This window comes from Streptomyces sp. NPDC002742, assembly GCF_042888885.1.
Taxonomy (GTDB): Bacteria; Actinomycetota; Actinomycetes; order Streptomycetales; family Streptomycetaceae; genus Streptomyces.
In genome coordinates this window covers 398,565-456,235 of the sequence record NZ_JBIAQF010000006.1, presented here as the reverse complement: position 1 = coordinate 456,235, position 57,671 = coordinate 398,565, and the positions used below count along the sequence as shown (strand labels likewise).

Genomic DNA, 57,671 nt, shown 5'->3' with positions numbered 1-57,671 from the left:
CGAGCCCGTGCTGTCCCGGTCCAGTTCGAGGGCCGTCACCTCGCCGTTGAACAGCAGCTCGCGCGCCTGCCCGGACACGGTCACCACCGACACCTTCAGCGGGGTGCCGATGGTGATGCCCGTCGCCTGCAGGAACTCGTGGTCGGGGTCGCGGAAGGTGAGCTGTGCCGCGTCGGGCAGGCCCACGTTCTCGTCCACCACGCAGCTCACCAGCTGGGCGGCCCAGATCTGCGGGAGTTCAGCGGGCGTCTCCACCACGGGGTCCGCCGTGAACAGCCGGCCTCTTGCCTCGGCGGTCATCGCTCCTCCTCACCGCCCGCGTCCTGCAGCCCCGGCACCACCAGTTCGGTGCCGGGCGCGAGCGCCATCGGGTCGTCGATTCCGTTCGCCTCCGCGATGACCCGCCAGGCCGTCGCGTCGCCGTATTCCCGCCAGGCCAGCATGGCCAGGCTGTCGCCCGCCACCACGGTGTGCGTACTGCGGGCGGTGCGCGAGCCGGACGTCGGGTTCTGGCCCGCCGGGTCGACGCTCGCCTCCTCGATCGACAGCGCGCAGGTGGCCCGCAGCGGCCTGCCGTCGACGTCGAACAGCGTGTACGACACCGACAGGCTGGATAGCACCCCGTCGAACGACGTCGTCCGGGCGGTGCCCCACGTGAACCGGACCCACGGGCTGGCCGGCTTCTTGCGGCCCAGGCTGGCCGGGGTCGGCACGCACGCCTTCATCAGCTTCTCCACCGCCTGCTCCACGGAGTTGTCGTGCCGGGCGGTGGCGTCCAGGAACACCTCCAGGCTCAGCGTGCGCGGGCCGCTGCCGACGAACTCGGGCAGTGCCGACTGCCCCGCCATCCGCGACGGGGAGCGCCGCCACTCGGTGGTCTTGCTCAGCTGCAGGGTGGAGGGGTTGAACTGGAGGTCGAGCTGTGCGACGGTCCCGCCGGGCTTCGCGCCGACCGACGCCGGGGGCTCCTTCAGGGTCAGCTTGGCCCTGGCCCGGCTGGCGCGCGCTGATGACATGGCGGGACCTCCTTTCCGGGAGCCGATACGTGGTGCGGAACTGGGTGCGGAACTGGTGCTGGGACACTGCTTGATGAGGGCGTGTCAGGACGGGCGCAGCCCCTCGTGGGCGATCTCCAGGGTCTCCACCGCGGCCTGCGAACTGGCGGGGTCGAAGGACGGCCCCTGCCAGCGCACCGGGACGATCCCGAACACCTGCCAGCTGATGATCTTCGTCAGGTCCGGTTTCAGGGCCACGATCTCGCCGTCCTTGGGCTCCACCCGCTTCAGCGTCTCGTCGAGCCAGCGGGCGATCTTCGCCGTGTCGGCGGTGACCGGCCGGGTGAGCGTGATGTTCGACCAGGTCACGCGTCCGGGCAGTTGCCAGGTGAAGCCGTTGTTGCCGCCCTCGGCGTAGCTCTCCATCTCCACCTCGGCGCCCATGCCGGAGCAGGTGTGGAAGGCGCCCAGGTCGTTGCCGCCGATCGCGAGCCGGAAGAACACGCTCGTCGCGAAGATGTTGTCCGTCATTCGTCCGTCATCCGTTCTGGTTCTCAGCGGCGTCCGTCGTAGGGGCGGCCCGTGCGGTCCCGGCCGCGGCGCAGTTCGGTGCGCAGCAGCCGGGCCACCGGGTCGAGCAGGCGGCGCGCCAGGTCGTCCAGGTCCAGGCCCGGGTCGTCCTGAGGTGTCTCGGTGCGGCGGGCCGCCTTCTCGCCGGAGGCGGCGGATGACGCGGTGGCCGCGGGGGCCGCGGAGGACACGGACGACGACCGCTTCCGGCCGGGTGCCGGAACCTCCTTGGCAGGGGCGCCTGTCGACGGCGCGGGGGGCGCGGAGGACGACCGCGTGCGGCCGCGTGCGTCGCGCTGCACCGCGAGTGCCGCCTCGCCGGTCCCGCCCGTCGCGCCCGTCCCGCCGGCCGCCGTAACGGTCCTCGGCCGGACCACGGGGACGGCTCCCCCTGGTGCCGAGCCGGCCGGCGGACGGTCCGCGAGGGGCGGCGCCTGCGGGGCGGTCACCGGCAGCGGCCTCGCCGGTACGGCGGCAACCGGGGCGGCCGTCCCCTGGAGGGGCGGCGCGGGCCGGACGACCGGGACGCGCTGAACCGGGGCCGGGGAGCCGGTCGTCGCTGCGCCCGAACCCTCCGGTCCGGAGTACGGAGCTGCTGCCCGCTGGATCTGTGGCGTGGCCGGGGCGAGGGCGGACGGACCGGGCGCCGGGCGCGCGCGGGTCCCGGGGCTGCCCGGCGAGGGCGCCGAGGTGCCGGACCGGCGCGCGGGCGGCTCGGCGGCCGACGTGGAGTCGCTCCGGGGCGCGGCCGGTGCGCCCGGCCAGCGCGCCGCCACCACGGGACGGCCGCCGGAACGGGAGACGGCGGGCTGTGCCACCCCTTCCGGGACACGGGTGTTCAGGGTGAGCCGACGCTCGGCCAGCAGCGAGAGGGTGCGGGGTGCCGACGGGGCGGAGTGCGCCGTGGAGCGGGTCACGGGGAGCCCGAGCGGGTCTGCCGAGCCGGAGGTCCGGGCGCCTCCGGTGCCTCGGGCCACGGCCCGGGCGACGACGACCGTACTCGGGGTGGCGGAGCCCTGGGACCGGTGCCCGCCGGAGCCGGAGCCGGCTCCCGTGCCTTCGGCCGTCGCCCGCGCGACGACCGCCGGGCCCGACACGGAGGGGCCCTGGGCCGCACGGCCCTGGACGGCGGCGTCCCGGGACCGTCGCCCGTCGGCGCCCGACCCGCCGTCGGTCCGGCCGCCCCCGGTGCCGTCGGCCACGGCCCGGGCGACGACGACCGGGTCCGGAACGGAGGGGCCCTGGGGCTGCTGCCCGCCGGACGTCGTGCCGGGTCGTGGCACGTTCCCGGCCGGGCCTTCCGGGCCTTCGGCGCCCGCCGGACCGTGGGCCGGGGCGGCCGCGGACGGCGTCACCAGCGGTGTGGCGGGCCCGTTTCCGTGGTCCGCGGGGCCGGGCGGCATGATGCCCCCGGTGGCGGACGGGTTCGCGAGGCGGCGTTGGACGTCGCCCGTCCCCAGCAGCGGCGCGCCCGGCGTGCCGGGTGCGGCCTCGGTGGGCGTCCGGTCGCGATCCGGCGTGGGCGGGGCCGGAGCGACGCCGGAACCCGGGTCCTGACGGGTCGTGGCACGCTGGATGTCCGGTCGGGAGGCGCGGGCACCGGACGCGGCGGTACCGGGCACCTCGGCGCTCGGCGGCAGCGCGGACATCGGCGCGCCGAGGCCGCCACGCGCGCGTGCCCCACGGTTGCCGGGGCCGGGGGTCCGGCGCGGGGCGGCGGGCGCCGTTCCCCTCGTACCGCCGTCGTTTCCGCCGTCGTACGGTCCCGGAGTGCCGCCCCCGCCTTCCGCCTGGCGCTGGACGACGGGCAGCGCCGGACCGGTCGCGGATCCGGCGCCGGGCGCGGGGGTGCCCTGCGGCAACGGTGTCGCCGTGGAGGGCAGTTCACTCAGCGGGGCGCCGAGGGGCCCGCGGCCGGCCTCGCGCGTGGCGGCGCGCCGCACGGGGGCGGAGGCCGGGCCGGGTGGGTCAGGGGTGGTGACGCTGTCGGGCGCCGGTGCGGCGGCGGGCCGCAGGGCGGGGACGCGGCGCGCGGGTCCGGCGGGGCGCCGGGCGACGGTCAGCGCGGGCCCCACCGGGCGGAGCCGGACGGCCGGGTGGGACACGTCGGAGCCGACGGCGGCACGGGATGCCTCCGGCTGCCCGGCTCCCCCGGCGGGCTGTGGTCCCGTCGCGGTGCGCTGAACGGCCGGTCCGGAAGGCGTACGGCCCGGCGTACGGCCCCCGGAACCGGCCGGCGGACGGGACGGCTCGGCCGGGGCGGGCCGCGTCCTGGCGGCGGGCCGGGCCATGGACCCGTCAGCGGCCGCGGGCGGGACCACCGCCACACGTCGTACCAGCGGGGTCGCGGGAGCGGCCGGCGTCACGACCGGTCCGGCGTCCGGCCGCGCGGTCCGTCGGGCGGCGGAAGGTGACGAGGAGAGCACGGCGGGCGAGTGCGCGGACGTGAGGCCGCGGTCCCGCCCGGCGTCGCCCGACCGGTCCTTCCCCGCAGCGCTGTTGCCGCCCGAACGACCCTTCCCCGCAGCGCTGTTGCCGCCCGGGCGCTCCCCCAGGGGTGCCGGGCCGGATGGCCGTGCGCCCGGACGGGTCCGGCGTGAGATCTGGGTTGTCGGCGCGTCCGCCGCGCCCTCGCTCTCCCCCGGCCCGTCCGCCCCCTCCGGACGCAGTGCCCGGAGCAGCAGCGGACCCCCGGCGCTGTGGGTGTGCCGCGGGCCGGCGGCCGGGCGCGTGACGCCGCTCACCAGGCCGGCCGGAGCGGTGGGCAGCAGGGCGTGGCCGAGGCCGGCGTCGAACGACGGGTTCTGCCAGGCGGCGAGGCCCGCGCGGAAGGCGAGGCCGTCGCTGACGCCCAACGGGGCGCGGGACACGGTGAGTTCCGGCGCGGAGGTACGGCGCCAGCCGCCGTCCCAGTCGCCGGGCACGGCGGAACCCGAGCCGCCGGTCGCGGACGGCCCCGGGGTGCCGGTCGCGCCCGGCGACCCGGGTACCGCGACGTCCGGCGCGGCGGCCCGGCGGCGCAGCCTGTCCCGCCATGCCATGTGCTCAACCGCCTTCGTTCACACGGGTGTTGATACGGGCGATCTCCGCCACCCACTGCCGGCGCTCGTCGTGGGTCAGGTCGAGGATCTCCTCGCGCCGCCAGTGGAAGTGGTAGGCGATGTACGCGATCTCCTCCCGGAGCCGGGGAAGGGCGTACGTCACGATTCCCCCAGGCGCCCACCCGAGAGGTCGACCTCGAAGCCGCCCTCGCAGTGCGGACAGGTCACCGCCGCGCGGGTGTGGCCCTCGCTGTTGACCCGCCGGTAGAAGTCCTGGAGGAAGGCGACGTCCGTGGCGTACATCCGCTCCACGATCCCGGCGTGCACATCGCTGATCGAGCCGATCCGGGTGATCACCTGGCTCAGCAGCACCACGCTCAGGTACGCCGGGTTCTCCTTGACCCGCAGGTCGATCTGGGGCCGCAGTTCGTCACGGGCCGTGGCCAGGCGCATCGAGCCGTGGCGGTGCACCGTGCCCGCCTCGTCGACGTACCCGCGCGGCAGCTCGAACTCGAACTCGGTGCGCAGCCCGTGGTCCTCGCGGCGCGGCGGGGCGGCGGCGGGAGGTGCCGCCGCCCGCTCCGGCGCCTGGGCGGGCTCCGTCGCCTGGAGGATCTCCTCCAGGTTGCCCGCCGTCACCGTACGACGCCTCATTCGACGATGATCTCCTCGAACACGATCGTGACCGACTCGGTGGCCGGAGACGACTCGCCCGCCTTCAGGGACGGGCCCTCCCACTTGGAGGCCCAGCCCTGCATCAGCTGGATGCGGCGCACCGTGTTGCCCTCGGTGTCCTTGATCTCGATGGTGAGGTTCTGCCGCGCGGAATTCACGGCGCCGTTGTTCAGGGTCTCCTTGATCCACTTGGTGAACTCGCTGCTCTGGTCGAGTCCCCGGGTGATCGTGATCTCACCTGCCTGCCGGGCGCCGGGCTGCTTGCGGATGATCTGCTTGCCCTCCGCGCTGACCTGCTTGACCTCGACGACCTCCTCCTCGACGGTCAGTCCGCTGATCTCCTGGATCGACTCGACCAGATAGCCGCCGAGCTGCACGCCGAAGACGTGGGTGGAAAGAGCATCGCCCGTTGCCATGACTGTCTGTCACCTTTCCTTACGGGTCTTTTTTCTCTGCTTCTCTACTGACCCGTGGTCACTCGTCGATGAGGCTGGTGCTGTCGGAGAACTGGGCCAGCCGGAACACCACGAACTCCGCGGGCTTGACCGGCGAGACGCCGATCTCACAGATGACCCGGCCCTGGTCGATGGACTCCTGCGGGTTGTTGTCCCGGTCGCACTTCACGTAGAACGCCTCTTCGGCGGTGCGGCCGAACAGCGCGCCCCGGCGCCATTCCTCGGTGAGGAAGGAGGTGACGTTGCGCCGGATGCTGGACCACAGCCGGTCGTCGTTCGGCTCGAAGACCACCCATTGGGTGCCCAGCAGGATGGACTCTTCGAGGTAGTTGAAGAGGCGGCGCACGTTCAGGTAGCGCCAGGCCGGGTCGGAGGAGAGGGTGCGGGCGCCCCAGATGCGGATGCCCCGGCCGGGGAAGGCCCGTACGCAGTTCACGCCGATCGGGTTGAGCAGGTCCTGCTCGCCCTTGCTGAGCCGGAGCTCCAGGTCCACCGCGCCGCGGATGACCTCGTTGGCGGGCGCCTTGTGCACACCGCGCTCGCCGTCGCTGCGCGCCCAGACGCCGGCGATGTGGCCGCTCGGCGGGACGGTGGTGTTGCGTCCGGTGGCCGGGTCGAAGACGCGGATCCAGGGGTAGTAGAGGGTGGCGTACCGGGAGTCGTAGCCCGCCTCGTCGTTGCGCCAGGCGCGCACCTGCTGGGCGCCCAGGCCGGGCGGGGTGTCCAGGACGGCGACGCGGTCGCCCATCTGCTCGCAGTGCGAGATCACCGCGAGCTGCACGGTGCGCACGCCCTCGGCGTCGATGTCGCCGCGCTGGTAGGCGCTCATCAGGTCCGGCACGGCGACCATGGTGATCTCGTCGATGGTCTCCAGGCCGCCGAACCCGGTGCGGGCGGCGGCGTCGCCGACGTACTCCGCCGGGTTGAGGCGGGCCACCTCGCCGGAGCCGTTCACGGCGGGCGCGGCCGGGCCGTCGGGCAGCGCCAGGGTCTGGCCGGCGGGCCTGGCCTGACTGGCACCCTGCTGCTCGGTGACCTCGATCAGCTTGGAGGCGCGGGCCTGGCTGACCAGGTACCCCTTGACGTTCTTGCGGGTGGAGGCCTCGTACGTCTCCGCCACCTTGTCGCCCTGGCGGACCAGGACCTTGAAGCGGTCCTCCGGCGTGTTCTCGCCGTCGGCGTCGGCGATCTCCACCGACACCCCGGTCACGCCCGGCCTGGCCGCGAGGAGGAAGCCGCCGAGGGCCACCGGCTCCGCGGCCTTGTCGCCGCGCCGGCCGCCGTCGACCGACGGAGCGGAGGCGTCCTCGGCCTGGCCGCCGATCCGCACGATGTACGCGGCGCCGCCGCCGTTGGCGAAGTAGCCGTGGACCGAGAGGGGCAGGTAGGCGCCCTCGGTGAAGCCGCCGAACGTCTGCGTGTACTGGTCCCAGCTGGTGACCAGCGTCGGCGTGTGGAACGGACCGCTCTCGGCGAATCCCACGAACGCGGCGACGGCGGTGCCGACCCCTTCGATGGGTCGGGCACCGGACTGCACCTCCTCCACGTACACGCCCGGGGTGAGGTACGTCGGCATGCTTGCTCCTTCGCGTCCTACGGGTCGGTCACCTGTGTCCAGGGCGAGTCTGCGCGGGGATCCGCCGGAACGACAGGGCCGCGGGGACCTGGTGAGGGGCAGGATCACTGCCTTTCGCTGCCTGTGTGAACCGACCCGCCGCCGCCCGGACTTGCCCTCGTTCTGCCCGTACGGACCTGGACGTCCCGTTCACCCGGGCGGTCCACTGGGGGCCGCAGCAGGAATGCGGTCGACCAGGAGGCAGCGAAGTGCGGACGTCCGGGGCGCACACCGAGCAGACCGAGCAGGCAGAGACCCGGCAGGCGGCACGCGGCCCGGCCGCCGCCCGCCGGGGCACGTCCCCGGGCGGCGCCGCCGTGCCGCCGCCGCTCACCCCCGACACGCTCCAGGCGGCGCAACACGGCGCGGGCAACGCCGCGGTGACCGCCATGATCGCCCGCCGCGTCCGCCCCGCATCCCCTCCGGAGCAGGAGCAGCAGCCGGACCCCGGAGTGCACGAGGTGCTGCGCTCGGTCGGCAAACCCCTTGCGGGGCCGGTGCGCCAGGACATGGAGTCCCGCTTCGGTACCGACTTCTCCGACGTACGGCTGCACACCGGAGCCACCGCCGCCCGCTCGGCCCGTGCCATCGGGGCCCGCGCCTACACCTCCGGCAGCCATGTCGTCCTCGGCGCCGGGGGCGGCGACAAGCACACCCTCGCCCACGAGCTCACCCACGTCGTCCAGCAGCGCCGGGGCCCGGTCCCGGGCACCGACCACGGCGCGGGCCTGAGGATCTCCGACCCGTCCGACCGCTTCGAGCGGGCGGCGGAGGCGAACGCCAGACAAATACTGAGCGGACCCGCACCGGTGCAACGCGCGACGCAGTCCGGTGCCGCGCCTGAGCCGGGGCTCCCCGGGCCGGGGGCGGTGGCCGTGCAGCGGATGCACTCCGACGACGAGGAGGACGAGGAGTACCTGGGCGACGACGAGTCCGAATTCGCCGAGGCCCTGGAGCAGGACGACGTCCTCGGGCAGCTCGTCCAGGACATCCGGGCCTGCACCTGCGAGCCGAGGCTGCAGCAGGAGGGGCGCTCCACGAAGGAGGCGGTGATCCGGTACCCGCGCTCCCAACAGGCGGAGCGGGCCGAACAGACCCTCCGGCACATTTCCATCCGGCTCTTCAACTGCATCCGCTATCTGCACGACGTCGCGCTCCGCAACACCCAGGGCGACGAGACCACCAGGGACGCGGACGGGGACTCCGCCATGGCGGAGTCCTCGACGGCGCCCGCGACGAAGGCCAAGGACACGAAGGGCAAGGGCAAGGCCAAGCCCAAGAAGAAGGTCCCGCCCCGGGAGTCCGAGGTCCAGGGCATGCTGATCAATGGGCGGCTGGTGTTCGCGACCAACCGGAACCGTTCCATCACGCTTCTGATGGAGTATCTCCGGGCCCAGTCCGCCGACCAGCCCGAGGACGCGCCCGCGCTGGACCTGACCCATCTGATGAACAGGGAGCCGACGGAGAAGGAGCTGCGCAAGGGCCGGCCCACCAAGGAGGCGGACGACCTGGTCGCCGTCAACCGGCGCGCCCGGCTGAAAATCCAGCAGGTCTACCGGGGCCAGCGGGCCAGCGACACCGCCGACGCGATGCGGCGCAAGGGACCCGTCTTCCATCTGGAGGCGCAGCCCACGACTGAGGAGACGGTGCAGAAGCTGCGCGACATGCTCACCTCGGACGAGTACAACGGCGCGGTCATCCTGCTCAAGCACTCCACGGGGCCGAAGGACAACCCGGACGGCGCGGAGTCGATGCACGCCGAGCAGAAGCTGATGCTGGCGCTGAACTCGGCCGGGCTGTCCGAGGATCAGCACGGCGAGAAGATCCTGGTCCGGGGTGTGAAGCGGCCCTGCAAGGCGTGCTGGGCGATGCTCGAGCACTACCGGCAGCGTGGCTTCCCGCTGGGCTTCAACAACGAGTTCGGCGCGTTCTTCCAGGAGTCGGCCGCCACCATCCTGGACCACCATGCGCAGGTGGCCGTACCGCCCGGCGGGCACGGCGAGGGCAACTGGATGTCCGAACAGATCACCACGAAGGCCCAGCAGGGCACCCGGATCTCCGCGTACTCCGGGGAACGCGCCCCCGCCGACGCGGAGACGGGCCCGGGCGGCGGGAGGCAGCAGCGGGTCACGGCCAAGGAGGTGGAGACGAAGGACAAGAGGACGGCCTTCACCCACGCCGAGCACGGCACCGGCGGCCATGAGACGGTCTCCGACTCCGATGTGATCGAGGAGAGCGACGGCTCACTGACCAGTACGTTCGCCAATCTGGACCTGAGCGGCGTGCGCGGCGTGGCGAGCGCGGACTCCGACACGGACGCGGCACGCCGCAGACCCAAGCGCCCCCGTAAGGAGAACCTCGACGATCGCCCGGAGCTGAAGATACTGCTCGACAACGCCATGGGGCCGGAGTTCAAGCAGACCCTGGATAGGCGCAAGCAGGGCACGAGCGGCAAGAGCAACGCCTCGCTGCACTATCCGCAGCTCCTACTCGAGACGATCGCCACGCTGGTCGCCGAGCACGACGTGTCGATGAACAGCATCGCCGCATATCTCGGCGTCGCCCCGGGCCGCCTCACGGAGACGGTGGACGCCCGCACCGGCGGCTCCAAGGACCAGCCGGCCGGCGGCGACGGGCCGTCGGCGCCCAAGAAGCCGAAGCTCGGAGGCCCCTTGGACGAGACCGGCGAGAGTCAACTGCTCGCTGCTCTGCCCCCCGAGTTCGCCGCCTGGCGGACCGTTGTGCGCCAGGGCGGCACCGCCGGAAAGCGTCCGAAGCTCGGAGCGGCTCTGGAGGCGGTGATTCGCGGGATGAAGGGCGTGTACTCCGCCAAATCAATCGGCGACTTCCTGGGAAACGTGCCGGACAAAAGCATCCGGAACATATGGAAGTGAGAACCCTCACGCCCCGACGGCCTCCGCCAGATACGGCCCGAACTCGCCCTCCAGGACCAGCCGCCCCAGCTTGCGGTACTCCTGGGCGACCGCCGTCACCAACTGACGCATGGTGAGCGGGCTGCCGGACTCCGCCGCGAGGTAGGCCGCGGTCACCGCGCAGGCGCGGATGGAACCGCCGGCGAGTTCGAAGCGGTCCGCGCAGAAGGCGAGGTCCAGGTCGCCGGCCCGGGGCAGCCGCTCGCCCAGGCAGCGTTCCCACAGGGCGAGGCGCTGGCCGGGGTCGGGCACCGGGAAGTCGGCCACCACGTCGATGCGTCGGGTGAACGCCTCGTCCAGGTTGGCCCGCAGGTTGGTGGTCAGTACCGCGATGCCGTCGAACGACTCCATGCGCTGGAGCAGGTACGCCGACTCGATGTTGGCGTGCCGGTCGTGCGCGTCCTTCACCTCCGAGCGCTTGCCGAAGATCGCGTCGGCCTCGTCGAAGAGCAGCACCGCGTTGACCGCCGACGCCTCGGTGAAGATCCGCTCCAGGTTCTTCTCGGTCTCCCCGACGTACTTGTCCACAACTGTGGACAGGTCCACCACGTACAGGTCCATGCCCAGGTCCGCCGCGACGACCTCGGCGGACATGGTCTTGCCGGTGCCCGACTCGCCGGCGAACAGCGCGATGACGCCGCGCCCCCGGCCGCCGCCGGGCCGCATCCCCCACTCCCCGAGCACCTGCTCGCGGTGGCGGGCCCGCAGCGCGAGTTCGCGCAGCCGCCGGTGGGTGGTCGGCGGCAGCACCAGGTCGTCCCAGCCGACGCCCGGCTCCACCCGGCGGGCGAGCCGGTCGAGCCCCGCGCCGTTCTGGGCACGTACGGCGGCGCGCAGGTCGTCGGCGCGGACCGGGCGGCCCGCGAGGGCGGCCGTACGCGTCGCCACGTCGGCGGCGCGGCGCAACTGCCCGGAGTCCAGGCGGTGCGCGGCGACGGCCCGGGCGAGCTCGCCGGCGTCGCCGGTGCCGGTCGCCGGGCCGTCACCGGCGGCCCGGTCCAGGGCGTGCCGCCACCGCTCGGCCTGCCGCTCGGGGGAAGGCGCCGGCACGTTCAGGACGACCGGTGTGTCGGCCGCCCACAACGGGTCCCAGGTGCCGGTGCCGTGCGTGAACAGGGGAATCCCGCGCAGCGCCGCACACAACGCCCCCAGCGTCCGGGCTCGTTCGCCCGGTTCCGCGGGCAGCGACTCCAGCGGGCCGAGAACGACCCCGGCACCGGTCAGACGGGCTTCGAGGGCGGCGATCCGGGCGAGCTCCGGTACGTCGCCGGGGCGCCGGGCGAGGGCCACCGCGTCGAGGACGAGCGGGCGCAGCCCGGCCGCGTGCAGGGCGGCGACGGCCAGCCCCTCGGCGTCGCCGCCCCGGCTGCGCAGATGGACGAGGCCCATGCCGGTCCCGGCCGCGGCCGCCGTCCGGTGGACCTCCGCCGCCTCGGCCGTCGGGTCCTCGCGGGTCTCGCCGAGCACCCCGGCGAGCCGGGCGTCGGGCCGCGCGCTGCCCAGCAGGTGCGCGGTGACCCGGTCGGGGACCGCCAACACCCGTGACAGCGGCGGCCGTTCCGGCTCGGTGACCTCCACCAGACCGCCCGCGACGAGCGGCGCCCCGGGGGCGAGCCGGAACCGGGAGGCCGCCGCGCCGGCGAGCCCGCACAGCTCCAGGGCGAGCCCGACCGTGGGCCGACGGCGCGTCAGGTCGTCGTTGAGATAGCCGTAGAGCCGCTCGAACCGGGCGTCCAGGTCGGGCGCCACCGCGACCAGCAGCAGGTCCAGATCCAGCGGGGACAGCCCGAAACGCCGGGCGAGGCCGTCGAGAACGGACCCGGTCGGCGGTCGCCACGGCTCCTGGGCGGGTACGTCGAGACCACCCGGCTCCTCCAGGATGCGGGCCACCGCCTCGGGGCTGAGGTACTGCCCCCGATACGGGTCGTCGGGATCGGGATCGCCGGCACGACGGACGGCCACGGCGTGCCGCACCCGTTCCTCGACCGCGCGAAGTCGCGCCCACAGGTGGTCCGCGTCGGCGGTTACGGGTTCGGCGACGACAGCGGGTTCGGCGACGACAGCGGGTTCGGTGACGGATACGGCTTCGGTGACGACAACGGGTTCGGCGGTGTGTGTCACGGCTGGCGGTCTCCCCGGTGGCGCCGCCTGGCCGGGGCGGGGCCCCGCTCACGCGGGCCGGCGAAGCCGTCCGCGCCCGGGTCCGTCGTCTCCCTGTAGCGCAGCCGACGTCCCGGCGTCGCTTCGCCGTCCTCGCCGCGGGCGGCGGAGCGCACGACGAGCCCTTCGGTGACCGGCGGCGCGACGGCCGTGCTCACCCCGGCGAGCGGCGCCCGTACCCGTACCCCGAGCGACACCTTCAGCTCTCCGCCGAGCGCCGACCACACGTCGGAGGCGGCCGGCGCGTCGAGCCCGGCCCCTCCGGCGTCCAGGCCCACGGTCAGGCCGAGTTCGGCGAGCGTGCCGGTGAGCAGCCGCGCGGGCAGCGTGTCGGTGGCCACCAGGGTGGTGAGCACCTGCGAGAGCAGCCGGTGCTCGTCCTGCGGGCGGCTCGCCCACGCCGTGACCAGGTACGTCAGCTCGAACCAGCGGGGCGGGGTGCGCCGCGCCACCAGGTGCCCGTCCGCGTCGTACACCTCCCCGGCGCCGCTGCCGCGCCGGACGGCGTCCTCGCGGATGTCGTACAGGAAGACACAGACCGTCGGGGCGCTGCGGCGCGCCGCCCAGTCCCTGGTGGGAGCGTCGAACACCACTTCGATGCCCGACGCCTGCAGGCCGGACTCGCCGAGCAGTCGGCGCAGCCCCTCGTCGACCTCGTGGATCACCGGCGGGTCACCTCGTCGGGCGGCTGCACGCTGCCGCTGACCACCAGGAAGTCGGTCTTCACCGGTGAGAACCCGGGGCCCTTGGCGGTGATGGTGCGCGGTCCGGTCTGGTCCTTGGCGAGGATGAGCAGCTGGCCGATGAAGGTGCCGTCCGGCTTCGGCACGGTCGGCGCCGCCGTCGCGGTGATCCCCGGATTCCAGGTGAACCGCACCGGCACTCCCGGCGGGAAGTCCTTGCCGCGCACCGAGGTGACGAAGCCGGGCCTGCCGATCGCCGGTACCGCGACGATGCGGGGCTGGAGGATGCGCAGCCGCTGCCGGGCGGTGTTGTCCCTCTTGTCGGCGTCCGTCCCGGTGGTGGTGAGAACGCCGGTGACCTGGCCGGTCAGCGCCCTGTCGGGGCTGAGGACGACCCGTACGACGGTGCTCGCGCGCGGCGTCAGGTCCGGCAGCGCGCACACCCAGGAGGCGTCACAGCCCGCCGGCGGCCCGCTGTTCGGGATGCCCCCGGGAAGGCCGATGCGCAGCCGCAGACCGGTCGCCAGCGCGTTGCGGCCGTTGCGCACGGTGTACGTCACCACGACACGGCCGCCGACGTAGCCGGGGTTCGGCCGGGCCGAAACGCTCACCCCGGGCCCGGCGTCGGGCTCGGGTGCCTGCGGGGGCACGGTGGGTGTCGGAGTCCGAGTGGGCGTGGGCGTCGGAGTGGGCGTCGGGGTCGGGGTGGGCGTGGGCGTCGGGGGCGGCGTGGCCTCGCGCACCGGCACCACGGTCCGGCCGGCGTTGTCGCTGGGCTCCGGGTCCAGGACCGTACCGGCGACCGACCAGTCGACCGGCTGGTCGCCGACGGTGACCCCGGTGAGGGTGACGGTCACCGGGACGGTGCCGCCCGGCTCCACCACACCGACGTTGCACTGGAGCGAGGCCGCGTCGCAGGTGCCCCCGGGCCGGGTCACCTCGGTGACCTGCACACCGGCCGGCGGGTCGATGGTGAGCGTGGTGCCGGGGGAGGCGGCGGGGCCGTTGTTCACGACGTCGACGCGGACCGTGGTGGAGTCGCCGACGGTCACCTCCGGGACGGTGCCGGGCGCCTTGACGGCGAGGTCGACGGACTGCTGGACGCTGGGTTCCTTGTGCCGGCCCGGGAGCTCGGTCGTGAGCTTCGTGAGCGTGCCGGACGCGATGTCCAGGAGCTTGAGTTTCTCGGGGGTGTTGACCGGACGACTGGGGCGGGCGCTGATCACCAGCCCCTTGCCGTCGGCCGTCCAGGCGGCGTCCCGGGGCTGGAACGGGCCGGTGTTCTCCGGCAGTTCCCGGCCGCAGGCGCCGGGCAGGTCACGGGCGGCGGTGGGCAGCAGCACCTGGCAGTCGCCGCCCGACGGCGACGTCAGGAGGATGCCGTTCTGCTCGTCGATCCGGCCGGCACCGTTCTTGCGGTTGAAGGCGATACGGAGACCGTCCGGGGAGAACGCCGGACTGTCGTCGATGACCTCGCAGTCGCCCGGGCAGATCCTGGCGCTCAGGTCGTGCTGCCGGGAAAGGTCTTGCTGCTGGGAAAGGTCCTTCGCGGGCACGGTCCAGACGTGCTTGTTGCCGCCGTTCCCGCCGATCACCTCGTTGCGGGTGAAGGCCAGGGTGGTGCCGTCGGAGGACCAGGTGGGCTGAGCGTCGCCGCCCGTCTGCTCCCCGGCCGGCGGAGTGACCTTACCGATGACCGTCCCGGTGGTCGCGTCCGCGACGAGGATGCTGCTGGGACCCGCGGCCTCCCCGACGCCGCCCGGCGAAGTCCGGGTGAAGGCGAGGTACTTGCCGTCCGGGGACAACGTCGGGTCGGTGTCCCAGTCCGTCGCGGCGCGGTCCTTGAGCGGCATGGGCGCCGCGTTGGAACCGTCGGCGTCCACCATCCAGATCCGCTCGATCCGCCGGCCGTCGGCGTCGGTCTCGAAACGGGTGACGACGATCCGGCGTCCGTCGGGCGTGTAGTTCTGCCGCTCGGTCCACGGGTCGTACCCGGACGCCGGCCGGAACAGCGGGTCCTTGGCGGGATCGGTGTTGGTGTCGGCCGCCGGGTCCTCGTTGAGGATCGTCAGCCCCAGGTCACGGGGGTCGGCCCCGTCCGCCCGGATGTCCTGCAGCGTCACCACGTGCGCGCCGGGGTGGTTCTTGTCGGGGGCCGCCTCCGAGGTGCGCTCCACCACCACGCCGCCGCCGTCGAGCGGGCCGAGCCAGGTGGGCGAGAGGACCTCCCGGTCCTCGTTGAGCACCAGCGCGGGTTCCTGGCCGGAGTGCGCGGGCGAACTGAAGACATGGTCGTAGTCGCCCTCGCACGTACAGGTGGTCTCGGGGCTCAGGAACACCACCCCGTCCCCGTCGGGCTTCCACGCCGCCCCGTGGGCACGCCAGGTCGCGTACGTACCCCCGAACAGCGGCTCGTCGGCGGTCCCGGCCGCGTTCGCCACTCGCAGCCGGGGCACGCTCTTCCCGTCGACGGTGGTCGTGGCGGTGTACGCGATCCAGTCCCGGTTCTCGTCGTCGTTCACGGGGTTCCAGGCCGGCTCGGACGCCGTGCCGTTCGCGGGACCGGTGATCCGGGTGGGGGTGCCGCCCGCCAGCGGCCGTACGTAGATCTGCCGTCCCACCGACACGTCGCTGTCACTGGAGTACGCCAGCCACTGCCCGTCGGGGGAGACCGTCGGGCCCTCCTCGTCGGCGGGGGTGTCGGTGAGCCGCGTCAGACGACCTGTGCCGTCGGTGCGTACGAGCCACAGGTCGCGCTGCGTCCCGCCGTCCGGGCCCCCGGACCCGGCCGCGTCGAACACCACGGACTGCCCGTCCGGTGGTGTCAGCCGGGGGTGCGCCGCGTCCATGCCGACGGTGAGACGTCGTACGGAACCGTCGGCGGCGCGCAGGTAGATCTGCGGGGTCTTCGCGTCTCGCCGGCTCGCGAAGACCATCTGGTCACCGAGGGCGGACGGCTGGACGTCGTAGTGGGCCGGGCCCACACCGAACAACGGCTTGCTGGAGGTGGTGGTGGCGACCGTGCCGAGGCTGCGGTGCCCGGTACCGGCGTAGGCGATCCGGGTGCCGGTGGTGCCGGCCGCCGGCTGCGGCCGGGGTTCGGCGCTGCCCTGTCCGGAGGCCGCCGTCACCGCGAGCAGCGGGATCAGCAGCAGCAACGACGCCCCGAGTCTTCCCGGGCGGTACCGCCCACCGGGGCCGGCGGTGCGCATCACGGTCCACCTCGCAGTCTGGTGCAGCATCTGGACGTACCCCTGCCACCCTGCGACGGCCGCACGCGACGCGGCAGGGCGGCGGGGCCGTACCCGGGGGAAGCGCGGGGTGCGCTTTCGGGCAGTGCGGTGGGCCTCCGGGCAGTGCCGGGGTGCCCGGGCGTCGTCGGACCGGCCCGTCGCGGGCCGGCGTCAGATCAGCCCGTTGCGCAGTGCGTAGCCGACCGCATGGGCCCGGTTGCGCAGTTGCAGCCGGGTGATGATCTCGTGCAGGACGTTCTTGACGGTCCGTTCGGAGTACGCGGTCTTGCGGGCGATCTCCGCGGTGTCCAGGCCCTCCGACACCAGGCGCAGCATGTCCGCCTCGCGGGTGGTCAGCGTGGACAGGGACAGGCCCTGCGGGTCGAGCGCCGAGCGCTGGAGGCTGCCCATGTGGCTGAGCAGTTTGCCGAGCAGGTCGCCGGGCAGCACGCCCTCGCCGTTGGCGATCGCCATGACCAGGTGGAGGAGCCGGTCCTGGTCGGCCTCGGCGCGCCGCAGCACCGCCGACACCCCGCACTCGATGACGCGTTGCAGTGCGCCGGACCCGAGGGTGCCGACCACGAGGCCCGTACGGCTGCCGGTGTTGTGCCGCAGCCGCTGCAGCAGGGCGGCCACATCGTCGTCGACGTGGTCCACGACCACCAGCGACGCCTGGGCCCGCTCCACGTCGGCGTCGTCGAGCAGGTCGATCTCGGGGCGCTGACGTAACTGCTGGACGACGCCGACGCGCAGGACCGGATCGGCGGCGTAGACGGCCAAGGTCACCCGGGCCGGACGGTCGGAGTGGGAGGACTGGTGCGTGGCCCGGTCCTGGGCGGCCACAGGTGTCGCGAGGGCCGATATGGCCGGATTGTTCTCGTCCGAACGGAACATGGCCGGGATACCACCTGATTCATGAGGGCGCGGGGGGAGCGGGAACGCGAGCGGCGGGGCGATCGCCGGAAAGGCCGGAATAGCCGGAAAGCGGAGTGGGCACGGCGGCGGGCCACATCAACGATTCACAAGCGTAAGGGAGTTGACTTTGGCTTCAGAGGCATCACGACTGCCCGCGTGTTGCCCTCGCACCCCTCGTGACGGCCCGGGCGCGCTCCTACCGTGGTCGCGTGACGCCTTCTGCAGCCTCTTCCGGCCCCGGTGCGCCCAGCCTCGACATCCCGGCCGTGACGGTGGCGCCCGGCAGCACCGCCACGACCAGCCTGACCGTCCGCAACGACAGCGACATCGTCGAGGCGTACAGCCTGGAGGTCGTCGGGGACTGCGCCTCCTGGGCCACCGTGGAACCCCCGAGGGTCTCCCTCTACCCCGGCACCTCCGAGACGGTGACGATCCGTCTGGAGCCGCCACGCTCCCCGGAGATACGCGCCGGTGAGCTGCCCCTTGGGGTACGGATCCTGCCGGCCGAGCATCCCGATGCGGTGACGGTCCCCGAAACCACCGTGCACATCGAGGAGTTCCACGAGTTGCGGACCGAGCTGGCCCCGCGCCGCCGGCGCGGCTGGCTGCGCGGCCGCTACCGGCTCGCGGTGCGCAACCAGGGCAACACCCCGGTGCAGGTGGGCTTCACCCCCGGCCAGGCGGGCGAGGAGCTGGCGTTCGCCTTCAACCCGGCCGAGCCGAAGCTGGAGCCCGGCGAGTCGGTCGAGGTCGGGCTGCGGGTCCGTACGGGCAAGCCCGTGTGGTTCGGCTCCCCGGTGGTGTGGCCGTTCACCCTGGCCACCGCCGAGACCGGCGACCGTGACGGGACCCAGCCGGACGAGACCGCCGACCGGCCGCCGCTGGACGCGGAGTTCGTCCAGATCCCCATCTTCCCGAAGTGGCTGCTCGCCGTGCTCGCGGCGCTGCTCGCGCTGCTGCTCGCCTGGTTCACGCTGGTCCGCCCTGCGGTGCGCAGCGCCGCGAAGGAGGCGGCCAACGAGGTGGTCCAGCCGCGCCCCACGCCCGCGGGAGAACAGGGCGGCAACGGGCAGACACCCGGCAACGGTTCCGGCGGCGCGAGCGCCTCGCCCGACGGTCAGGGCAAGGGCACCGGCAACGGTTCCGGAGCGGGTGGCGACGGAACCTCGACCGGAGACGGCGCCACGGTCGGCGGCGGTCAGCAGAGCTCGGCGACCATCGACCTGAAGACCTCCGGCGGGGCGACCGATACCGGCACCTACAAGGTGCCCGAGAAGAGCGTCTTCGGTGTGACGGACATCGTCGTCGCCAACTTCCAGGGTGATGAAGGGGTGATGACGATCAACTTCGGCGACCGCAAGATCACCACGATCGCCCTGGAAACCTTCCGCAACCAGGACTACCACTGGGTCACCCCCATCAAGATCCCCGCGAACAACACCGTGACCATCGAAGTGACCTGCGCGAAGCCGGGCACTCCGGCCACCGGCCGCCAGGCGCAGAGATGTCACGAGGTCCTGAACGTGAGCGGTGCGGTCAGCCGCACCAAGTGAGCCGCACCGCAAGCTCCCGATCATTTTTGATTAGTGCCGACTACATCTGTAAAGAGCGACCATAGATTCTGTCCAGAATTAGATAATCCTGGTCTCAAAAACGGCATCCAGCCCCAGACGGCACACACGCGGCAACCAGACCAACGCCATCATCACGGTCACCGGCACCACCGCTGCCACCGGTCCGCCCTGTCCGAGAACTGGCCGGCGCGAACCATCGCGTGCCGTCAATGACCGAGCCGGCCAGAGCTACGGATCAGAAGGCTCCGACCCTCACCGCGGCCCCGCGTACCGCGGGGTACGGCTACGCTCCCCGCGCCCGAGGACGGGCCGACGACACCGTGGAAACGCGCGGAGCTCCCCCCAGCCACCGTATGGGCGGCCGGGGGGAGCTCCATGGCATCCGGGCTGATCGTCCGGGTCAACGGGTCAACGGGTGACCATGATCGCGTCCAGGTGCACGGTGGAGCGCCCGGCCGAGCTCCCGGACAGCACCTTCAACTGCGCCTTGTGGCCGGTGATCTTCGTACCGAGCGTGTACGTGAACACCACCTTCCGGTAGCTCGTCGTCGAGGCGTAGGTGTTCACCGTGCCCACCGTGACACCGTCGACGATCACCGCGAAGCGGCCGCCGTTCGACCTGCGGGTCGCCACGATCCGGAGTTTCGTGCCGTCGCCGGTGAAGGACACCGTGGCGCCCGTCGCACCCGATACCCGCTCGGTCTTCGCCCAGGCCGACGTCACCGACGTCGATGTCCAGGTCCCCTTGTAGGTCAGCACCGAGGACCGGTCGTCGACCGGCACGCCGGTTGCCGCCGCCGCGCTCCACGCCCCGGTCTGACCGGCGTCGTCATGGGCACGTACGTAGAAGCGGTACGTCTGACCGGACTTCGGCGTCACCGGGCTGCCGGATGCGCCGAATGTCGCAGACTTGGCCGTGGTGCGGGTGTGCCACGTCTGGAGTGAACCGAGCGTCCATACGCCCGTGCTGCTGCGGGTGGCGACCCGCCAGCCGACGTCGTACGACGTGACGCCCACCGTTTTCGCTGCCCAACCGACCGGGATCACCGCGCCGGTCGAGCCGTCACTGGCGAGAGCGGGTGCGGTGGCGGACGCGGCAGGAACGCTCCTGCGCAGGGTGACCGTACCGCTGAGGCCGGCCGCGGGCTCGTCCGTCACCGTGTCCTTCGCGGTGAGCGTCCAGGTGTAGGCGCCCTCGGCGCCCGCCGTGCCCGCGGTGTTCTTGCCGTTCCAGACCGGGGAGACGTTCCCGCCCGGGGCCGTCCCGGTCAGGGTGCGCACCGAGGTGCTGCCAGACTTGAGGGTCAACGTCCAGGACACCGGCCGGTTGTACGTCCAGGTGGGCGCCCAGGTGTCGGACGAGCCGTCGCCGTTCGGGCTGAACCCGGTCGGGACGGAGGCGGAGCCGGAGGAGGGGGACGGGGCACCCGCCCACACCGTGTGGGTGACGCCGTCGTCGTCCATCCAGGCGGCCCACGGCGCGTCACGGTCCACGGCCCACCGCTCGGCGACACCGGTGTTCGCCCTCGACGGCAGCGTGAACAGCGGTTGCGTGGTGGCACCGGTCAGACCCAGCGGCTGGGCGTTGAGGGTGATGCTCGTGCCGGTGCTCCTCGTGAAGGTGTACAGCGTGTCCGCGCCGAGGACCGGGGTCATCATCCCGGAGGTGTCCACCGGCGTACGGGTGGTGGTCGTGCCCGTCTTGATCAGCAGGCCCTGGTGGGAATCGGCCCCGCACGTCGTCAGCAGGACCCACGGACCGCGGACCTGGAGGCCTCCGGGCAGACAGTCCACCGTGGTGATTGTGGACGTGGTGCCGGTCGCCAGATCGGTCCGCCGGATGGACGAGGCGGACGTGCCGCTCTTCACCGAGGTGTAGAGGGCGCCCTTGTACAGGACCGAGCCGCTGGAGACGCGCTCGGTCTTCCCGGTCGCGACGGTGTAGAGCAGCAGGGTGCCGTTGTAGTCGGTCGTCTTGTCGGACAGCAGGAAATGGCCGCCGTCGAAGCCCCTGACCACGTCGCCCGAGATGTCCTCCAGCTCCAGGGGCACACCAGTCGGCGTCCCGTTGTCGTAGACCTGGAAGGCGTTGCCCTGCTCGACCAGCACCCGATGCCCGTCGGCGGCCAGCGTCTGGTGAACAGTGCCGGTCGAATAGGCCAGGACGCGTGACGGCGTGGTCGCCGCGACTCCGGAGGGGCCGGCGGCGAGACGGGAGGAGAGCAGGACACCGTTGGCGCGGGAGGAATCGTCGGCGGTGTAGAGGGTGCCGCCGGACAAGACCAGGGCATCCAGGCGCGCCGGGCCGGCGGGGATCGTCGTGGCGTCGCCGTCGGCCTTGGACACCCGGCCGGCCGTGAGGGTCAGGACGGCGGCGTCCTTGTCCGGCCGGTACAGCAACGCACGCATCCGGCCGTCGTCGCCCACCGACACGTCACCGAACGTGCCTCCGAGGTCAGCGGCGGGGGCGGTGGAGCCGTCCCGGGCCATCGCGTACAGCTCGTTTCCGTTGGCGCTCCACGTGTACCAGGCAAGGGTGTCGTCGCTGATCCAGCGGGCCTTGTCGGTGGGCAGGGTGACGGTCGCCGGTCCGTCGGCGGGCGCGGACCGCCGCCACTCGGTCAGCGTCGCGCCGTCGATGACCCCGAAGCGGGAGGGGGTGAACTCCAGCCCCTGCGGCAGCTGGTCGGTGTCGGGCTCGGTGACGGTGACCGTCGTGCCGGTGGCGAAGTCGACGTAGTCGATCCGGTGGCCCCAGCCGGGTGCGGTCCGCCGCAGCACCAGCGCGCCGTCGGCGTCCGACGCCAGCACCTCGTACTGCTCGTCGTCGGAGAACAGGGTGCGGTCGCCGCCGGAGGTACGCAGCACCAGCCGCACGCGATACTCCGAGTCGCCGTTCTCGTAAGCCTGTTGGACAAGGATGCCGTCGCCGGCCTGGGCCCGGTAATGCTCGTCGAGCGTGTTGGCCGAGGCGTCGTAGGCGACGGTGAGCGTCTCACGGACACCCGTGTCAAGGTGACGCAGGGTCACGTGGTCGGCGAGGTCGCCGTTGGGGTTGGTCGAGGTGGCGGTCGCCACCACCGAGCCCTGCACGGACACGGCATCGGGGTTGGCGTAGTCGCCGTCGCCGGCCAGTGCCCCGAGGTCCTGTGGGGTGCCGCCCGCCACGGACAGCCAGCCGTGCGGCAGCCTGTCGGCGGACGTGCTCTGCTGCCAGACGACCGCCTGACCGGACCCCGACACCGGGTTGGCCGACGGTACGGACGTGGTCCGCGCCGGCAGCGAGGCCGTCACTCCGGTGGTGGCCGCGGCGGCGGGAAGCAGCGCGACCGACCCCGTGAGAACCAGCGCGCCGGCCACGGCCGCGGACAGGGCGACGTGACGCGTGTGTGAGGGCATTGGGCCGCTTTCTCCTGAACGTAAGGGCGGGATCATTGCACACCGGCCAAAGCCACATACGCCCAGGTAGGAGTCGGCGGCATCGTCGCGCTGCGGTCCCGGACCCCGCCCGTTTCGCCGAACAGTAGGCGTCCGGGTCAACGGCCCTCCGCCGACGCCGTTTCTCGACCAAGGCACCCCGTGGCCGACGCGCAGGAGGGCTGACCGACACCTGACGGAGGAGAAAACCTGAGACGCTGCCCCTGTCTCAGTTTCCTTCTCGTTCAGCCCCGTTCACGACAATTCGGACGAGCCTCGCAACCCTCCCTGGGCCGACGACCGACCGATGCCATGAATGCGGGTGAACGCCCCCGCACGCACCCCAACACCCCAACACCCCGACCAAACAGTCGGAAAGGGTGCGCCTGCTCCCGCGACAGTGGAGATCGTTCACGGAGGCCCACGGAGCCCCACGGAGGCTCCAACACAGGCGGGGTAGTCTCCGGGTGGAGGACCCCATGACTTCGTGGATCATGCTGGCCTGCGGATGCGTGATGGCATCCCTGGGAATGTTGACCTTGAGCGGTCGACATGGAGCGCGGTACAGGCATCCTCGGCTGGGCGGTTGGGGATTCATCCTGGTCGGTGCCGGTTTTGCGCTGGACGGATTGCCGGGGCTCGTCGAGTGGTCCTACGAAGTGGGCGCGGACCTCGCCGCCGTGGCCTTCATTCTCGTCGTGCTCGGGGCGGCGCTTCAGATCCTCGGCGGGCGGACACCAAGGGCCGCCCGACTCCTGGCATCATTGGCTGCCGCCAACAAGCCCGAACCGCACCGGGCAGCGGCCGACGTCACCGGTGGGCCGGCCGGGGGAGAACAAGGCTCGGCCCCTGGTGACAGTGGCCGACGATCGACCTGACTCGGGAGTACTTATGGCTCCGCGCTTTGCACGACTGGGCAAGGGCCTGGTGACCTGTATATCCATGATCGGGTTCGGCCACCAGGCTCTGTACGGCGAGGGGGCCCTGCGGATCGGTTCCATCTTCTTTTTGGTGATGGGAGTGGTCGCGACCGCAGCCGCGGTCCTCGACCACTTCCGCCCTCGATCGAAGCGGCGCCGGTCACTGGAGAAGCGGGAAGCTGCCTGAAGTGCCCGTCCCGCCGCTGACCGCTTCTCGTGCCGGAACGGGCATGGACGCAGGGGGAATTGGGCCACGCCCGGACCGCCGTCCGTCCTGACCGGCCCCGCTGCCCGTGGCTCGAAGGGCCGGGCGCTGCGCGCTAGTGACGTGCGGCGAGGGAGTGGAACTCCAGCGCTCCGATCCCCAGGACGATGAGCTGCATCACGCCGGGGACGCGCCAGCGTAGGGCCAGAAGTCCACCACCCGTGATCACGGCACCACCGGCCAGATACCACATGGCCCGCCACGCGAACCTCTGCGCCTCGGGCGAGATGCTGCCGTCGTCGGTCCATCCCGCGAGCCCATAGCCGAACCACGATCCGGCGATGTACACCAGGTCGACCGCGAGCAGCAGTACGCCGACCATCACCTGCGCGCCGACATGCGGCCGACTCCCGCGCTCCATAACGACCCCCGTCCGTCCGCGGTCGCCGGTCCTCCGATCGCCCGCGGCCCAGCTTGCCGACCCGGTACGTCCGGCACATGAGTACCCGTACTCAGAAGCGAAGCGAGGACGCCCAGGACACAACGGCCGACCAGAGGTCAGCGGTGCCGTGGTGCCCGGGATTCGTGGCGGGCGTCATGGGCTGCCGTCCCGACCACGACGACCACCGAGACATGCGGGAGCTCTGCCCACACCTGCGGAAACGCAGTCGGCTACGACAGCGTCAGGCTGCGGCTTCGAGCCTGGCAAAGGCCTTGGCCAATGCCTGGTTCAGCATCGTCCGATCGAACTTGGCGGTGCTGGTCGCCGCGATCAGCTCGCCATTGATCTCGACCACGTTGTCTCCGACCTGAACCACGGCCAGCACGTTGTCGGACGAGCCGGCCGTGCTGCCCATGGGCCACTCGATTCCGGCGCTCGCGTCGCCCAGCCCCGGAACGGTGAGGGAACGGGGCTCGGATGCCACCGTGCCGGTTGCCCGCTTGCTGTGGACGGTCCGGCAGGTCGAGCCGGCCGTCGCCACATCGGACACGATCTTGGCAGCGACGCCGTGCGGATAGCCTGCCACGATCTCGGTCATAATCGTCACACGATCGGACCCGATCAGGTCGATCGCCGCATAGGCGTCAGCGGCAGGCGCCTTCCTCCCGTAGCCGATCGCGTTGAGCAGTCGCGAACACGGCTGCGTGTCCGCGTCCAAGATGATTCCGAACGGGCCGTCGACGGGCGGCTGGTCGCTGATCGCACTGTGACGGGCGCCGTAGACACCGCCGGGGTTGGTGCCCAGGGCGTCGTCCGTCGTGAAGGGGCCGTGTGTCAGGTCCGTGGTCCGGAGCAGTCCCGCCTTGAGCCGAGCCAGGGACAGCGACGGGGTCGCCGGCACCGATGCCGTGGAGCCCGGCGGCGAGGTCGGGGCGGTGGCGCTCGGCCTTTCCGATCCACTCCTGGTGCTCGTGGCCGATGGCGTAACCGAAGTACACGCAGTAAGCGTGCCGGTGAATGCCACAGCGACAGCGAACAGAACCAACCCTTTGCCGGTCACGATGCCTCCCTACGTGCACCAGATCATCGATCGGGCCACTGTCCGGTGCGGTGCCAAGTGTTGTGGCGCAACCGTGATCAACTGGAGCTGCGCGGCGGCCCGTTCGTCGAAATGGACCACGGAGTTCCGGGTCCCGAGGAGCGGTGGCACGCGCCGGAAGGGTGCAGGACCAGGGAGTGGCGGGCCGCTTCCGGCGACCGACGCAGACCATGACTCCGTTCCTGATGCCGTCTGGAGCGCGGCGGACACGGTGAACACGTCGGATATGGCGGACACCGTGAGCACGGCGGACACGGCGGACACGGCGGACACGGCGAGAAGGCAGAACCGGCCGGATTCGAACCGGCGTCCTCGCGATTTTGGAGACCGCGCGCGACGACCTCTGCGCTACGGCTCCGCCCCGTCCGCCATCCTAGGGCCGCCCGCTGCTGCCGAGGCGGTACCCGTGCCCTTGCCGTGCCCGTTCGGCCGGGAACTGGCGGGGAACTACCGCACCTGACGCACCAGGTCTTTCAAGCCATGTCTCCGGGGCCGTCAAACCGTAGGCCAAAGACTTACGTTCGTGCACTAGCCTGCCCGCGGAGGGGTGCCATGTCTGCATGGATCATTTTGGGCTCGGGCTGCTTCGGCGTGGTCCTGGGCGTGTTGACCTTGATCGGCCGGGGAATCGCGCGGTCGCCTTGGGCTGGTTGGGGTCGGACAGCCATGGGCTGCGGCTTCGTCCTGATCGGCGGAGCCAGACTTCTCGACTTCTCTTACGGAGCGGGGTTGGTTGCTTACGGCATCGCCCTGGCGCTCGTCGTGCTCGGTGCGGCGTTTCAGGTCCGGGCCGGAGTGTTCGCCAGAGCTCGACGTGCTGTTGACGAAATCTGAGCAGCGCCGTTACTCCCGGCCGTCGCGCTCACAGTTCACATCGAGAGGGTCAGGGGGCTCGGGTCCCGTACCGCGTCTCGCCAGGTGAACTCCGCTACTTGCCGGCGGGGTAGACCTTGATGTCCTTGTTGACGAAGAGGTGGACGTACCCACACCGCCAGCAGATCAGGCCTGTTGCGTTCTCGTCGGCCCAAGCCAACTTCAGGAACTCCATGCCGGAGCTGTTGAGCAGGACATTCCGCGCCCGGAACAGGTCCCCCTCACAGATCTGGCAAGTGATCCAGATTTCACCCAGTGCCGCACGTACCGGTTTCGCCATCTCGCGAACGCCCCCCGTCGCTGCCGTACGGACGGAGCGAGACTACCGGCCGGTACGAACCGCTCGCAGCAGCCCACTCGGAAGCCCCGGCCGACGGGCCGCTCGGCGCTCCTCCACCGAGCGGCCCTGGGCCAAGGGTCAGTTGGTGAAGTAGAGGTACTTCCAGGAGCTGTAGGTGGTGGAGTTGACGTTGTCGCCGGAGTATTCGTTGATGTAGGCCGACCGGACCCGGACGCGGAGGCCCGCCTCGTCGGAGGAGCCGAGGTCGATGACGCTCTTGCCGTTGGTGCCCAGTCCGAAGAACTCCTCGTAACCGCGGTGCCACTGGCCCTGTGAGTAGACGTCGATGTCCAGCCGGTGGCGGCGGCCCGGGTAGTAACTCATCGTGGTGGTGAACAGCGGCCCGGTGGTCTTTCGGTACCAGTAGTACGTCGGGGAGCTCGCGCTGATCTTGCCCGTCTTGTAGTACTTCGTCACGGAGGTGGAGACACTCACCTGGGCGTACGCGTTGACCTGGACCGACTTCGGGGCGGTGCGGGCGTCACCGGCGAAGACCGCGGTGACTGTGGTGTCCCGCTTCATGTCCACCACGGCGGAGACGTTTCCGCTGGAGTTGACGGTCGCCTTCTTCACCAGGACGTTGGGCTTGTCCGAGCCGAAGGGGTTGGCCCAGATCTCCACCGTACGGTTCTTGTAGGTGGCGCCCAGGTGCGCGGTGAAGGTGACGTCCTTGTCGTACGAGTACACCGTGCCGTTGTTGTTCAGGCTCAGCGTGGGGGTGGTCCGGGAGACGGCCACCGTGTCGGAGCCCGAAGCCGCGGCGCGGCTCGCGTCGCCCGCGTAGGAGACGGTGTACTTCACGTCGCCGCCGGCCGACGGGGTGTCGGTGAAGGAGAAGGCGCCGTCCGCCTTGGTCTTCACCGTGGCCAGCGCCTTGCCCGAGGGCGACTCCAGATCGGTGCGCTTGACGGTGAGTGCCGTGCCGGCCGGCAGCGCGGCGGCGTTGGCGACCTTGCCGGTGACGGTCAGCGACTTGGCGCGGGTGGCCGAGGAGGGCGCGCTCACCGTCACCGTGGTGGCGCTGCGGGCGACAGTCACCGTCCGCGTGGCGGACGCCGGAGCGTGGCCGGCGTCGCCCGCGTAGGAGACGGCGTACCTCACATCGCCCTCGACCGACGGGATGTCAGCGAATGAGAACGTCCCGTCCTCACCCGTCGTCACCGCCGCCAGCACCTGACCCGACGGCGACTGCGCATCCGTACGAGTGACCGTCAGCGACGTCCCGGCCGGCAGCACATCACCACCACTCACCTTCCCTGTGACGGTCAGCGACTTACCGGGAACAACCGAGGCAGGCGCGCTCACCGTCACCGTGGTGGCGCTGCGGGCGACAGTCACCGTCCGCGTGGCGGACGCCGGAGCGTGGCCGGCGTCGCCCGCGTAGGAGACGGCGTACCTCACATCGCCCTCGACCGACGGGATGTCGGCGAAGGAGAACGTCCCGTCCTCACCCGTCGTCACCGCCGCCAGCACCTGACCCGACGGCGACTGCGCATCCGTACGAGTGACCGTCAGCGACGTCCCGGCCGGCAGCACATCACCACCACTCACCTTCCCTGTGACGGTCAGCGACTTACCGGGAACAACCGAGGCAGGCGCGCTCACCGTCACCGTGGTGGCGGCCTTGGTCGGCGCGTTCAGCGTGTTGAGCCGGTACGTGCTGCCGTTTTCGGTGACCGCGAAGAGGTGGTTGCCGTCCGGCTCCCAGGCCAGGCCGTCCGGAACCAGGGTGCCGGTGCCGGTGTCGGCGAAGTCGTACTTCCGGACCGGCTGGGTGGTGCCGGGCTTGAAGATGTAGACGTCCGGCGCGTAGTAGCCGTCGATGCCCGCGGCGACGGTGCCGTCCGCGGCGATGTCGACGGAGTTCGGGTAGGTGTCGGTCGGGTAGCTGCCGACTTCCTTCAGGTCGGTGGTGGACAGCACCTGGTGCTTGTAGGGCCAGCCGCTGGCCGTGACGACCTGGTTGCCGTCGGGGGTCACCGCGAGGTCGCGCAGGTTGCTGCCGGCCTGGCCCTGGGCGATGAGCCTGGGCGCGTCGGCGCCGGAGACGTCATAGGTCGCCACGGCGGAGGGGCTGGAGCCCGGCTCGGCGGCGGCCAGCACACCGGGCGCGGCCGGGTTGGACGCCAGCCGGGGTGCGTAGTACCAGCGGCTGCGGCTGTCCTGGGCCACGGCGAGGACGGGTTCCGGGTTCGAGAGGTCGAGGGAACCGATGTCGCCGTTCATCGTCGTGCCGTAGCCGAACCACAGTTTCCCGCCGACGCGGGCGAGGGTCGCCGGGGCGTCGGCGGTGCCGGTCGGGTACCGCGCGGACTCGGTGAGGCCGGCCGTGTCGATGGCCGCGATCTCGTCGCTGCCCGCGACGGCCACGTACAGCGTCTGCGAGTCGGCCGAGAGTTCCAGGCCGTTGGCCTGCGGCAGCGAGCCGAGCGTCCCGACGACGTTGCCGCTGTAGTCGGTGGCGACGACCTTGCCGCCGGTCGGGTCGCTCACGAAGACGCGCTGGTGCACGCTGTCCACGACGACGTCGGCGACTGAGGTGACGGGCAGGACGGCGTGGCCGTCCGCGTGGGCGGCCGTGGACCCGAGGCCCGTCAGCGCGACGGAACTGAAGAGGACGGCGAGTGCCGTCGCGGAGGAGATTCTGCGGTTGCGCAAGGTGGTTCAAGCCCCCATGAGCAGTGGGAGGCCGCGCGTCACCGGAGGTTGAAGGGCACCGGGCGCGGCATGTTTCGAATGCCTATGACACCGGTGTGACAACGGAGTCGCCGGAATAGTTGTGCGCGGGAAGAGAAGATTCCGGGGACGGGAGGAACGCACACCACACGACGGACAGCGGAGGACAAAGGACGAGCAACGGGCGATGGAGGACGGTGGGCAAGAAACCGGAAGCCGTCCGGAAGGGCGGCGGCCGCGCGGGCGTCCGTCGCGCCGGGGGACCGCGCTCGGGGCGTGCCGAAGGGCGTGGCCGGCCTCGACGAGATCCGCCGTCGGAACGGCATTCCGCAGCTCGGAATCCGTACGACCAGGACGTACCGGTCCGCCGGTACGTCCTGGTCGTGGGAGCGGGAGGCCGATGCTCAGGCGGTACGCCTGACGACGACCGAGCCGGCCATGGAGTCCACCAGGCTCTGCTTCTCGCTGCCGAAGACCTTGAACAGGTTGACCCAGACGACGATGGTCACCGTGATCGTGCTGAGGAAGCCCATCACCACGCCGGACAGCAGGAAGTTGCGGACGAACATGTCGCCCCAGGTCAGCCGGACGCCGGTGTCCTTCTTCACTATGGTCAGGCCCAGGAGCTTCTGGCCCGGGTTCGCCGAGTCGGTGGACCAGGTGACCATGGCCCAGACCAGCCAGCCGATGCCCAGGGTGACGACCATCAGCAGGAGGTTCAGCAGGTAGGCGCCGAAACGCGCGCCGGCGCCCACGCGCAGTTCCTTCGGCACGGTCTGCGTGACGTGCACGGTGTAACCCGGCGCCGGGGCAGGGACAACGGGCCCGGCGTAACCGGCGGGCACGACCGGAGCGGGCCCGAAGCCCGGCGCCTGCGTCGGGGCCGGCCCGGTCGCGGCTTCGGGCGTGGTGTGAGTCGGGGCTTCGACGGACGCCTTGTCCATGTTCACGGCGCTGCTCCTCAATGGTTCGAGATATTCGGGGTCGAGATATTCAGGGGTGTTCAGGAAGAAACTGCTGCTTGCGGTACGGCAACGGCGGGTGCGGTGCGGCGAGATCTCGCGGCACCGAGTCGCTCGGCGGTCACAGCGGGAGAAGCCGGTCACGACCGGGACCGATCACCAGTCGCAGCCGGAGCCGAAGGAGGCGCCGGCGACCTGGACTTCGAGGCGAGCCGGGCCGGCGTCGACGACTTGGACGGCGGCACGGAGAAGCGGTACGGCGCAGGACGGACTGGTGCTCATTTGCTTCCCCGAAGGACTGGCGGGCCCGAGGGGCCTACGGGTGGAATCGCGCGAACTCCCCCGACCACCCGGACACTTCACGGGGGCCGGGCGCCGGTTGGGGGAACCGACCTTCGGCATGCGGTCCGCTGATACGACCGCGCCATGAGCGCCGAACCGACAAGGAGGTTCCTCACGTTGTGAAGATCCATGGTTGATGCGTGGAGCAATTGATAGCAGCCCTGAGTGACTCATGCAATATGCATGAGTCACCACGGCAGCACTGACCGGCGGAAACGAAGCGTCAACACCCAACCGGGGTACACCCGGTGACACAACCGGGTGGCCCCGTAGAGGGCTTCACATATCCGCCGGCACGACATGACGCGCCATCACCGACGCTCCCGTGCCGTCACTCGATGCGCTCTTCTCGATGCACAGGGTCACGATGATCGTGTGCCCCACCTGGCCCCCAGGACCCGCGTGCCGTGGGCAGGGCGTGGCCGGTCGCCGAGCCGTTCCCGGGCGCCCGTCCGCAGTGGCGCTGATGAAGGCTCCGGCGGTCCCGAACGTCCTGCCGTTCTGGACCGCGACCGTCCGACAGGAAGCCGGCCGGACGCGATGGTGGCCGCTGCTCGCGAAGAGCTTCAGGGCCCGGCCGGCGCCGTACCGGCCGCCGCCGTACCGGCCGGCGCCGTAATAGGGATCATCTTGGCGGCCGAAGAGGCACGATGCTGCGGCCCGGCGCCCGGGGCCGTTCGGCCCTACCGGTCCCGGGCGGCGAAGTGATCTTCTGGCACGGCGGCCGGGTGGCCGGCCCCCAACTCCCGTTCCCCCGTGCGGGAAAGAGGCCGGCCACCCGGTGCGCGCCAAGAACGGCTCCGGCCGGTAGGGACCGCACCGGCCACGCAGGGGTTTCCGGACGCCAGCCGGTCCAAGGGAGGTTCAGTTGCGGCGCAGCATCGCCACGATGTTCATGGTGTTGGCGATCGTCGGCACGATCGGCTCACTCGCATACCCGGTGTTCTATTCGTACCCTCACCGCTTCGACGGCGCGAAGCCCGCAGTGGCCGACCCCGGCCCGGCGGTGAACACACCCTGGGGACCACTGACCGTCGCCGATCGGGATCTCGTGGTGCAAGTGCAGCTCGAAGGGCTGTGGGAGATACCCGCGGGCCGGCAGGCGATCGAGCGGGCCCCCACGAAGGCGATCGAGGAGGCGGGCGACCGTCTGGTGGCCGGCCACACCGACCTCGACAAGCGCGTTCGCACCGTCGCGACCGCTCTCGCCCTCGTACTGCCGACCCAGCCGACCGCGGAGCAGCAGGGCTGGCTCGCGCAGTTGTCTGCGGCCCAGGGCGATGACTACCGGCGGACGTTCGCGAATCTCCTGCGTGACGAGCACGGCAGGATCTTCCAGGCGATCGCGCAGGTGCGCAGCAGCACCCGCAACACGCTGGTGCGGGAGCTGGCCACGGCCACCAACCGGACCGAACTGGATCACATCTCGGTGCTGGAGAAGACCGGATACGTCGACTTCGACGCCGTCGCGCACGAGACGACGGCCTCTCCGGCCGCGGTTCCGACAGGGTTTCCGACAGGGTTTCCCGCGACGTCGTCACCGTGAGGACCGGCGGCCCGGGAACGCGACCCGTGCGCCGCCCGACCGGATGCCCGTCACCAGGTCGGCCGTGCCTGTCACCCGGCCGACGGGCGGACATCACCGAGCCGGCCGGATGCCCGTCACCTGTTCGATCAACCGACCCGGACCACGTCGACCGCGGCGAGGTCCGGGGGCCTGTGGCGAAGCCCGCGGCCGTGGCCGCGCGGGCGGCTCAGTGCGGGAGCGAGCAGTTTCCCCAGGCGGTGGCCAGGGCGTGGGGAATCGCCGGGATGTCTCCGCAGCCGTGCGGTCCGGCGGGGAAGCCGTCACTCGCGACGTAGACCCAGCCGCCGCCGGAGCTGCGGAAGTACTTGACGGCGCTTCCCTCGTCCTGCATACCCACGAGTTCCGCCTGCGTGGCACCCGCGGTGAGCCCGAAACGGGTGGCGGCGTAGCGAGTGGTGCCGCACTGGCCGTAGAAGAACACGTGCGGCACCGGCTCGATGTGCGTGAAGTGGGTGACGTCGTGCCGGTAGACCTGGGTCACGGCGGCCTTCACCGCGTCGTCGACGGCCAGGTTGCGGCAGCCGGCAACGGCCGTGGACGGGTGGCTGGTCGGGGCGGGGGACTTGTCCGTGACCCGCTCCGCGGTGGCGGACGCGGTGGCCGAGCCGTGCGACGGCGTGCGCGTGCCGACCGGACCGGACGAGGGTGAAGTGGCCGGGGCCGAGGCGGCCGGTGCGGAGGTGCGGGTCCCTGCGGCGGAACCTGCGCCCGCCGAGTCCTGGCACCCCGTCAGCAGCATGATTCCGCCCGCCACCGCTATCACCGACGTACGTCTGAGACCGGGCATGACCCATCCTTTCTCTACGACTTCTCCCGGCCGACTCTTCTCGACCGACGAAGTCGTGGTCACGGCCTGCGTGACCACGGCATACGGCCGTGGTGCGCCCGGCCGCGGGTTCTGCCCCACAGGACAGCGCGGGAGCGCCCGGGAGTTGCAGGGGGAGGCATGCGGGTTGGTCTCGATTCCGCATACGCCCCTCCCACCGGTGGCCGACACCGCCCCGCACGGTCTCCCACCGGTCGCCGACCCCGCCCGCACGGTCTCCCACCGGTCGCCGCCCTGTCACAGGGGCCGTTCCGCCGGTCGCCGTTCCCGTCCCGCGATGCGGGGTACGGTGCCGTCACCGTGCCGCGGGGTGCGCTCGTCGCCGGACGGCGACGGCGCGGGTCGAATTTCGTCACATCTTCCGAACTCCGCCGCACGACCCCGGTGGATCCCCGGGCAGAAACGCTGTGACCCGGGCGAGTCAATATCTGTGGCGGCGACGTAAGAAATCGACGACGGACGCGATGAGGATTTCTTGATCGACAGGCGGAGCGAAGTTATCCGCCGCGCGCAATCGATCGTGCCGTGCTACTGTCGATAGCAGTTGCAGTTGTGGTTCCCAAAAACTTGTGAGCATCCACCCTGTTCTTGCAGGGTGGAGTTCTTTTGTATCCGGTCATTTCCGGCGGGGTAATCATCACGGCGACACGGAGTCAGCACTCTGCGGACTCCGAGCACCGTCCCAAAGGAGAATTGACATGGCTACTGGCACCGTGAAGTGGTTCAACGCTGAAAAGGGCTTCGGCTTCATCGAGCAGGACGGCGGCGGCGCCGACGTCTTCGCCCACTACTCGAACATCGCCGCGCAGGGCTTCCGCGAGCTCCAGGAAGGCCAGAAGGTCTCCTTCGACATCGCGCAGGGCCAGAAGGGCCCGACGGCGGAGAACATCGTTCCCGCCTGACACCCGCACGCACGGCGCAGCTGGGGCCCGCACCTTGGGGTGCGGGCCCCAGCTCGCCGCGTTTTCGGCGCAGACGCCCCGGCGGTCCGCGGTGGGTTTCGACCCGCGACCGCGCTTCCGGGAGTCCAGGTTCGGATCAGGGTCCACGGCGACCCGCCCTCCTGGGGCCACGGCCCCCGGTACGGGAATCCGCACCCGCCGCCCGGGAAGCGAACGCACCGGAGCGGTGCCCGCGCCCGGACCTTTCGGCCCGTATCCCGACGTCTGCCGCCGATCTCGCACCCGGGCCGCACCTGGTCCACTCGTGACCTGCTCCTCGTCCGGTCCTGGCCCACATCGGTCTGTTTCCCGTTCCCGGCTCGCTCCGGTTCCGCGCTGGGGCCGCGTATGGTCCGCGTAAGGGTCGCGTCCGGTCCGATCGTGTGTTCTGTCGCACGTCGTCCGACGCTTCCCCCTCGCTTCCCATTCGTTTCTCTCCGCTTCCCTTCGTTTTCCTTCACCCTGCTCCATTCCGCTTCATCTGCTCCATCTGCTCCATCTGCTTCACCCTCTCCATTCCTCTTGTTTCCGGGATCGCGCCGCCCGTTCGGCAGCACATCCCGTGAGAGATCTCACCGATCCCATTCGGTGCTGAATTTCATTCGGCTCGTTCTCGCGATTCTCTGCGCTGCTCATTCGCTGCGGGAATTCCTTGATACGCGCCCGATCAAGGAAGGTTCCGCATGAACCGCACGCGCACCAACGATCGCTACTCCCGCACCCGCACCGAGGGTGCCGGCTCCAAGAGGAGCGGCGGCAGCCGATTCGGCGCCCCGTCCTCGGGCCGTTCCGGCGGTCCCAGCCGGTCGAAGGGCTACGGACGCCAGCAGGCCTCCCCGCAGGGAGAGTTCGCGGTGCCGGTGACGATCACGCCCGCCCTGCCCCCCGTGGAGGCGTTCGCCGACCTCGCCCTGCCGGAGCAGTTGCTCGCGGCACTCGGCCACGAGGGCGTCACCGTCCCGTTCCCGATCCAGGGCGCGACCCTGCCGAACTCCCTCGCGGGCCGTGACGTACTCGGCCGGGGCCGCACCGGCTCGGGCAAGACCCTGGCCTTCGGCCTCGCGCTGCTGGCCCGTACCGCCGGTCAGCGCGCCGAGCCCAGGCAGCCGCTGGCCCTGATCCTCGTGCCCACCCGCGAACTGGCACAGCAGGTCACCGACGCGCTCACCCCGTACGCCCGTTCCCTGCGTCTGCGGATGGCCACCGTCGTCGGCGGGATGTCGATCGGCCGCCAGGCCGGTGCCCTGCGCGGCGGGGCCGAGGTCGTCGTCGCGACGCCGGGCCGGCTCAAGGACCTCATCGAGCGGGGCGACTGCCGGCTGAACCAGGTCGGCATCACCGTCCTGGACGAGGCCGACCAGATGGCCGACATGGGCTTCATGCCGCAGGTCACGGCGCTGCTCGACCAGGTGCGTCCGGAAGGGCAGCGGATGCTTTTCTCGGCCACCCTGGACCGCAACGTCGACCTGCTGGTCCGCCGCTACCTCTCCGACCCGGTGGTCCACTCCGTCGACCCGTCCGCGGGCGCGGTCACGACGATGGAGCACCACGTCCTGCATGTGCAGGCCTCGGACAAGAACCGGACGACCACCGAGATCGCCGCACGCGAGGGCCGGGTGATCATGTTCCTGGACACCAAGCACGCGGTGGACCGGCTGACCGATCACCTGCTGAGCAGCGGTGTCCGCGCGGCCGCCCTGCACGGCGGCAAGTCCCAGCCGCAGCGCACCCGGACTCTGTCCCAGTTCAAGACGGGGCACGTGACGGTCCTGGTGGCGACCAACGTCGCGGCCCGTGGCATCCACGTCGACAACCTCGACCTCGTCGTCAACGTCGACCCGCCGACGGACCACAAGGACTACCTGCACCGCGGTGGCCGTACGGCCCGTGCCGGCGAGTCCGGCAGCGTCGTGACCCTGGTGATGCCCAACCAGCGCCGCGAGATGAGCCGGCTGATGGCCGCCGCCGGGATCACCCCGCAGACCAGTCAAGTGCGTTCAGGCGAAGCGGAGTTGAACCGCATCACCGGCGCCCAGGCTCCCTCGGGCGTGCCGGTCGTCATCCGCGCGCCGGTTACGGAGCGTCCCCGCCGCAGCGCCTCGGCCTCCTCCCGGGGCCGACGTGGCCGCTCCGGCCAGAGCCGGTCCACCGGCACCGCCACGCACCGCACGGCCCAGCAGTAGTCCGGCCGTCGCGCGACACCCGCTGTCGTCGCGCGACACCGGGCGCCCGGCGCCTGATGCCCGCGGTCCGACGCCTGACCGCCGACACCGACACCCGTCGACTGACGGCTGACGGCTGACGGCTGACGGCTGACGGCTGACGGCTGACGGCTGACGGCTCAGAACCGTGACACGCTGGTCGCCGGTGGCTCATCACCGGCGACCTGTCACGGGTCACTCCTCGCCCGTCCCGGTTACCGGTCGCGGTGACCGGCTGCGGTGGCTGGTCACCGGTATCGCCGGATGCCCGTTGCTGATGGCCGGTCGGCGGTCACGGTCACCATTCGCCGTGACCGGTTGCCCGTTGCCGTTCGTCAGCCATCTGTTGCCAGTCAGCATTCGCCGGTGACCGCACCACCTGTCACCGGTCACCGCCGCCGGTCACCGGTCACTCTCCACCGTTCGCCACGCTCACCCCCGCACTCACCCCGCAGGAGGCCCCCCTTTGGCGCTCGTTCAGATGCAGCCGCAGTCCTCAGGACTCGTCCCGGCCGCCGTCGTCGACCTGGGGGACGCTTCCGGGCCGCGGGTGCGGGGCGACATGACCGTCGAGGTGGCGCTGTCCGTCATGGCGGGCGCCCGTGTCGGGTATCTCATCGTCTGCGACGCGGACGACCAGTGCACGGGTTCGGTCACCGAGGCCCAGCTCACCCTCGTCCGCGACGGCTCCGCGTACACGGATCGGGTCCGCGTACGTGACGTCCTCGGCCCCCGCCGTTCCCCGGGCACTCTCGCACTCTCCCACTGAGCGTCCCGCCGTCCCCGGTCGGCCCGCTCGGCCCGGCTCGCCGCTCGGGCCCCTTTCCCCCGCTATCTGTGAGGCATCATGCGCTGTGTCATCGCCCGCTTCCCGTTCGACCTCACCAAGAGTGGTGTGCTGGAGTCGATGAAGGGGATCAAGCCCGAGCCGATCACGGGTGAGTCCGTGATCATCGGCCGCTGCCACTACCCCGTCAAGCAGGTCGGCGAGGTCATCACCCGCCAGGACCGCCGCGATTTCACGAGCGGTGAAGTGACCCGGGCCATGGCCCGTCTCGGCTTCACCTGCCGTACCCCGGAGCCGGCCACGCCCGCGCCCGTCCTCAGCCCCCTCCAGAACGCCTCGGCGCTGCTCGGCAGCCCCGAGCCGCTCGAGCTCTGAGGACCTCCGCCCACATCAGGACAGCCATGAGGGCCCCGCCGACACCGTCGGCGGGGCCCTCATCGCGTTTCACTGGTCGGAGTAGCTGAAGTCGCCCACGGTCCAGGCACTGACGTCCTCGATCGCGACGCGGTACATCCCGCCGGTGTCGGGAATCCCGACGCTGCCCTGCAGGATGCGGGCGAGATGGAAGTGCAGATGGGCCGGTGCCCCGGCGCGGTCGCCCCGGCCCGCCGTCCGGTCAGGGGCGAAGACGTCGGAGAACGGGCCGAGACGGTCCGAGTCCTTCAGGACCTCCGACACCCGCTCCCGCCACACGGCCTCCGGCGCCAGTCGGCCGGTGATGACGGCACCGCCGACGACCACGGTCAACGACATCTGCGTGCTGTGCCCGGACTCCACCATGGCGGAGATGTCAACGAGGAGCTCGTCAGGTTTCGACATGGAAGTCGATTCTATTCAGCGGCCGCTGCGAGCGCCGTGTCGGTAGCGGCGCGAACGCCGTGTCGGTAGCCGAGCGGTAGCGGCGCGGTAGCCGTGTCGGTAGCTGTGTGCCGCAGAATATCTGGGTCTGGAGCCTCTCGAAATCTGCCTTTGTCACAGTAGACATCAGGCGGTGGCGTGATTAAGGTTTCTTGTACGGACAGATTCGGGCCGGAGGAGTTCACTGCCGGTCCGGCCAGTGCCCGACGCGACGGAAGGACGGAGGAAGCAGACGCCATCAGGATCGCCCGGCCCGAGAGCATCCCGGTCCGGGTACCGCAAGAACCCGGAATGGACGGTGGTTCCCGGTCACGGCTACACGATCCCCGCTGACCCGCCCCTCGCTCGGGCCCGGTAGCGGAAACAGACGGTCGGCTCCGCAGTAGAGCCGGCAGATGGTGTTCAATTTCCTTCGGGGCCCTGGTGCCGTACGGCAGCGGGGCCCCTCGACGCGTGCCACAACGAGGTGAAATGACAGCGGACACTCCACTCACTGGTCGTCTCGACGACGACGACTACCCCGCGTACACGATGGGCAGGGCCGCCGAGATGCTCGGCACCACACCGGGCTTCCTCCGAGCCATCGGTGAGGCCCGCCTGATCACTCCGCTCCGCTCGGAGGGCGGCCACCGTCGCTACTCCCGCTATCAGCTGAGAATCGCCGCCCGCGCGCGGGAACTCGTCGACAGGGGAACCCCGATCGAGGCCGCTTGTCGCATCGTCATCCTTGAGGACCAGCTCGAAGAGGCTCAGCGCATCAACGCCGAGTACCGGCGCGCAGCGCAGGCGGCACCGGAGGGATCCAGCGCCGGCTGAAGGCGTCCGCGGCGGGCCGGTCGTCCGGCCACGTGGAATCGACACACCCCGCAATGGACGCTTCGTGTTCGACGCCCCGTAGTCGACACCCCCGATCGGCACCCCGGATCACACCCAAGGGTGCAGTGCGTCCGCGCCCCGGTACGGGATCGCGTTGACACAAGGGGTCGCCCGGCGTTGACTGACAGCCCGGTGTGCGGCCCATGCCTCTCGGGTGACCGGACCGTGGCGGCCGTGATCACCGCAGTGATGACCCTCCCGGAACGCCCGACCCGATCGTCACCACGCGATCATCACCACGCGATCGTCACCACCCGATCGTCGCGACGTCACCACCCGATCGTCGCGACGTCGCGACCCGATCGTCGCGACACGATGGCACCACCCGATCGGCACGGCACGATCGTTTCGACATGACCGTCGCGACATGATCGTCGCCACCCGGTCTCTCTACGCGCCCCGCCGGTACGACGTACAGGAAGTGGCCCACGATGATGTACGACCAGACACGCGCCCAGCAGCCCCCGGACAGGCAGCCCGGTTCCGCCGGGCGCCGCACGCCGGGCCCGGAACCGCTGCTCGGGGCGGACGAGCGGGCCGAACTCACCCAGCGGCTCCATCACGCCCTCAACACCTTCTCGCACAGCCCGCGTGAGGCGCTGGAGGAGGCCGAGACCGCGTTCGACGAGGCCGCGGCCCAGCTGATGAGCGCCCTCACGGAACGGCGCCGCACCCTCCACGAGGGCTGGCACGGCCAGGACCCCGAGACCCAGTCCGACGAACTCCGGCACGCGCTGCGGCAGTACCGCGAGATCACCCAACGGCTGTTGCGCATGTGACCACGCGGCCGCGCACATGACCGCGCGCGCCTCCGCCCCGGGCCGGAACCCGCCGGTGCCGGGCGCGCCCTCGGGCCGGGTCCTGCCGCCGACCCGGGTCTTACGGTGCGATGACGTGGTGGGCGTGGTGATGCCGCCCGACGGGGTGGCGGTTCTAGCGTTCGTCCCATGCGTGTACTGGTTACCGGCGGGGCCGGGTTCATCGGAGGTCAGGTCGTCGCGGCGCTGCGCGCCCGGGGGCATGAGGCGGTCGTGTTCGACCTGCGGGACGGACTCGACGTCCGGAACGCCGAGGCCGTCGCGGGAGCGCTGAACGGCGTGGACGCGGTGTGTCATCAGGCCGCGATGGTGGGCCTCGGCGTCGGGTTCGGGGACGCGGTCGAATACGTGTCGCGCAATGACCTCGGTACGGCCGTGCTGCTCGCCGGGATGGCGGACGCGGGAGTACGGCGGCTCGTGCTCGCCGGGTCGATGGTCGTGTACGGGGAGGGGCGGTACGCGTGCGAGTGGCACGGGGTGGTGCGGCCGGGGCCGCGCGCCGTCGCCGATCTGGACGCCAGGTGCTTCGAGCCGCGGTGCCCGCGCTGCGGTGAGGAACTGACGCCGGGCCTGGTGGGCGAGGACGCGCCCGTCGACCCGCGCAACGTGTACGCGACGACCAAGCTGGCCCAGGAGCATCTCGCGGCGGCGTGGGCCCGCTCGACGGACGGCACCGCGGTGTCGCTGCGCTATCACAACGTCTACGGCCCCGGAATGCCCCGCGACACCCCGTACGCGGGCGTCGCCTCCTTCTTCCGGTCCGCGCTCGCCCGCGGTGAGGCCCCGCGCGTCTTCGAGGACGGTGGCCAGCGGCGGGACTTCGTCCACGTCGAGGATGTGGCCGCGGCCAACGTGACTGCCCTGGAGGCGAGTTCGCGGGACGGCGCCCTCACCGTCTACAACACCGGCAGCGGCGAGCCACGTACGGTCGGCGAGATGGCGCGGGCCCTGGCGGACGCCTACGGCGGCCCTGAGCCGGTCGTGACCGGGGAGTACCGGCTCGGGGACGTACGGCACATCACCGCGGATTCGGCCCGGCTGCGGGCCGAGCTGGGGTGGAAGGCGGAGATCGGATTCACCGAGGGAATGCGGGAGTTCGCGAAAGCTCCGCTGCGCGCGGAGTAGCGCCTCGGAGCGCGGACGCTCGGCGGGAACCGCGAGGAACGGACGACGCTCGGCGGGAACCGCGAGGAACGGACGACGCTCGGCGGGAACCACGAGGAACGGACGCCCCGGCCCACAAGGATCGACCGGCGGCATCCACGGACGCTGCCGGCGAATTCAAGGCCGGGGCGTCTCTCACACGCCCGCCATCGGGAGGGTGACCTCGAAGCGGCAGCCGCCCGGGACGTTGTGGACGGCGGCCATGCCCCGGTGAGCCTCGACGATGCCGCGCACGATGGCGAGGCCGAGGCCCGCTCCGGCGGGTGGCGTACGGGCGTGGGTGCCGCGCCAGCCCGTGTCGAAGACGCGCGGGAGGTCCTCCTCCGGGATGCCTCCGCAGCCGTCGGTGACGGACAGGACGACGCCCACGGCCGAGCGTTCGGCGGCGACCGCGACCGTGCCGTCGGCGGGCGTGCGGCGGATCGCGTTGACGAGGAGGTTGCCGAGCACGCGGCTCATCTCCTTGCCGTCCACCTCGACCGGCACCTGCTCGATGCGGTGCCCGACCAGACGTACGCCGTGTTCGCGGGCCAGCGGGTCCGCTCCCGCGAGGGCGTCACCGACGAGGTCGTACACGGAGACGCGGGAGGGGGACAGGGCGAGGGCGCCCGCGTGGATCCGGGAGAGTTCGAAGAGGTCGCCGACCATGTCGTTGAGGCGTTCGACCTCCGTACGGATCTGGCGCAGATAGCGGTTCGGGTCCGCCGCCACACCGTCCTCCAGGGCCTCGGACATGGCGCGCAGCCCGGCGAGCGGGGTGCGCAGGTCGTGCGAGATCCAGGCGACGAGCTCGCGGCGCGAGGTCTCCAGGGCGCGTTCGCGGTCGCGGGACTCGGCCAGCTTGCGGCTGGTGGCCGCCAGCTCACGGCTGAGCGCGGAGAGTTCGGCGGTCGCCGGGCCCTCGGGGGCCGCGAAGTCCCCGCCGTCGCCGAAGGAGCGGGCGGCGAGGGTCAGCGCCCTGCTGCGGGCCACGACCGAGCGGCCCAGCAGGAGCGCGGTGGCCAGCGAGACGACGGCCGCCATGGTGATGACCGTCGTGACCACGCTCAGGTCGTGCGGGGACAGGAACATCGCCCACGCCACCGCCAGCGTTCCCGCGAGCATCGCGCAGACGGCCACGGCGGCGACGACCGCGACGGAGGCGGTCAGCGAGCGGCGCCGGAGCAGCCGGAGCGCGCACGCCCCGAGCAGACCGGCCGCGGCGGCGCCCAGGAAGGCGAACAGGGCCATGACGAGTATGTCGTTCACGAGCGGGCCTCTTCCTCGGACGCGGGGTGGGGCGGACCGGCGGTGGTGGTCCCGGCCGCCGCCTCCGTGTCGTCGAAGCGGTAGCCCACCCCCCACACCGTCTGGATCAGACGGGGCCGTGCGGGATCGTCCTCGACCTTGCCGCGCAGCCGGCGTACGTGGACGGTGACCGTCGACAGATCGCCGAAGTCCCAGCCCCACACCTCGCGCATCAGGTCCTCGCGGGCGTACGCCCGGCCGGGGTGCCGGAGGAAGAAGGCGAGGAGGTCGAACTCGCGGAGGGTGAGCGCGAGTTCGGCACCGTTCTTGGTGGCGCGGCGGGCCGACGGGTCGATGGTGAGACCGGCGGCCCGCAGCGGGCGCGCGGCGGCCACGGGACGGGTCCTGCGCAGGACGGACTCGACCCGCAGGACCAGTTCCCGCGGGCTGAACGGCTTGGTGACGTAGTCGTCGGCCCCGACCTCCAGGCCGAGAATCCGGTCGTCCTCGTCGCCGCGCGCGGTGAGCATGATGACCGGCACGGGCCCCTGGGCGCGCAACCGGCGGCACACCTCCAGGCCGTCCATGCCCGGCAGCATCAGGTCGAGCACCACCAGGTCGGGCCGGTGCGCGGCGGCGCGGGCGAGCGCGGCGGGGCCGTCCGCGGCACGGTCCACCAGATACCCGGCGCGGTCCAGGTATCCGGAGACGACCTCCGCCACGGTCGGGTCGTCGTCCACGACGAGGACCCGGGTGGTCGCCGCGCGAGCGGGCGCGGCGGTCTCTCCGAGCGGACTCGCCACGGATCCGGGGCGGACGTTCGGAGCAATCCCCCGGTGCGGGTTCGCAGCCGGTCCCGGGTCCCCGGTCACGCTCGGGGCAGGTCCGGCACCTGGGGCTTCGTGCGGTCGATGCATGGATCCAGCGTCCCACCCGGCCCGGTCCGGTACGGCTCGTCGGGACCGACGTCCGAGTTTCGTAAGGACACGAAGTCCGCTATGTCCCTTTCGCGTTCGTAAGGTGAAGCCCGTGACGACCTTTCCCGTACCGGACCCGGACGTCGACCTGGTCCTTCCCTGTCTGAACGAGGCCGGCGCCCTGCCCTGGGTGCTCTCCCGGATCCCCCCCGGCTGGCGCGCGCTGGTCGTGGACAACGGTTCCACGGACGGCTCCGCGGAACTGGCCCGCGCGCTCGGCGCCACCGTCGTACGCGAGGAACGCCGCGGTTTCGGTGCCGCCTGCCACGCGGGACTGACCGCGGCCACCGCGGACATCGTCTGCTTCTGCGACTGCGACGGTTCCCTCGATCCGGCCCTGCTCCTGCCGTTCGTCGCCGAGGTCCGGGCCGGCGGGGCCGACCTCGTGCTCGGCCGTCGCCGCCCGCAGGGGCGCGGCGCCTGGCCCGCGCACGCCCGTGCGGGCAACATCGCGCTGGCCCGCATGCTGCGGCGCCGTACCGGCCTGCGCCTGCACGACCTCGGTCCGCTGCGCGCGGCCCGTCGCGAGGCGCTGCTCGGCCTCGATCTCACCGACCGGCGCAGTGGCTATCCGCTCCAGATGGTCGTCCGCGCCGCCGACGCCGGTTGGCGCGTGGCCGAGCACGACGTGCCGTATCTGGCCCGCACCGGTGTCTCGAAGGTCACCGGCACCTGGCGCGGGACCTGGCAGGCGGTCCGGGACATGCGCCGCGTCCTGGCCGAACCGCCCACGCCCGTAGGGGTTCGCGCCCAGGCCCAGACGGCGGCCCGGACCGGAACCCGGACCGGAGTTCAGCCCGGAGCCCAGGTTTCGGCTCCGGCACCGGCGTCGGCCCTCGAACCCTCCCGAGGAGGAACCGTCCAGTGAGCGTCACCCTGCTCGTCATCGCCAAGGAACCGCGTCCTGGACGGGTGAAGACCCGGCTCACACCGCCGTTCACTCCCCGGGAAGCGGCGGCGCTCGCCGAGGCGGCCCTCGTGGACACTCTGCGCGCGGTGGCGGCGACGCCCGCGCGCCGCCGGGTCCTCGTGCTCGAAGGAACGCCCGGCCCCTGGCTTCCGGCCGGCTTCGACGTCGTACGACAGTGCCCCGGCACTCTGGACGAGCGGCTGGCCGCGGCGTTCGCGGACTGCGACGGGCCCGCTCTGCTCATCGGCATGGACACGCCCCAGGTGACGCCCGCCCTGCTCACGGTGGACTTCGCGGACTGCGACGCGTACTTCGGGCCGGCCGAGGACGGCGGCTTCTGGGCCCTGGGCCTCGCCGAACCCGACCCGGAGCTCCTGCGGGGCGTACCCATGTCGACGCACACGACGGGTGCGGCGCAGCGCGAACGGCTCGTCGGGGCCGGGCTGCGGGTACGGGATCTGCCCCGCCTGCGGGACGTCGACACGGCCGCGGACGCGACGGCGGTCGCGGCGCTCGCGCCCGAAGGGGGCTTCGCGGCGGAGCTGGACCGGCTCGGAACGGTGGCCGCACCGGCCGCCGGACAGGTTCCCCGACCGTCCGCGCACGAGGCGAGCGGGCCGCTCCAGGGCCAGCCGACCGGCCCGGTCCCGGGGCAGACCCCCGGACCGACCGCAGGGCGGACCGCAGGGCGGACCACGGGAGCGACGGCCGACCAGGCCTCGGGGTTCGTCGCCGGACTCAGGGCCGTACGAGCCGTAGGGATCCCGGCCGGAATCGGTACCGCCCCGGATGCCGGCGCGCTCGCCGGACAGCGGGGTGCCGGCCGATGAGCGGCGCACGCGGGACGACGGCGCGAGGCGTGAGCGCGGCACGGAGCCCCGTGCCCGTCGCGGTGACAGGGGCCGGTCCCGGGACGAGGATCGAGTCCGGGACCCGGAACGGGACCTCCTCGACCCCGACCTCCCCCAGGAGCGGGACCGGCACCACGAACAGGACCGGCACCGGCACTGGCACCGGGATCGGAATGGGGATCGGGATCGGGAGCCAGGCCGGAACCGGGATCGACGGCCGGACCGCGGCGGAGGCCGGGGCCGAGACGGGCACTGGGACCGGTCCAGTGACCCCGCCCGGAACCGGGAACAGCGCCGGAAGCGGAACCGGAACCGGAACCGGACGAGGCGGTGGGACCGGCAGAAGCGGTGGGGCCGGGCGAGGGACTCCGACCGGGCGGGCTGCGCGGTCCTGGGCCGCTGATCCCTATGCCGACGCACTGGGTGCCGGTCGGGGGCCGCTGTTCCTGCGGCGGACGGACGGCTGGCTGCTCCCCCTGGAGGTGGAGCGCTGGTGCGCCCGCGCCGACGCGGTGGACCTCCAGGTGCTGGCGTACTGCGAGGGCGCCGTACTCGACGTGGGGTGCGGGCCTGGACGGCTGGTCGCGGAACTCGCCGCGCGGGGACGACCCGCACTCGGCATCGACGTCAGCGAGGCCGCCGTGGCCCGCACGGTACGGCTCGGCGGGCAGGCGCTGCACCGGTCCGTCTTCGAGCCGCTCCCCGGCGAGGGCCGCTGGGGCACCGCCCTGCTCGTCGACGGCAACATCGGCATCGGCGGCGACCCGGCCGCCCTCCTGCGCCGCACGGCCGAGCTTCTCGCCCCGGGCGGCCTGTTGATCGCCGAGACCGTGGCGGGCGCGGACGTCGACGAACGCGTCGACGTCCGCATCGTCCGCGCCGCGCACACCGACGACGAGGACGAGGACGAGCACGACGTTGCCTCCGAGGCCGAGACGGGGGGCGGGGCCGGTATGGCCGAGCTCGGGGGCGGCGGCACAGGCGGGAGCCCGAGCGGGAGCGATGGCGCGTCGGGCGACCGGGGCGCGTTCCCGTGGGCCCGGCTCGGCACCCCGGCCCTGCTCCGGCACGCGGCGCGCGCGGGATGGCGCGCGGACGCTCAATGGGCGGCGGGCGGACGTTCCTTCGTGGCCCTGCGCAACGGGTCGCGGCGGGACGCCCGGACGGACCGCAGGACGAGCAGCAGCGCGGAACCCCCGAACAGCACCGCCGTGATCAGCAGCCAGTGGGCCAGGAAGTCGTCGCCCGGCAGGGCGGTAGCCGACCGGTAATGGTCGGCTACCTTCCCGCTGATCAGCGGGAACCACACCAGCAGCAGGAGACCGGAGAGGGCCGCCGGAACACGGACGTACATCGTCCGGTCCCGGTGGCCGGTCGCGTCCAGCGCCTCCGCGACGGCCCGGTCCGCACCGGCGTACAGCGGCACCAGCACCAGGTCGTGCAGCACCGCCGCGCCCACGAACCAGAGCGCCACCCGGGACCATTCGGCCGCGAGCAGCCGCACCCCCGCATAGGCGGCGAGCGCGAACGTGCAGGCCAGCAGGAGAAGTTGGAAGGGGCTCCCGACCAGGTCCCGGCCGATGCGCGGACGCGTCGCCGGGCGCAACGCCCCAAGCCGCCGTCGCAGCTCAAGTCGTCGCGGGTCGAGGCGCCGCAGGTCGAGGCGCCGCAGGTCGAGCCGTCGCAGGTCGAGCCGTCGCATCACAGGTCTCCGAACGTCATCCGGGCCACCCATTTGGTGTTCAGCACGCCGGGCGCTGCCGGAACGATGACCCGCGCCGGGTAGCCGTGATCGGGGGTCAGGTCCTCGCCGTTGACGAACAGGGCGAGCAGGGAACGCGGATCGCGCACCTGGTTGTCGCGCAGGGCGGCCACCCGGAACGCCCCGTGCCGCTGCAACGACTCCACGAGTACGCCGGGGGCGTCCTTCTCGTAGCCGACGAGCCCCGCCAGGTCCCGCAGCCGCACGCCCCGCCACCACTGGTCGGACGTCGACCAGCCCTCGACACAGGCGATGGGCAACGCCGCGCTGCGCAGGGGGAGTTCCTGGAGTTCGGCACGGCTCAGCCGGACCGTCCCGCCCTTCCCCGTGACGACCAGACGCCAGGCCTCCTCACTGGTCTCCGTGGCGGTGATGCCGCGTGACGCGGCGGTCTTGTTGATCTGGAAGCCGCCTGGTCCGGACCCCGGTTCGGCACCGCCGTGCGGGGCCAGCAGCGCCGTGTCGCGCAGCGGCCCGTCGAAGCTGTGGCCCGCCGTGGTGGCGACCAGGAGCACGGAGCCGCCTCCGACGAATCCGAGGGCCCCGCGCCGCGAGACCGTCGGCGGCAGCGGGTCCGGGGACACCAACTCGTCCTCGGGCCGCGCCGGTTCACCCGCGCCGGGCCGGTCGCCCGCCCGGTCCGGCGACACGCTCGCCGGCCCCGGCCCCGGCCCCGGCCGCGGACTCGGCCGCGGACTCGGCTCCGGGCTCGACAGCCGGCCGGGCTCCGGGCTCGACAGCGGGCTCGGGCGGCGGATGTGGCGCAGGTTGCGCAACGCCGTCGGCACCCGCAGGACCGCGTGGGTCACGAACGCCGCCATGAACACCCAGGCTCCGTAGAAGTGCAGCGTGTAGAAGGAACCGGGGAAGACGTAGTCGAGCTGGATGTTCAGCACGCCGGTGGTGAACTCGAAGAGCGCGCCCCCGACCAGGAGCAGCAGCGAGAGCCGCTCCAGGGCGTGCGCGAGCGAGCGGGCCGGCGGCAGCGCGAACAGTTTCGGTACGACCGACCACAGCTTCGCCAGCAGGACGGGGATCAGCCCGACGCCGAGCGTGACGTGCACCCCCTGTGTGAGGCGGTACAGCCAGACCGGACGGGTCGGCCAGGAGAAGAGGTAGAACCCGAGGATCCCCTTGTCGGGGGTCTTGTCGTTCACCGCCGAGAGGTTCGGGTTGTAGGCCGCGTACGACAGGAGCCCGGTCACGAACAGCACCGTGATCCCGACGAGCAGCACCACGCCGAGCACGGAGGTGAACCAGGGACCGCGCAGCGGGCTGCGCCAGAACGCGGGTGACGAGGGAGACCGTGGCATGCCCCGACCGTAGGCCGGGGGCACCCCCCGAACGGGTTCTCAAACCATGACGAAACTCTGACGTCCACCTCAGCGGCCCCGCTTGCCGAAGCCTCCCGGCCTAGCGTGCGAGGGTGAACCGCGATCTCCGCCGCGATCTGCCTCGCGACCGGCCCGAAGACCCTTCCCGGGTCCTTCCTCCGACTCCTGCTCCTCCCCCGGCAGTTCCCCGAGCACTTCCCCGGGGCCTGTCACAGACCCTGTCCCGGGCCCGGGACCGTGCCCGCTCCCGGGCCGGGTCTCCCGACCTCTCCCGCGCGCTGCTGAGCGACCGGCCCCGGGGCGTCCTGCGCGACCTGACCGCCGCCCTGGCCGCCGCGCTGCTCGTCCTGACGGCGGTGATCGTCGGATACGTCATCGAGCACAGCGACGGCACGCTGTTCGTCAGCGCCGCGCCGCTGTACGGAAGCTGGGGGCCGCATGTCGGACCCGGCACCGCGGCCGCGGTCACCGTGGCCGTCGCGGTCGTGGCGTACGGGCCCCTCCTCACCGCCCGGCTGCCCTGGCGGCGACTGCTGTCCGCCGTGTGGGCCACGACGACGGCGTGGACGTTCTCCCTCGCGCTGATCGACGGCTGGGAGCGGGGCGTGGCCCGGCGCCTCACCGCGCGGAACGAATATCTCCAGGTCATCTCGCCGGTCAACCGCTTCCACGACATCCCGGCCGCCCTGCGGGACTTCACCCACCACATCCTGTTGCACTCCCCCGACCACTGGCCCGCGCACATCGCCGGACATCCGCCGGCCGCCACCCTCACCTTCGTCCTCCTGGACCGGATCGGACTGGGTGGCGGGGCCTGGGCGGGCGTCTGGTGCGTCACCGTCGGCGCGACGGCCGGGGTGGCGGTGCTCGTCACCGTGCGCGCCCTGGCCGGGGAGGCCCTCGCGCGGCGGGCCGCTCCCTTCCTCGCCCTCGCTCCGGCGGCCGTATGGATGGGCACCTCGGCGGACGGGTACTTCGCGGCCGTCGCCGCCTGGGCCCTCGCCCTGCTCGCCCTGGCGGTCACGGGACACCGGCCGCGGACGACCGGCTTCGCCTCCGGTCTCCTCCTCGGCCTCACCGCGTACCTCTCGTACGGGCTGACCCTGATCTCCGTGATCGCCTGCGCCGTCCTGCTGCTCGGGCGTCGCTCCAGGCTCCGTCCGCTCTCCTGCACCCTGGCCGGACTCACCGTCGTACCAATGGTGTTCACCCTGCTCGGCTTCGACTGGTGGGAGGCGTACCGCCTGTTGGTCACCCGTTACTACGAAGGGGCGGGCGGCATCAGGCCGTACGGCTACTGGGTCTGGGCGAATCTCGCCTGTACGGTGCTGATCGCGGGACCGGCGACCGTGGCGGGTCTGCGCAGGGCCGGGGTCGCGGTCGTACGGATCGGAGCGGCGTCGGTGCGCGGCCGGGCGCGCCCCGCCCCGGCGGGCCGGGCGCCCGTGCCCGAGTCGGCACCCGCGGCCCCCTGGGAATCCGCGGTCACCGCACACGCCACCGCGAGTGCGGCGCCGGGATCCACGACTCCCGGCGGCACCGCCCCGCGTCTGGCCGTCCTCGTCGTCGGGGCGCTGCTCGCGCTCCTCGTCGCCGATCTCTCCGGCATGAGCAAGGCGGAGACCGAACGCATCTGGCTGCCGTTCGTGATGTGGTTGCTCCCCGCGGGGGCGTTCCTCCCCCGGCCCCGTGCCTGGCTCATCGCCCAGGCCGCCCTGGCCCTGCTCCTCAACCACCTTCTGCTGACGGGCTGGTGACCGTCCTGGCCGGTCCCGGACGCTCCGGGGCCGGCCCCGAGGCGGATCGTCGGGTCACATCGGCGAAGAGTTCCGCGGCCCCGTGGCCGTACCCAGGTGTGCCCCCGCAGATGCCCTCTCAGTGCTCGGCGTCCGCCGGTTCGGCGAGGGTCGCTCCGAAGACCAGGCGGCCGACGGCGATCGCGGTGACGGTCGTGATGAGTTTCAGCAGGTCGCGGAAGCCTCCGACCCGTCCGTCCACCCGAACCGGTGACGAGGCCCGGACCGGCAAGGACCGGCACCACCCGAACGAGCGAGGACGACCGCCCCCGGCGAAACCGCCGTCACCCGAACCGGTGACGAGGGCCCGGGCGGCCGGGAACCGTCGCTCACTCGGACGGCGCACCCGCCGCGCGTCCCGGCTCACCCGCCCGGAGGCTGGCCTCAACGCCTTCGACGCATGAACAGGGAGGGGTCCGATGAGCTCGATGGACATGCCCGCGGACGCGCCACGGCAGTCGGCGCGCGCCGCCGCGCACGCCACGATTCCGGACGCGCCCAGACTCACCTGGCTGACGCTGGCGCTGATGACGACGGCGTCGGTGGCGAGTCTGCGGGCCGCTCCCACCATGGCGGTGTACGGGCTGGCCTGCGTGTTCCTCTACCTGGTCCCGGCGATCGTGTTCCTGCTGCCCACCGCCCTGGTCTCCGCGGAGCTCGCCTCCGGCTGGAACGGCGGTGTCTACCGCTGGGTGAGCGAGGGGCTGTCCAAGCCGCTCGGCTTCCTCGCCGTGTGGTGCCAGTTCGCGATGACGATCTTCTACTACCCGAGCCTGCTGGCCTTCGTGGCGAGCACCCTCGCGTACGTCATCGACCCGGCCCTCGCCTCCAGCGGCCTCTACACCGCGATCGTCATCATGGTCCTGTACTGGACCGGCGTCTGGATCTCCTCGCGCGGCACCAAGGCGCTGGCGGGGCTGTCCAGTTGGGGCCTGGTCATCGGCACCCTGATCCCCGGCACGATCCTCGTCGTGCTCGGCATGGTCTTCCTGGCCCAGGGCAACCCCTCGGCCGCGCCCATGACGGCCGGCCATCTGCTGCCGGAGTGGACGGGCCTGGCCAGCCTCGTGCTGATCGTCAACAACTTCCTCTCGTACTCCGGCATGGAGATGAACGCCGTCCACGTGTCTTCGCTGAAGAACCCGGCGAAGGAGTACCCGAAGTCGATGTTCCTGGCGATGGGCCTGGTGCTGCTGATCTTCATCCTGCCCGCGCTGGCGATCAGCTGGGTGGTGCCCTCCAGCCAGACCAGCCTCACCGCCGGTGTCATGCAGGCGTTCGACGCGTTCTTCTCGTACTTCGACATCGGCTGGATGACCCCGATCGCGGCGGTGATGCTGATCTCCGCGTCACTGGCCGGCATGCTGACCTGGCTCGCCGGACCGTCCAAGGGTCTGCTGCAGATCTCCCGCAGCGAGGGCTATCTGCCGCCGTTCCTCCAGCAGTTGAACCGGTTCGGTGTCCAGCAGAACATCCTGGTGACCCAGGGTGTCGTGACCACGGTGATCGCGCTGGCCTACGCGTTCATCCCGAACGTCTCCAACGTGTACTGGATCTTCTCGACGATCACCACGCAGGTGTATCTCATCGTCTATCTGCTGATGTTCGTCGCCGCGATGAACCTGCGGAAGAACCAGCCCGACCACCCGCGCGGCTACCGCGTCCCCGCCCTCAGACTCACGTGCGTCGTCGGCCTGCTGTCCTCGGCCGCGGCCATGGTCATCGGTTTCGTACCGCCCTCGCAGTTCGGCGGCGGCAGCGTGCTGGTGTACGTCGTCATCATCGGCAGCGGTCTGGGTCTCCTCGGCCTGGTGATCCCGTGGGCCTTCCTGAGGTTCCGCAAGCCGAGCTGGCAGACGGAGGCGGCGCGCGAGGAGGAGGCGACGTCATGAGTCCCACCCGGTTCGCATCCGAGCACAGGTGGATCTACATCGGCGCGATCGTCGTGCTGCTCGCGCTCGTCGTGATCGGACTCGTGCGCTACGCGGCCATCACGACGAACAACAAAGCCACGCAGAAGGCCAACGAACTCGCCGACGCCGCCGTGGCGGCCGGCTACCGGCGCCCCGACACCGAGCTGATCGCGAGCGTCCTGGGAACCGACGGCGGGCTGGTGTGCGACGACCCCGCCAGTGCCCTCAAGTCGGCCCTGTGGAAGATAAACGTGTCGAACGGCGCCGCGTTCGTGGGACAGCGGCCGGTCATCGGCGACGGCAGGGCGCTCGCGGCGGAGGCCGCGATCCTGAAGATCTACTGCCCGGAGAACCTGGACAAGATCCAGGACAAGCTCGGCACCCTGAAGACCGACGACACAGTGAGGCAGTGACGGTGTCCGAACTCGCCCAGAAGGTCGCCGGGTTGATGGGCCGGGCCAGGACGGACCTGGCGGAGCTGGTCGCCATCCCGTCCGTCGCCGACCCGCGGCAGTACCCGCCCGAGGAGTGCCACCGGGCCGCGCGGTGGGTGGCCGACGCCTTCACCGAGGCGGGGCTGCGGGACGTCCACCTCGCCGAGACGCCCGACGGCAGCCTCGCCGTCATCGGCCACCGCCCGGCGCCACCCGGCGCGCCCACCGTCCTGCTGTACTGCCACTACGACGTGCAGCCGCCGCTGGACGACGACGCCTGGACCACCCCGCCCTTCACCCTCACCGAGCGCGACGGCCGCTGGTACGGACGCGGCACCGCGGACTGCAAGGGCAACATCGTGATGCACCTGACCGCCCTGCGGGCGCTCGGCGACGACATCCCGGTCGGCCTGAAGTTCGTCGCCGAGGGGTCGGAGGAGCAGGGCACGGGCGGGCTGGAGAGTTACGTGGCCCAGCACCCGGAGCAGTTCCTCGCGGACGCGCTGCTGGTGTGCGACACCGGCAACGCGGAGGTCGGCACCGGCACCGCCACGGTCACCCTGCGCGGCCTCGCCAACGTCGTCGTCACCGTCGACACGCTCGCCGGAGAGGTGCACTCGGGCATGTTCGGCGGCCCCGCCCCGGACGCGCTCGCCGCGCTGATCCAGCTGCTCGCCACCCTGCGCGACCCGGCCACCGGCGCCACCCGCGTCAACGGCCTCGACTGCGAAGGCGGTTGGGAGGGGGCCGGCTACGACGAGGCGCGGTTCCGCGCGGACGCCGGCGTGCTGGACGGAGTCCGTCTCACCGGGACCGGCACGGTCGCCGACCGGCTGTGGGCCCGTCCCGCCGTCACCGTCCTCGGCATCGACTGCCCTCCGGTGGTCGGCTCCACCGCCGCCGTGCCGCCCACCGCACGGGCCCGGGTGAGCCTGCGGGTCCCGCCCGGCACGGACTCGGCGACGGCCCGCGCGGCCCTCACCCGGCACCTCACCGAGGCCGCGCCCTGGGGAGCGCGGGTCACCGTCGAGGACGAGAGCGCCGGCGCCCCGTTCCGGGCGGCCACCGACGGCCCCGCCTACACCGCGCTCGGCCGCGCCATGAACGAGGTCTACGGCAAACCCATGGCGTTCCTGGGGCAGGGCGGCTCCATCCCGCTGTGCAACGTCCTCGCCGAGACCTACCCTCGCGCCGAGATCATCCTCATGGGCGTGGAGGAACCCCGCTGCCTCATCCACGCGCCCGACGAGAGCGTCGACCCGGCCGAGATCGAGCACATGGCCCAGGTCGAGGCCCTCTTCCTGCGCGCCTACGCGGCCATCGGGGGCCGCGGCCGCTGACTCGCGGCACGATCGCTCCCCGCGGGATCACGACGTCGCCGTACGGCCGTGATCCCGTCCCTCGGTCCTGTGCGGGCGTACGGTCACCCCTGCGCGGAAGCCTTCTTGATCGCCTCGCGGATGCGGGAGTAGGTGCCGCAGCGGCAGACGTTCTCGATGCGGTCGATGTCCGTGTCCGTGGGGTTCGGGGTCTTCTTGAGCAGGGCCGCGGCGGCCATGATCTGGCCCGGCTGGCAGAAGCCGCACTGGGAGACGTCACAGTCGAGCCAGGCCTGCTGCACGGGGTGCAGGCGGTCGCCGTCGGCGAGGCCCTCGATGGTGGTGACCTCACGGCTCGCACAGTCCGCGACCGGCACGACACAGGGCTGGAACTCCGCGCCGTCGAGATGGCTGGTGCAGGCCCGGCAGACACCGACACCGCAGCCGTACTTGGGCCCGGTCACCTCCAGCAGGTCGCGCAGCACCCACAGCAGGGGCATGTCCGCGGGTGCCTCGACGGTGACTTGTTTCCCGTTGAGCACGAAGGAGTAGGACGGCATCAGCACTCTCTCCGGAGCGGCATCGGTACCTGCACCTCTAACGGGTCTCGGAAGGGGGTCGGACGGAGTTCTCGGGAGGCGTCGGAAGGGGTCGGAACGAGATCTCAGAAGTTGATCGGGAAGCGGCGGGGGCGGGTCCCCGTCGCACGGGCGTAGGCGTTGGCCACCGCGCCGGCCGCCGCCGGGACACCGAGTTCGCCGGCCCCTCCGGGGTCTCCTCCGGAGGGCATGATGTGCGCCTCGAAGTGCAGCGGGGCGTGCCGCTGACGGGCCCAGTGGAAGTCGGCGAAGCTGCCCTCGCGGACGGCGCCCGCGTCGAGGTGCAGGCCGGCCGTGAGCACCGTGGAGATGCCGTCGATCGCGGTGCCCATGAGCTGGGCCTCGAGTCCGCGCGGGTTGACGGCCGTTCCGACGTCGGCGGCCATCACGACCTTGGTGACCCGCGGATTCTTCGGGTCGACGGCGTCGATCTCGACCAGACAGGCCACGCAGGAGCCGTACTCCTCGTGCACGGCCACGCCCTGCGCGTGCCCGTCCGGCATGGTCCGGCCCCAGTGTCCGGCCTCCGCCGCCCGGTCGAGCACGGCCCTGACCGCCTTGCCGCGCAGTGTGGTCCGCCGGAACGCCACCGGGTCCCGGCCGAGGCTCCGGGCGATGTCGTCGACGACGATCTCCTCCGCGGTGCGCATGGTCCCGGAGTCCACGGAACGCCAGGCGCCCAGCGGCATGGCGAGACCCACCGATCCCGAATCGCCGGACACACGGCCGAAGTTGTAGAGCCCGCTGTCGCTGGGCAGCGGTCCGCCGGCCCGGACGCCCATGGTGGTGACACCGCCCTGCGCGGTGACGCCCGGCTTCTCGTACGACTCGCTCACCGACGCCGTCATGTGCGTGAACGCCACCACCCGGCCGCCCGCGTGGCTGGCCCGGATGCGGTGGTGGCTGGCCGGGCGCATCCGGCCGTGCCGCATGTCGTCGTTACGGCTCCACATCAGCTTCACCGGACGGCGGGCCGCCTTGGAGACGAGGGCCGCCTCGACGGCGGCGTCGTAGGTGAGCCGGCGCCCGAACGACCCTCCGCCGCGCAGGACATGGACCCGGACCTTCGAGGCGGGCAGCCCGGTCACCGAGGCGATCGTGTCGCGCGCGTCCATCGGCGTCTGGGAGGAGAACCAGATCTCGGCACTGTGCGCCCGTACGTCCGCGACCGCGGTCAGCACCTCCATCGGGGCGTGCCCGACGAACGCGAACTCGAACTCTCCGCCCACCTGCAGGGTGCCGAGCGGCGGAGTGCCGAGCGGCGGGACCGCCGCCCGCAGCCGGGCTCGTACCGCCGCGTCGGACAGGGCCGCGAGCGGGCCCGGCGACCAGGTGATCCGCAGCGCGTCCCGGGCCTTGAAGGCGTGGTGGAAGGTGTCCGCCACGACGGCGACCCCTCCCTCGATCCTGACGACGGCGTGGACGCCGGGCAGCGCGCGGGCCGCCCGGTCGTCGAGCGAGCGGACCTTCCCGCCGAGCGTCGGCGGCCGGGCCACCACGGTCGGCTTCGCCCCGGCCACCGCCAGGTCGCCGGTGTACTTCGCCCTGCCGGTGACGATGTCCCGCGCGTCGATGCGGGAGGTCGGCCGCCCGATCACCCGGTGCCGGGAGGCCGGCTTGGGATCGGTGGACACGGCGGGCCGGTGGATCCGGGCGGCTGCCGCGGTCAGCGATCCGAACGTGGCGGTACGGCCGTCGGGCGCGACGACCGTGGTGTCCCGCGTGCGCAGCGTCTTCGGGGGCAGGTGCCAGCGCCGGGAGGCGGCGGTCACCAGCTTGGCGCGCGCGGTGGCGGCCAGCGCGCGGGCGGGCCCGTACAGCGAACCGACCGAGTTCGAGCCGCCGGTGAACTGGTTGCCGCTGCTCCGGGCCTCGGCGAGCGGGATCTCGACGTCGGCGAGCCGGGCGTCCAGTTCCTCGGCGATCATCATGGCGACCGCGGTGGTGATGCCCTGGCCGACCTCCACCCTCGGCAGCCGGACGACGACCTTGTTGGCCGCGGTGACCTCCAGGACCAGCATCTCGGCGTCGGTGCCGGTCACCAGCACGTCGGAGGGTCCCGCGGCGGGCTCGGCACCCTCCGCGGGGGAGGCGTCGCAGCCGAGCGGCGCGGCGACGATCAAGGTGGACGCCGCCAGCGTGTGGACGATGAATCCGCGGCGGGACAGCTGACGGGCCAACGAAGGCTCCTCTCCGAGCCACCCGGGAGCGTACGACTGGTAAGAGGGACGGACCGGCCGTGCGGTTCCCGCTGAACGGATGCGGCGTCCACCGCGTCCCCGTACCGACCGGACGGCGGACGGGGAGGACCACATGAACAAGCGAAGCAGGATCGGGGCGGCCGGCGCCCCTCCCGGGGTTCGGCTTGCAGGTGCGAGGACCGCCTGCCTATCGTCGCGCGTATGCAGTCCTACACGATCGGCCAGGCCGCCCGGCTCCTCGGGGTGAGCCCCGACACCGCCCGGCGCTGGGCGGACGCCGGGCGGGTGACCACGCACCGGGACGAGAGCGGACGGCGGCTCATCGAGGGGCGCGACCTCGCCGCGTTCTCGGTGGAGCTGGCCGGAGCCGGCGGTGAGGAGGGCGTCACCTCCTACACGTCCGTCCGCAACGCCTTCCCGGGCATCGTCACCGCCGTCAAACTCGGCGATGTCGCGGCCCAGGTGGAGATCCAGGCGGGACCGCACCGGCTGGTCTCCCTGCTGACCCGGGAGGCCGTCGAGGAACTGGGCCTGGAGGTCGGCGTGGAGGCCACGGCCCGGGTCAAGTCGACCAACGTGCACATCGACCGCGCCTGACCGGCCGCCGGTTCGGGAATCCGCCGTCGAGCAGGAGCGGGCGCCGGGTTCAGGAAACCGTCGTCGAGTACGAGTGGGCTCCCGTGCCCGCGAGCGCGCCCCCGTCGACGATCAGGTACTCGTCGCGGATCGGGGTGCCGTCCAGCCAGCACTCCAGGATCTCCCGGGTGCCCGCCGCGTAGCGGGCCTGCGCGGAGAGCGACGAACCCGAGATGTGCGGAGTCATCCCGTGGTGCGGCATCGTGCGCCAGGGATGGTCGGCGGGCGCCGGCTGCGGATACCAGACGTCACCCGCGTAACCGGCCAACTGTCCACTGACCAGCGCTCGTTCGACCGCGTCACGGTCCACGATCCGGGCCCGTGCCGTGTTGATGAGATACGCCCCGCGCTTCATCGTGGCGAGCAGCTCGTCGCCGAACATTCCCTCGGTCTCCGGGTGCAGCGGCGCGTTGACGGTGACGACGTCGCAGTGCGGGACCATGTCGGCCGCGGTCGGATGGAAGGTGAGCCCGAGCTCCCGCTCGACGGCCTCCGGCAGCCGGTGCCTGTCCGTGTAGTGGAGCTTCACGTCGAAGGGCGCGAGCCGCCGCAGCACCGCGAGGCCGATCCTTCCTGCGGCGACCGTGCCGACGTGCATGCCCTCCAGGTCGTACGAACGGGCCACGCAGTCCGCGATGTTCCAGCCGCCGTCGAGCACGACCTGGTGCGAGGGCAGGTAGTTGCGGACGAGTGAGAGCGTCGTCATCACCACGTGTTCGGCGACGCTGATGCTGTTGCAGTACGTCACTTCGGCGACCGTCACCCCGTGCGCGATGGCCGCGTCGAGGTCGACGTGGTCGGAGCCGATACCGGCGGTGACCGCCAGTTTCAGGTTCTTCGCGGCCGCGAGGCGCTCGGGGGTGAGATACGCGGGCCAGAACGGCTGCGAGACGACGACGTCCGCGTCGGGCAGCTCCCGGTCGAAGACCGATCCGGTGCCGTCCTTGTCGGAGGTGACGACCAGGGTGTGACCGCGCTCCTCAAGGAAGCGCCGCAGCCCGAGTTCGCCGGTCACGCTGCCGAGCAGCCGCCCCGGGACGAAGTCCGTCCCCTTCGGGGTGGGCGCGGTCTGACCGCCGGGATAGTGGTCGATGACGGGGAGGTCGTCCCGGGCGTACGTCGTCGGGTATCCGTCGGCCGGGTCGTCGTACAGCACGCAGAGCACCTTGGCCATGTCGCGGCTCTCCTCAACTCCGTTGTCCGTAAGGTTCTTTCACCATCCTCGGAGTCAAATGCCCTGGTCAAAGCGAACGTCGCTATGTGCCGATAGCCACGGGCTATGAACCCGTCTCAACCCGGCTCAACCCGTCTCCCCCAGATGCGCCTTCAGCAGCGCGTCCAGCGCGTCGCGCACCCCCGCCTCCCCGGCCACCTTCAACAGCGCCTGCGCCAGCACCGATTCGGGCTCGTGCCGCGCGACCACGATGCCGACCCACGGCCCGTGCGCGGGGCCCTCCAGCGGCACCACCCGCATCCCCCGCGGCACCCCGAACATATGCAGCCAGGCATGCGAGATCACGCTCGACCA

Annotated in this window: 48 protein-coding genes, 1 tRNA gene and 1 pseudogene (2 of these 50 cut by a window edge); 21 read left to right on the top strand and 29 right to left on the bottom strand. The window is 71.9% G+C overall.

From position 1 onward, the window contains the following. The 8 genes from ACFYW8_RS13715 to ACFYW8_RS13680 form a co-directional block, all read right to left on the bottom strand. Positions 1-300, bottom strand: the beginning of a protein-coding gene (locus ACFYW8_RS13715; RefSeq protein WP_389072466.1) for a VgrG-related protein. Its footprint begins 1,524 nt before the window's first position; only the first 300 of its 1,824 coding nucleotides appear in the window; it begins with the start codon at positions 298-300; the stop codon falls past the left edge of the window. After that, entirely contained in the window at positions 297-1,016 is a 720-nt protein-coding gene (locus ACFYW8_RS13710) for a LysM peptidoglycan-binding domain-containing protein (RefSeq protein ID WP_389072461.1), read from the bottom strand. The genes ACFYW8_RS13715 and ACFYW8_RS13710 overlap by 4 nt, the downstream gene beginning before the upstream one ends. 84 nt (positions 1,017-1,100) lie before the next feature. After that, positions 1,101-1,526: a phage tail protein gene (locus ACFYW8_RS13705; RefSeq protein WP_261704786.1), complete on the bottom strand. Its 426-nt coding sequence runs from the start codon at positions 1,524-1,526 to the stop codon at positions 1,101-1,103. A gap of 23 nt (positions 1,527-1,549) precedes the next feature. Beyond that, positions 1,550-4,606: a hypothetical protein gene (locus tag ACFYW8_RS13700; protein ID WP_389072452.1), complete on the bottom strand. Its 3,057-nt coding sequence runs from the start codon at positions 4,604-4,606 to the stop codon at positions 1,550-1,552. Between the two features lie 4 nt (positions 4,607-4,610). After that, complete coding sequence (locus ACFYW8_RS13695; RefSeq protein WP_189151611.1) at positions 4,611-4,769, bottom strand: DUF6760 family protein; 159 nt, start codon at positions 4,767-4,769, stop codon at positions 4,611-4,613. Then, on the bottom strand, positions 4,766-5,260 hold the full coding sequence (locus ACFYW8_RS13690; protein ID WP_328670482.1) for a hypothetical protein: 495 nt from the start codon (positions 5,258-5,260) through the stop codon (positions 4,766-4,768). Before ACFYW8_RS13690 ends, ACFYW8_RS13695 begins: the two co-directional genes overlap by 4 nt. Next, a complete protein-coding gene (locus tag ACFYW8_RS13685) occupies positions 5,257-5,697 on the bottom strand; it encodes a phage tail protein (protein ID WP_189151609.1) in 441 nt (146 codons plus the stop codon). Before ACFYW8_RS13685 ends, ACFYW8_RS13690 begins: the two co-directional genes overlap by 4 nt. Before the next feature lie 58 nt (positions 5,698-5,755). Continuing rightward, complete coding sequence (locus ACFYW8_RS13680; protein ID WP_389072440.1) at positions 5,756-7,312, bottom strand: phage tail sheath family protein; 1,557 nt, start codon at positions 7,310-7,312, stop codon at positions 5,756-5,758. 248 nt (positions 7,313-7,560) lie between these two features. Here ACFYW8_RS13680 and ACFYW8_RS13675 point away from each other — a divergent pair, with 248 nt between their 5' ends. Continuing rightward, on the top strand, positions 7,561-10,245 hold the full coding sequence (locus tag ACFYW8_RS13675; RefSeq protein WP_389072435.1) for a DUF4157 domain-containing protein: 2,685 nt from the start codon (positions 7,561-7,563) through the stop codon (positions 10,243-10,245). A 6-nt stretch (positions 10,246-10,251) separates the two neighbouring features. On the opposite strand, the gene ACFYW8_RS13670 is transcribed toward ACFYW8_RS13675, so the two are convergent. From ACFYW8_RS13670 to ACFYW8_RS13655, 4 genes are all read right to left on the bottom strand, one after another. Beyond that, positions 10,252-12,291, bottom strand: coding sequence for an AAA family ATPase (locus tag ACFYW8_RS13670; protein WP_389072593.1), 2,040 nt, complete (start codon positions 12,289-12,291; stop codon positions 10,252-10,254). A gap of 110 nt (positions 12,292-12,401) precedes the next feature. Beyond that, positions 12,402-13,109, bottom strand: coding sequence for a DUF4255 domain-containing protein (locus tag ACFYW8_RS13665; RefSeq protein ID WP_389072430.1), 708 nt, complete (start codon positions 13,107-13,109; stop codon positions 12,402-12,404). Then, entirely contained in the window at positions 13,106-16,339 is a 3,234-nt protein-coding gene (locus ACFYW8_RS13660) for a hypothetical protein (protein ID WP_389072425.1), read from the bottom strand. Before ACFYW8_RS13660 ends, ACFYW8_RS13665 begins: the two co-directional genes overlap by 4 nt. A gap of 192 nt (positions 16,340-16,531) precedes the next feature. Further along, the gene (locus ACFYW8_RS13655) at positions 16,532-17,254 is read right to left on the bottom strand and encodes a LuxR C-terminal-related transcriptional regulator (RefSeq protein WP_389072420.1); all 723 of its coding nucleotides are present in this window, start codon (positions 17,252-17,254) and stop codon (positions 16,532-16,534) included. Positions 17,255-17,484: 230 nt separating this feature from the next. Here ACFYW8_RS13655 and ACFYW8_RS13650 point away from each other — a divergent pair, with 230 nt between their 5' ends. Continuing rightward, entirely contained in the window at positions 17,485-18,828 is a 1,344-nt protein-coding gene (locus tag ACFYW8_RS13650; RefSeq protein ID WP_389072416.1) for a hydrolytic protein, read from the top strand. A gap of 429 nt (positions 18,829-19,257) precedes the next feature. Here ACFYW8_RS13650 and ACFYW8_RS13645 read toward each other — a convergent pair whose 3' ends face one another. Next, a complete protein-coding gene (locus ACFYW8_RS13645; RefSeq protein ID WP_389072412.1) occupies positions 19,258-22,248 on the bottom strand; it encodes a hypothetical protein in 2,991 nt (996 codons plus the stop codon). Positions 22,249-22,745: 497 nt separating this feature from the next. Here ACFYW8_RS13645 and ACFYW8_RS13640 point away from each other — a divergent pair, with 497 nt between their 5' ends. Together ACFYW8_RS13640 and ACFYW8_RS13635 are read left to right on the top strand one after the other, a co-directional pair. Next, positions 22,746-23,144 (top strand): hypothetical protein, encoded by a 399-nt coding sequence (locus ACFYW8_RS13640; protein WP_389072408.1) that lies wholly within the window; start codon positions 22,746-22,748, stop codon positions 23,142-23,144. A 49-nt stretch (positions 23,145-23,193) separates the two neighbouring features. Then, a complete protein-coding gene (locus ACFYW8_RS13635) occupies positions 23,194-23,373 on the top strand; it encodes a hypothetical protein (protein ID WP_365869193.1) in 180 nt (59 codons plus the stop codon). A gap of 133 nt (positions 23,374-23,506) precedes the next feature. Here the strand turns inward: ACFYW8_RS13635 and ACFYW8_RS13630 are convergent, their stop codons facing one another. The 3 genes from ACFYW8_RS13630 to ACFYW8_RS13620 all read right to left on the bottom strand — a co-directional run bounded on the left by ACFYW8_RS13630 (position 23,507) and on the right by ACFYW8_RS13620 (position 25,290). Continuing rightward, a complete protein-coding gene (locus ACFYW8_RS13630) occupies positions 23,507-23,812 on the bottom strand; it encodes a hypothetical protein (RefSeq protein WP_389072402.1) in 306 nt (101 codons plus the stop codon). Positions 23,813-24,074: 262 nt separating this feature from the next. Further along, positions 24,075-24,893, bottom strand: coding sequence for a hypothetical protein (locus ACFYW8_RS13625; RefSeq protein WP_389072397.1), 819 nt, complete (start codon positions 24,891-24,893; stop codon positions 24,075-24,077). Between the two features lie 322 nt (positions 24,894-25,215). Beyond that, positions 25,216-25,290 (bottom strand) — tRNA-Trp (locus ACFYW8_RS13620). Positions 25,291-25,484: 194 nt separating this feature from the next. On the opposite strand from ACFYW8_RS13620, the gene ACFYW8_RS13615 reads away from it, so the two are divergent. After that, on the top strand, positions 25,485-25,766 hold the full coding sequence (locus ACFYW8_RS13615) for a hypothetical protein (protein WP_389072393.1): 282 nt from the start codon (positions 25,485-25,487) through the stop codon (positions 25,764-25,766). A gap of 457 nt (positions 25,767-26,223) precedes the next feature. On the opposite strand, the gene ACFYW8_RS13610 is transcribed toward ACFYW8_RS13615, so the two are convergent. The 3 genes from ACFYW8_RS13610 to ACFYW8_RS13600 form a co-directional block, all read right to left on the bottom strand. Next, complete coding sequence (locus ACFYW8_RS13610) at positions 26,224-28,803, bottom strand: Ig-like domain repeat protein (RefSeq protein ID WP_389072389.1); 2,580 nt, start codon at positions 28,801-28,803, stop codon at positions 26,224-26,226. Positions 28,804-29,225: 422 nt separating this feature from the next. Beyond that, the gene (locus ACFYW8_RS13605; RefSeq protein ID WP_365869569.1) at positions 29,226-29,765 is read right to left on the bottom strand and encodes an RDD family protein; all 540 of its coding nucleotides are present in this window, start codon (positions 29,763-29,765) and stop codon (positions 29,226-29,228) included. A gap of 174 nt (positions 29,766-29,939) precedes the next feature. Beyond that, entirely contained in the window at positions 29,940-30,065 is a 126-nt protein-coding gene (locus tag ACFYW8_RS13600) for a hypothetical protein (protein ID WP_365869199.1), read from the bottom strand. A 928-nt stretch (positions 30,066-30,993) separates the two neighbouring features. On the opposite strand from ACFYW8_RS13600, the gene ACFYW8_RS13595 reads away from it, so the two are divergent. Next, the gene (locus ACFYW8_RS13595; protein WP_389072385.1) at positions 30,994-31,671 is read left to right on the top strand and encodes a DUF4142 domain-containing protein; all 678 of its coding nucleotides are present in this window, start codon (positions 30,994-30,996) and stop codon (positions 31,669-31,671) included. Positions 31,672-31,879: 208 nt separating this feature from the next. On the opposite strand, the gene ACFYW8_RS13590 is transcribed toward ACFYW8_RS13595, so the two are convergent. Next, a complete protein-coding gene (locus ACFYW8_RS13590) occupies positions 31,880-32,500 on the bottom strand; it encodes a hypothetical protein (protein WP_389072381.1) in 621 nt (206 codons plus the stop codon). Between the two features lie 737 nt (positions 32,501-33,237). Here ACFYW8_RS13590 and ACFYW8_RS13585 point away from each other — a divergent pair. From ACFYW8_RS13585 to ACFYW8_RS13570, 4 genes are all read left to right on the top strand, one after another. Beyond that, a complete protein-coding gene (locus ACFYW8_RS13585) occupies positions 33,238-33,441 on the top strand; it encodes a cold-shock protein (RefSeq protein WP_030224351.1) in 204 nt (67 codons plus the stop codon). A gap of 722 nt (positions 33,442-34,163) precedes the next feature. Next, the gene (locus tag ACFYW8_RS13580; protein WP_365869202.1) at positions 34,164-35,663 is read left to right on the top strand and encodes a DEAD/DEAH box helicase; all 1,500 of its coding nucleotides are present in this window, start codon (positions 34,164-34,166) and stop codon (positions 35,661-35,663) included. Positions 35,664-36,147: 484 nt separating this feature from the next. After that, entirely contained in the window at positions 36,148-36,450 is a 303-nt protein-coding gene (locus ACFYW8_RS13575; protein WP_389072373.1) for a hypothetical protein, read from the top strand. 78 nt (positions 36,451-36,528) lie between these two features. Continuing rightward, a complete protein-coding gene (locus tag ACFYW8_RS13570; RefSeq protein ID WP_389072369.1) occupies positions 36,529-36,843 on the top strand; it encodes an SCO5918 family protein in 315 nt (104 codons plus the stop codon). 69 nt (positions 36,844-36,912) lie between these two features. Here ACFYW8_RS13570 and ACFYW8_RS13565 read toward each other — a convergent pair whose 3' ends face one another. Next, on the bottom strand, positions 36,913-37,287 hold the full coding sequence (locus ACFYW8_RS13565) for a hypothetical protein (RefSeq protein WP_389072365.1): 375 nt from the start codon (positions 37,285-37,287) through the stop codon (positions 36,913-36,915). A gap of 510 nt (positions 37,288-37,797) precedes the next feature. On the opposite strand from ACFYW8_RS13565, the gene ACFYW8_RS13560 reads away from it, so the two are divergent. From ACFYW8_RS13560 to ACFYW8_RS13550, 3 genes are all read left to right on the top strand, one after another. After that, on the top strand, positions 37,798-38,142 hold the full coding sequence (locus tag ACFYW8_RS13560) for a MerR family transcriptional regulator (RefSeq protein ID WP_389072361.1): 345 nt from the start codon (positions 37,798-37,800) through the stop codon (positions 38,140-38,142). Positions 38,143-38,633: 491 nt separating this feature from the next. Beyond that, on the top strand, positions 38,634-38,981 hold the full coding sequence (locus tag ACFYW8_RS13555; protein ID WP_365869210.1) for a hypothetical protein: 348 nt from the start codon (positions 38,634-38,636) through the stop codon (positions 38,979-38,981). Between the two features lie 168 nt (positions 38,982-39,149). Beyond that, entirely contained in the window at positions 39,150-40,145 is a 996-nt protein-coding gene (locus tag ACFYW8_RS13550; RefSeq protein WP_389072353.1) for an NAD-dependent epimerase/dehydratase family protein, read from the top strand. Between the two features lie 174 nt (positions 40,146-40,319). Here the strand turns inward: ACFYW8_RS13550 and ACFYW8_RS13545 are convergent, their stop codons facing one another. Together ACFYW8_RS13545 and ACFYW8_RS13540 are read right to left on the bottom strand one after the other, a co-directional pair. After that, entirely contained in the window at positions 40,320-41,414 is a 1,095-nt protein-coding gene (locus tag ACFYW8_RS13545; RefSeq protein ID WP_389072587.1) for a sensor histidine kinase, read from the bottom strand. A gap of 14 nt (positions 41,415-41,428) precedes the next feature. Further along, positions 41,429-42,328 (bottom strand): response regulator transcription factor, encoded by a 900-nt coding sequence (locus ACFYW8_RS13540; protein ID WP_389072348.1) that lies wholly within the window; start codon positions 42,326-42,328, stop codon positions 41,429-41,431. A 103-nt stretch (positions 42,329-42,431) separates the two neighbouring features. On the opposite strand from ACFYW8_RS13540, the gene ACFYW8_RS13535 reads away from it, so the two are divergent. The 3 genes and pseudogenes from ACFYW8_RS13535 (at position 42,432) to ACFYW8_RS13525 (ending at position 45,420) form a co-directional block, all read left to right on the top strand. Then, positions 42,432-43,256 carry a glycosyltransferase family 2 protein gene (locus tag ACFYW8_RS13535; RefSeq protein ID WP_389072344.1) on the top strand — a complete coding sequence of 275 codons (825 nt, stop codon included), beginning with the start codon at positions 42,432-42,434 and terminating at the stop codon, positions 43,254-43,256. Next, positions 43,253-43,867 (top strand): annotated as a pseudogene (locus ACFYW8_RS13530) (DUF2064 domain-containing protein); the annotation flags it as partial. The gene ACFYW8_RS13535 and the pseudogene ACFYW8_RS13530, both read left to right, overlap by 4 nt. A gap of 548 nt (positions 43,868-44,415) precedes the next feature. Continuing rightward, complete coding sequence (locus tag ACFYW8_RS13525; RefSeq protein WP_389072579.1) at positions 44,416-45,420, top strand: class I SAM-dependent methyltransferase; 1,005 nt, start codon at positions 44,416-44,418, stop codon at positions 45,418-45,420. A 430-nt stretch (positions 45,421-45,850) separates the two neighbouring features. Here ACFYW8_RS13525 and ACFYW8_RS13520 read toward each other — a convergent pair whose 3' ends face one another. Then, complete coding sequence (locus tag ACFYW8_RS13520; RefSeq protein WP_389072339.1) at positions 45,851-47,224, bottom strand: molybdopterin-dependent oxidoreductase; 1,374 nt, start codon at positions 47,222-47,224, stop codon at positions 45,851-45,853. 299 nt (positions 47,225-47,523) lie between these two features. Between ACFYW8_RS13520 and ACFYW8_RS13515 the strand changes: the two genes are divergently transcribed. Then, on the top strand, positions 47,524-49,002 hold the full coding sequence (locus ACFYW8_RS13515; RefSeq protein ID WP_389072574.1) for a hypothetical protein: 1,479 nt from the start codon (positions 47,524-47,526) through the stop codon (positions 49,000-49,002). A 118-nt stretch (positions 49,003-49,120) separates the two neighbouring features. Here ACFYW8_RS13515 and ACFYW8_RS13510 read toward each other — a convergent pair whose 3' ends face one another. Further along, positions 49,121-49,243 carry a hypothetical protein gene (locus ACFYW8_RS13510; protein ID WP_365869216.1) on the bottom strand — a complete coding sequence of 41 codons (123 nt, stop codon included), beginning with the start codon at positions 49,241-49,243 and terminating at the stop codon, positions 49,121-49,123. 217 nt (positions 49,244-49,460) lie between these two features. Here ACFYW8_RS13510 and ACFYW8_RS13505 point away from each other — a divergent pair, with 217 nt between their 5' ends. The 3 genes from ACFYW8_RS13505 to ACFYW8_RS13495 are packed head-to-tail and all read left to right on the top strand — an operon-like array spanning position 49,461 to position 52,728. Continuing rightward, complete coding sequence (locus ACFYW8_RS13505) at positions 49,461-50,933, top strand: APC family permease (RefSeq protein ID WP_389072333.1); 1,473 nt, start codon at positions 49,461-49,463, stop codon at positions 50,931-50,933. Then, entirely contained in the window at positions 50,930-51,367 is a 438-nt protein-coding gene (locus ACFYW8_RS13500) for a hypothetical protein (protein ID WP_389072329.1), read from the top strand. The genes ACFYW8_RS13505 and ACFYW8_RS13500 overlap by 4 nt, the downstream gene beginning before the upstream one ends. A 35-nt stretch (positions 51,368-51,402) precedes the next feature. Beyond that, a complete protein-coding gene (locus tag ACFYW8_RS13495) occupies positions 51,403-52,728 on the top strand; it encodes a dipeptidase (protein ID WP_389072569.1) in 1,326 nt (441 codons plus the stop codon). Between the two features lie 83 nt (positions 52,729-52,811). On the opposite strand, the gene ACFYW8_RS13490 is transcribed toward ACFYW8_RS13495, so the two are convergent. Further along, positions 52,812-53,267 (bottom strand): (2Fe-2S)-binding protein, encoded by a 456-nt coding sequence (locus tag ACFYW8_RS13490; protein WP_365869220.1) that lies wholly within the window; start codon positions 53,265-53,267, stop codon positions 52,812-52,814. 104 nt (positions 53,268-53,371) lie between these two features. Next, positions 53,372-55,486, bottom strand: a complete 2,115-nt coding sequence (locus tag ACFYW8_RS13485; RefSeq protein WP_389072322.1) for a molybdopterin cofactor-binding domain-containing protein — start codon at positions 55,484-55,486, stop codon at positions 53,372-53,374. A gap of 222 nt (positions 55,487-55,708) precedes the next feature. Here ACFYW8_RS13485 and ACFYW8_RS13480 point away from each other — a divergent pair, with 222 nt between their 5' ends. Continuing rightward, positions 55,709-56,104 carry a helix-turn-helix transcriptional regulator gene (locus ACFYW8_RS13480; RefSeq protein ID WP_261706549.1) on the top strand — a complete coding sequence of 132 codons (396 nt, stop codon included), beginning with the start codon at positions 55,709-55,711 and terminating at the stop codon, positions 56,102-56,104. A gap of 49 nt (positions 56,105-56,153) precedes the next feature. Here ACFYW8_RS13480 and ACFYW8_RS13475 read toward each other — a convergent pair whose 3' ends face one another. Together ACFYW8_RS13475 and ACFYW8_RS13470 are read right to left on the bottom strand one after the other, a co-directional pair. Further along, positions 56,154-57,317, bottom strand: a complete 1,164-nt coding sequence (locus ACFYW8_RS13475) for an NAD-dependent formate dehydrogenase (protein WP_389072316.1) — start codon at positions 57,315-57,317, stop codon at positions 56,154-56,156. A 126-nt stretch (positions 57,318-57,443) separates the two neighbouring features. Beyond that, positions 57,444-57,671 carry the final stretch of a LysR family transcriptional regulator gene (locus ACFYW8_RS13470; protein WP_389072311.1) on the bottom strand. 369 nt of this gene lie beyond the right edge of the window, so only the last 228 of its 597 coding nucleotides appear in the window; the start codon falls outside the window, past its right edge; the stop codon is at positions 57,444-57,446.

Coding starts and splice junctions, on each gene's coding strand:
- ACFYW8_RS13710 (WP_389072461.1), bottom strand. CDS start 1,016: ATGTCATCAGCGCGCGCCAGCCGGGCCAGGGCCAAGCTGACCCTGAAG.
- ACFYW8_RS13705 (WP_261704786.1), bottom strand. CDS start 1,526: ATGACGGACAACATCTTCGCGACGAGCGTGTTCTTCCGGCTCGCGATC.
- ACFYW8_RS13700 (WP_389072452.1), bottom strand. CDS start 4,606: ATGGCATGGCGGGACAGGCTGCGCCGCCGGGCCGCCGCGCCGGACGTC.
- ACFYW8_RS13690 (WP_328670482.1), bottom strand. CDS start 5,260: ATGAGGCGTCGTACGGTGACGGCGGGCAACCTGGAGGAGATCCTCCAG.
- ACFYW8_RS13685 (WP_189151609.1), bottom strand. CDS start 5,697: ATGGCAACGGGCGATGCTCTTTCCACCCACGTCTTCGGCGTGCAGCTC.
- ACFYW8_RS13680 (WP_389072440.1), bottom strand. CDS start 7,312: ATGCCGACGTACCTCACCCCGGGCGTGTACGTGGAGGAGGTGCAGTCC.
- ACFYW8_RS13660 (WP_389072425.1), bottom strand. CDS start 16,339: ATGCGCACCGCCGGCCCCGGTGGGCGGTACCGCCCGGGAAGACTCGGG.
- ACFYW8_RS13655 (WP_389072420.1), bottom strand. CDS start 17,254: ATGTTCCGTTCGGACGAGAACAATCCGGCCATATCGGCCCTCGCGACA.
- ACFYW8_RS13645 (WP_389072412.1), bottom strand. CDS start 22,248: ATGCCCTCACACACGCGTCACGTCGCCCTGTCCGCGGCCGTGGCCGGC.
- ACFYW8_RS13640 (WP_389072408.1), top strand. CDS start 22,746: ATGACTTCGTGGATCATGCTGGCCTGCGGATGCGTGATGGCATCCCTG.
- ACFYW8_RS13630 (WP_389072402.1), bottom strand. CDS start 23,812: ATGGAGCGCGGGAGTCGGCCGCATGTCGGCGCGCAGGTGATGGTCGGC.
- ACFYW8_RS13615 (WP_389072393.1), top strand. CDS start 25,485: ATGTCTGCATGGATCATTTTGGGCTCGGGCTGCTTCGGCGTGGTCCTG.
- ACFYW8_RS13605 (WP_365869569.1), bottom strand. CDS start 29,765: ATGGACAAGGCGTCCGTCGAAGCCCCGACTCACACCACGCCCGAAGCC.
- ACFYW8_RS13600 (WP_365869199.1), bottom strand. CDS start 30,065: ATGAGCACCAGTCCGTCCTGCGCCGTACCGCTTCTCCGTGCCGCCGTC.
- ACFYW8_RS13590 (WP_389072381.1), bottom strand. CDS start 32,500: ATGCCCGGTCTCAGACGTACGTCGGTGATAGCGGTGGCGGGCGGAATC.
- ACFYW8_RS13585 (WP_030224351.1), top strand. CDS start 33,238: ATGGCTACTGGCACCGTGAAGTGGTTCAACGCTGAAAAGGGCTTCGGC.
- ACFYW8_RS13580 (WP_365869202.1), top strand. CDS start 34,164: ATGAACCGCACGCGCACCAACGATCGCTACTCCCGCACCCGCACCGAG.
- ACFYW8_RS13570 (WP_389072369.1), top strand. CDS start 36,529: ATGCGCTGTGTCATCGCCCGCTTCCCGTTCGACCTCACCAAGAGTGGT.
- ACFYW8_RS13565 (WP_389072365.1), bottom strand. CDS start 37,287: ATGTCGAAACCTGACGAGCTCCTCGTTGACATCTCCGCCATGGTGGAG.
- ACFYW8_RS13560 (WP_389072361.1), top strand. CDS start 37,798: ATGACAGCGGACACTCCACTCACTGGTCGTCTCGACGACGACGACTAC.
- ACFYW8_RS13555 (WP_365869210.1), top strand. CDS start 38,634: ATGATGTACGACCAGACACGCGCCCAGCAGCCCCCGGACAGGCAGCCC.
- ACFYW8_RS13550 (WP_389072353.1), top strand. CDS start 39,150: ATGCGTGTACTGGTTACCGGCGGGGCCGGGTTCATCGGAGGTCAGGTC.
- ACFYW8_RS13545 (WP_389072587.1), bottom strand. CDS start 41,414: ATGGCCCTGTTCGCCTTCCTGGGCGCCGCCGCGGCCGGTCTGCTCGGG.
- ACFYW8_RS13540 (WP_389072348.1), bottom strand. CDS start 42,328: ATGCATCGACCGCACGAAGCCCCAGGTGCCGGACCTGCCCCGAGCGTG.
- ACFYW8_RS13520 (WP_389072339.1), bottom strand. CDS start 47,224: ATGCCACGGTCTCCCTCGTCACCCGCGTTCTGGCGCAGCCCGCTGCGC.
- ACFYW8_RS13505 (WP_389072333.1), top strand. CDS start 49,461: ATGAGCTCGATGGACATGCCCGCGGACGCGCCACGGCAGTCGGCGCGC.
- ACFYW8_RS13500 (WP_389072329.1), top strand. CDS start 50,930: ATGAGTCCCACCCGGTTCGCATCCGAGCACAGGTGGATCTACATCGGC.
- ACFYW8_RS13495 (WP_389072569.1), top strand. CDS start 51,403: ATGGGCCGGGCCAGGACGGACCTGGCGGAGCTGGTCGCCATCCCGTCC.
- ACFYW8_RS13490 (WP_365869220.1), bottom strand. CDS start 53,267: ATGCCGTCCTACTCCTTCGTGCTCAACGGGAAACAAGTCACCGTCGAG.
- ACFYW8_RS13480 (WP_261706549.1), top strand. CDS start 55,709: ATGCAGTCCTACACGATCGGCCAGGCCGCCCGGCTCCTCGGGGTGAGC.
- ACFYW8_RS13475 (WP_389072316.1), bottom strand. CDS start 57,317: ATGGCCAAGGTGCTCTGCGTGCTGTACGACGACCCGGCCGACGGATAC.